Annotated in this window: 54 protein-coding genes (2 of these 54 running past the window's edge); 31 read left to right on the top strand and 23 right to left on the bottom strand. The window is 61.3% G+C overall.

What is annotated here, in order from left to right; translation table 11 throughout:
- Positions 1-668, bottom strand: partial view of a hypothetical protein gene (locus tag BLT50_RS15180; RefSeq protein WP_139170538.1) — the 5' portion only. 178 nt of this gene lie to the left of the window's left edge; only the first 668 of its 846 coding nucleotides appear in the window; its start codon is at positions 666-668; the stop codon falls past the left edge of the window.
- 338 nt (positions 669-1,006) lie between these two features.
- On the opposite strand from BLT50_RS15180, the gene BLT50_RS15175 reads away from it, so the two are divergent.
- Positions 1,007-1,867: a glycosyltransferase family 32 protein gene (locus BLT50_RS15175; protein WP_090029552.1), complete on the top strand. Its 861-nt coding sequence runs from the start codon at positions 1,007-1,009 to the stop codon at positions 1,865-1,867.
- On the opposite strand, the gene BLT50_RS15170 is transcribed toward BLT50_RS15175, so the two are convergent.
- From BLT50_RS15170 to BLT50_RS15160, 3 genes are read right to left on the bottom strand one after another with little or no spacing between them, the layout of a single operon-like run.
- Positions 1,855-2,715, bottom strand: a complete 861-nt coding sequence (locus tag BLT50_RS15170; RefSeq protein WP_090029551.1) for a CpsD/CapB family tyrosine-protein kinase — start codon at positions 2,713-2,715, stop codon at positions 1,855-1,857. The genes BLT50_RS15175 and BLT50_RS15170 overlap by 13 nt on opposite strands.
- A gap of 10 nt (positions 2,716-2,725) precedes the next feature.
- Positions 2,726-4,288 carry a GumC family protein gene (locus BLT50_RS15165; RefSeq protein ID WP_090029550.1) on the bottom strand — a complete coding sequence of 521 codons (1,563 nt, stop codon included), beginning with the start codon at positions 4,286-4,288 and terminating at the stop codon, positions 2,726-2,728.
- A 12-nt stretch (positions 4,289-4,300) separates the two neighbouring features.
- On the bottom strand, positions 4,301-5,416 hold the full coding sequence (locus BLT50_RS15160) for an ExeA family protein (RefSeq protein ID WP_245723406.1): 1,116 nt from the start codon (positions 5,414-5,416) through the stop codon (positions 4,301-4,303).
- A 528-nt stretch (positions 5,417-5,944) separates the two neighbouring features.
- Here BLT50_RS15160 and BLT50_RS15155 point away from each other — a divergent pair.
- Both BLT50_RS15155 and BLT50_RS15150 read left to right on the top strand, forming a co-directional pair.
- A complete protein-coding gene (locus BLT50_RS15155; RefSeq protein WP_090029549.1) occupies positions 5,945-6,637 on the top strand; it encodes a sugar transferase in 693 nt (230 codons plus the stop codon).
- 138 nt (positions 6,638-6,775) lie between these two features.
- Positions 6,776-9,223 carry a tetratricopeptide repeat protein gene (locus tag BLT50_RS15150; RefSeq protein ID WP_090029548.1) on the top strand — a complete coding sequence of 816 codons (2,448 nt, stop codon included), beginning with the start codon at positions 6,776-6,778 and terminating at the stop codon, positions 9,221-9,223.
- 245 nt (positions 9,224-9,468) lie between these two features.
- Here the strand turns inward: BLT50_RS15150 and BLT50_RS15145 are convergent, their stop codons facing one another.
- Together BLT50_RS15145 and BLT50_RS15140 are read right to left on the bottom strand one after the other, a co-directional pair.
- Positions 9,469-10,116 carry a VPLPA-CTERM sorting domain-containing protein gene (locus BLT50_RS15145; RefSeq protein ID WP_175491494.1) on the bottom strand — a complete coding sequence of 216 codons (648 nt, stop codon included), beginning with the start codon at positions 10,114-10,116 and terminating at the stop codon, positions 9,469-9,471.
- 279 nt (positions 10,117-10,395) lie between these two features.
- Positions 10,396-10,620, bottom strand: coding sequence for a hypothetical protein (locus tag BLT50_RS15140; RefSeq protein WP_090029546.1), 225 nt, complete (start codon positions 10,618-10,620; stop codon positions 10,396-10,398).
- 293 nt (positions 10,621-10,913) lie between these two features.
- On the opposite strand from BLT50_RS15140, the gene BLT50_RS15135 reads away from it, so the two are divergent.
- From BLT50_RS15135 to BLT50_RS15125, 3 genes are all read left to right on the top strand, one after another.
- Positions 10,914-11,522 (top strand): polysaccharide biosynthesis/export family protein, encoded by a 609-nt coding sequence (locus BLT50_RS15135; RefSeq protein WP_090029545.1) that lies wholly within the window; start codon positions 10,914-10,916, stop codon positions 11,520-11,522.
- A 21-nt stretch (positions 11,523-11,543) separates the two neighbouring features.
- On the top strand, positions 11,544-12,938 hold the full coding sequence (locus tag BLT50_RS15130) for a porin family protein (protein ID WP_090029544.1): 1,395 nt from the start codon (positions 11,544-11,546) through the stop codon (positions 12,936-12,938).
- Between the two features lie 72 nt (positions 12,939-13,010).
- The gene (locus BLT50_RS15125; protein ID WP_090029543.1) at positions 13,011-13,670 is read left to right on the top strand and encodes a rhomboid family intramembrane serine protease; all 660 of its coding nucleotides are present in this window, start codon (positions 13,011-13,013) and stop codon (positions 13,668-13,670) included.
- 6 nt (positions 13,671-13,676) lie between these two features.
- Here BLT50_RS15125 and BLT50_RS15120 read toward each other — a convergent pair whose 3' ends face one another.
- From BLT50_RS15120 to BLT50_RS15110, 3 genes are all read right to left on the bottom strand, one after another.
- Positions 13,677-15,065: an efflux transporter outer membrane subunit gene (locus tag BLT50_RS15120; RefSeq protein WP_090029542.1), complete on the bottom strand. Its 1,389-nt coding sequence runs from the start codon at positions 15,063-15,065 to the stop codon at positions 13,677-13,679.
- 174 nt (positions 15,066-15,239) lie between these two features.
- On the bottom strand, positions 15,240-16,553 hold the full coding sequence (locus tag BLT50_RS15115; RefSeq protein ID WP_281241655.1) for an HlyD family type I secretion periplasmic adaptor subunit: 1,314 nt from the start codon (positions 16,551-16,553) through the stop codon (positions 15,240-15,242).
- On the bottom strand, positions 16,550-18,292 hold the full coding sequence (locus BLT50_RS15110; RefSeq protein ID WP_090029540.1) for a type I secretion system permease/ATPase: 1,743 nt from the start codon (positions 18,290-18,292) through the stop codon (positions 16,550-16,552). Before BLT50_RS15110 ends, BLT50_RS15115 begins: the two co-directional genes overlap by 4 nt.
- A gap of 162 nt (positions 18,293-18,454) precedes the next feature.
- Between BLT50_RS15110 and BLT50_RS15105 the strand changes: the two genes are divergently transcribed.
- The 5 genes from BLT50_RS15105 (at position 18,455) to rfbA (ending at position 22,644) form a co-directional block, all read left to right on the top strand.
- Complete coding sequence (locus BLT50_RS15105) at positions 18,455-19,228, top strand: metallophosphoesterase family protein (protein WP_245723405.1); 774 nt, start codon at positions 18,455-18,457, stop codon at positions 19,226-19,228.
- Positions 19,229-19,314: 86 nt separating this feature from the next.
- The gene (rfbC, locus tag BLT50_RS15100) at positions 19,315-19,884 is read left to right on the top strand and encodes a dTDP-4-dehydrorhamnose 3,5-epimerase (protein ID WP_090029539.1); all 570 of its coding nucleotides are present in this window, start codon (positions 19,315-19,317) and stop codon (positions 19,882-19,884) included.
- Positions 19,881-20,930, top strand: a complete 1,050-nt coding sequence (rfbB, locus tag BLT50_RS15095; protein ID WP_090029538.1) for a dTDP-glucose 4,6-dehydratase — start codon at positions 19,881-19,883, stop codon at positions 20,928-20,930. The genes rfbC and rfbB overlap by 4 nt, the downstream gene beginning before the upstream one ends.
- A complete protein-coding gene (gene rfbD / locus BLT50_RS15090; protein ID WP_090029537.1) occupies positions 20,927-21,775 on the top strand; it encodes a dTDP-4-dehydrorhamnose reductase in 849 nt (282 codons plus the stop codon). The genes rfbB and rfbD overlap by 4 nt, the downstream gene beginning before the upstream one ends.
- Entirely contained in the window at positions 21,772-22,644 is an 873-nt protein-coding gene (gene rfbA, locus BLT50_RS15085; protein ID WP_090029536.1) for a glucose-1-phosphate thymidylyltransferase RfbA, read from the top strand. The genes rfbD and rfbA overlap by 4 nt, the downstream gene beginning before the upstream one ends.
- A gap of 188 nt (positions 22,645-22,832) precedes the next feature.
- Here the strand turns inward: rfbA and BLT50_RS15080 are convergent, their stop codons facing one another.
- From BLT50_RS15080 to BLT50_RS15070, 3 genes are all read right to left on the bottom strand, one after another.
- A complete protein-coding gene (locus tag BLT50_RS15080) occupies positions 22,833-23,807 on the bottom strand; it encodes a KpsF/GutQ family sugar-phosphate isomerase (RefSeq protein ID WP_090029535.1) in 975 nt (324 codons plus the stop codon).
- A 96-nt stretch (positions 23,808-23,903) separates the two neighbouring features.
- The gene (locus BLT50_RS15075; RefSeq protein ID WP_090029534.1) at positions 23,904-25,316 is read right to left on the bottom strand and encodes a mannose-1-phosphate guanylyltransferase/mannose-6-phosphate isomerase; all 1,413 of its coding nucleotides are present in this window, start codon (positions 25,314-25,316) and stop codon (positions 23,904-23,906) included.
- A gap of 585 nt (positions 25,317-25,901) precedes the next feature.
- Positions 25,902-26,240: a hypothetical protein gene (locus tag BLT50_RS15070; RefSeq protein ID WP_139170537.1), complete on the bottom strand. Its 339-nt coding sequence runs from the start codon at positions 26,238-26,240 to the stop codon at positions 25,902-25,904.
- Positions 26,241-26,694: 454 nt separating this feature from the next.
- Between BLT50_RS15070 and BLT50_RS15065 the strand changes: the two genes are divergently transcribed.
- From BLT50_RS15065 to BLT50_RS15035, 7 genes are all read left to right on the top strand, one after another.
- Positions 26,695-27,597: a LysR family transcriptional regulator gene (locus BLT50_RS15065; RefSeq protein WP_090029532.1), complete on the top strand. Its 903-nt coding sequence runs from the start codon at positions 26,695-26,697 to the stop codon at positions 27,595-27,597.
- Between the two features lie 89 nt (positions 27,598-27,686).
- A complete protein-coding gene (locus BLT50_RS15060; RefSeq protein WP_090029531.1) occupies positions 27,687-28,514 on the top strand; it encodes a putative hydro-lyase in 828 nt (275 codons plus the stop codon).
- Between the two features lie 23 nt (positions 28,515-28,537).
- Positions 28,538-29,575, top strand: coding sequence for a TRAP transporter substrate-binding protein (locus BLT50_RS15055; RefSeq protein WP_090029530.1), 1,038 nt, complete (start codon positions 28,538-28,540; stop codon positions 29,573-29,575).
- A gap of 27 nt (positions 29,576-29,602) precedes the next feature.
- Positions 29,603-30,151, top strand: a complete 549-nt coding sequence (locus BLT50_RS15050) for a TRAP transporter small permease subunit (RefSeq protein WP_090029529.1) — start codon at positions 29,603-29,605, stop codon at positions 30,149-30,151.
- Entirely contained in the window at positions 30,148-31,431 is a 1,284-nt protein-coding gene (locus BLT50_RS15045) for a TRAP transporter large permease (RefSeq protein WP_090029528.1), read from the top strand. Before BLT50_RS15050 ends, BLT50_RS15045 begins: the two co-directional genes overlap by 4 nt.
- A 10-nt stretch (positions 31,432-31,441) precedes the next feature.
- Positions 31,442-32,185 (top strand): 5-oxoprolinase subunit B family protein, encoded by a 744-nt coding sequence (locus tag BLT50_RS15040; RefSeq protein ID WP_090029527.1) that lies wholly within the window; start codon positions 31,442-31,444, stop codon positions 32,183-32,185.
- Positions 32,182-33,189, top strand: coding sequence for a 5-oxoprolinase subunit C family protein (locus tag BLT50_RS15035; protein ID WP_090029526.1), 1,008 nt, complete (start codon positions 32,182-32,184; stop codon positions 33,187-33,189). Before BLT50_RS15040 ends, BLT50_RS15035 begins: the two co-directional genes overlap by 4 nt.
- 292 nt (positions 33,190-33,481) lie before the next feature.
- Here BLT50_RS15035 and BLT50_RS15030 read toward each other — a convergent pair whose 3' ends face one another.
- The 5 genes from BLT50_RS15030 to BLT50_RS15010 all read right to left on the bottom strand — a co-directional run bounded on the left by BLT50_RS15030 (position 33,482) and on the right by BLT50_RS15010 (position 37,387).
- Positions 33,482-34,603, bottom strand: coding sequence for a beta-ketoacyl-ACP synthase III (locus tag BLT50_RS15030; protein WP_090029525.1), 1,122 nt, complete (start codon positions 34,601-34,603; stop codon positions 33,482-33,484).
- A gap of 63 nt (positions 34,604-34,666) precedes the next feature.
- A complete protein-coding gene (locus BLT50_RS15025; RefSeq protein ID WP_090029524.1) occupies positions 34,667-35,626 on the bottom strand; it encodes a 2-hydroxyacid dehydrogenase in 960 nt (319 codons plus the stop codon).
- Positions 35,626-35,967: a tRNA-binding protein gene (locus BLT50_RS15020; protein WP_090029523.1), complete on the bottom strand. Its 342-nt coding sequence runs from the start codon at positions 35,965-35,967 to the stop codon at positions 35,626-35,628. Before BLT50_RS15020 ends, BLT50_RS15025 begins: the two co-directional genes overlap by 1 nt.
- Complete coding sequence (gene proC / locus BLT50_RS15015; RefSeq protein WP_090029522.1) at positions 35,960-36,775, bottom strand: pyrroline-5-carboxylate reductase; 816 nt, start codon at positions 36,773-36,775, stop codon at positions 35,960-35,962. Before proC ends, BLT50_RS15020 begins: the two co-directional genes overlap by 8 nt.
- A 111-nt stretch (positions 36,776-36,886) precedes the next feature.
- Positions 36,887-37,387, bottom strand: a complete 501-nt coding sequence (locus tag BLT50_RS15010; RefSeq protein ID WP_090029521.1) for a type III secretion system chaperone family protein — start codon at positions 37,385-37,387, stop codon at positions 36,887-36,889.
- A 263-nt stretch (positions 37,388-37,650) separates the two neighbouring features.
- On the opposite strand from BLT50_RS15010, the gene BLT50_RS15005 reads away from it, so the two are divergent.
- From BLT50_RS15005 to BLT50_RS14985, 5 genes are all read left to right on the top strand, one after another.
- Complete coding sequence (locus BLT50_RS15005) at positions 37,651-38,736, top strand: NAD(P)/FAD-dependent oxidoreductase (protein ID WP_090029520.1); 1,086 nt, start codon at positions 37,651-37,653, stop codon at positions 38,734-38,736.
- Positions 38,737-38,819: 83 nt separating this feature from the next.
- On the top strand, positions 38,820-39,476 hold the full coding sequence (locus tag BLT50_RS15000; protein WP_090029519.1) for a DUF938 domain-containing protein: 657 nt from the start codon (positions 38,820-38,822) through the stop codon (positions 39,474-39,476).
- 102 nt (positions 39,477-39,578) lie between these two features.
- On the top strand, positions 39,579-39,926 hold the full coding sequence (locus BLT50_RS14995) for a carboxymuconolactone decarboxylase family protein (RefSeq protein WP_090029518.1): 348 nt from the start codon (positions 39,579-39,581) through the stop codon (positions 39,924-39,926).
- A 323-nt stretch (positions 39,927-40,249) separates the two neighbouring features.
- Complete coding sequence (locus BLT50_RS14990) at positions 40,250-40,507, top strand: YjhX family toxin (protein WP_090029517.1); 258 nt, start codon at positions 40,250-40,252, stop codon at positions 40,505-40,507.
- Positions 40,508-40,519: 12 nt separating this feature from the next.
- Positions 40,520-41,059 (top strand): GNAT family N-acetyltransferase, encoded by a 540-nt coding sequence (locus BLT50_RS14985; protein ID WP_090029516.1) that lies wholly within the window; start codon positions 40,520-40,522, stop codon positions 41,057-41,059.
- A 201-nt stretch (positions 41,060-41,260) separates the two neighbouring features.
- On the opposite strand, the gene BLT50_RS14980 is transcribed toward BLT50_RS14985, so the two are convergent.
- The 4 genes from BLT50_RS14980 to BLT50_RS14965 form a co-directional block, all read right to left on the bottom strand.
- On the bottom strand, positions 41,261-43,765 hold the full coding sequence (locus tag BLT50_RS14980; protein WP_090029515.1) for a GcvT family protein: 2,505 nt from the start codon (positions 43,763-43,765) through the stop codon (positions 41,261-41,263).
- Positions 43,766-43,930: 165 nt separating this feature from the next.
- Positions 43,931-45,301 carry a glutamate--cysteine ligase gene (locus BLT50_RS14975; protein WP_090029514.1) on the bottom strand — a complete coding sequence of 457 codons (1,371 nt, stop codon included), beginning with the start codon at positions 45,299-45,301 and terminating at the stop codon, positions 43,931-43,933.
- Positions 45,302-45,363: 62 nt separating this feature from the next.
- The gene (locus BLT50_RS14970) at positions 45,364-45,876 is read right to left on the bottom strand and encodes a hypothetical protein (protein WP_090029513.1); all 513 of its coding nucleotides are present in this window, start codon (positions 45,874-45,876) and stop codon (positions 45,364-45,366) included.
- Positions 45,873-46,628, bottom strand: a complete 756-nt coding sequence (locus BLT50_RS14965; RefSeq protein ID WP_090029512.1) for a 16S rRNA (uracil(1498)-N(3))-methyltransferase — start codon at positions 46,626-46,628, stop codon at positions 45,873-45,875. The genes BLT50_RS14970 and BLT50_RS14965 overlap by 4 nt, the downstream gene beginning before the upstream one ends.
- Positions 46,629-46,639: 11 nt before the next feature.
- Between BLT50_RS14965 and ubiA the strand changes: the two genes are divergently transcribed.
- Genes ubiA through BLT50_RS14950 form a run of 3 tightly spaced genes read left to right on the top strand, consistent with a single transcriptional unit; the run spans position 46,640 to position 49,906 of the window.
- On the top strand, positions 46,640-47,620 hold the full coding sequence (ubiA, locus tag BLT50_RS14960) for a 4-hydroxybenzoate octaprenyltransferase (RefSeq protein WP_090029511.1): 981 nt from the start codon (positions 46,640-46,642) through the stop codon (positions 47,618-47,620).
- A 59-nt stretch (positions 47,621-47,679) separates the two neighbouring features.
- Positions 47,680-49,590 carry an OmpA family protein gene (locus BLT50_RS14955; RefSeq protein WP_090029510.1) on the top strand — a complete coding sequence of 637 codons (1,911 nt, stop codon included), beginning with the start codon at positions 47,680-47,682 and terminating at the stop codon, positions 49,588-49,590.
- Positions 49,583-49,906 (top strand): hypothetical protein, encoded by a 324-nt coding sequence (locus tag BLT50_RS14950; protein WP_090029509.1) that lies wholly within the window; start codon positions 49,583-49,585, stop codon positions 49,904-49,906. The genes BLT50_RS14955 and BLT50_RS14950 overlap by 8 nt, the downstream gene beginning before the upstream one ends.
- On the opposite strand, the gene BLT50_RS14945 is transcribed toward BLT50_RS14950, so the two are convergent.
- Together BLT50_RS14945 and BLT50_RS14940 are read right to left on the bottom strand one after the other, a co-directional pair.
- Positions 49,907-50,566 carry a ChrR family anti-sigma-E factor gene (locus BLT50_RS14945; RefSeq protein ID WP_090029508.1) on the bottom strand — a complete coding sequence of 220 codons (660 nt, stop codon included), beginning with the start codon at positions 50,564-50,566 and terminating at the stop codon, positions 49,907-49,909.
- An 8-nt stretch (positions 50,567-50,574) separates the two neighbouring features.
- The gene (locus BLT50_RS14940) at positions 50,575-51,153 is read right to left on the bottom strand and encodes a sigma-70 family RNA polymerase sigma factor (RefSeq protein WP_217629241.1); all 579 of its coding nucleotides are present in this window, start codon (positions 51,151-51,153) and stop codon (positions 50,575-50,577) included.
- 195 nt (positions 51,154-51,348) lie between these two features.
- Between BLT50_RS14940 and BLT50_RS14935 the strand changes: the two genes are divergently transcribed.
- The 5 genes in view from BLT50_RS14935 to BLT50_RS14915 are tightly spaced (at most 3 nt apart) and all read left to right on the top strand, a layout consistent with a single transcriptional unit that may run on beyond the window.
- Positions 51,349-52,647, top strand: coding sequence for an NAD(P)/FAD-dependent oxidoreductase (locus BLT50_RS14935; protein WP_090029507.1), 1,299 nt, complete (start codon positions 51,349-51,351; stop codon positions 52,645-52,647).
- A complete protein-coding gene (locus tag BLT50_RS14930) occupies positions 52,644-53,399 on the top strand; it encodes a DUF1365 domain-containing protein (protein ID WP_090029506.1) in 756 nt (251 codons plus the stop codon). Before BLT50_RS14935 ends, BLT50_RS14930 begins: the two co-directional genes overlap by 4 nt.
- Entirely contained in the window at positions 53,396-54,607 is a 1,212-nt protein-coding gene (locus BLT50_RS14925; RefSeq protein ID WP_090029505.1) for an MFS transporter, read from the top strand. The genes BLT50_RS14930 and BLT50_RS14925 overlap by 4 nt, the downstream gene beginning before the upstream one ends.
- Positions 54,608-54,610: 3 nt before the next feature.
- A complete protein-coding gene (locus BLT50_RS14920) occupies positions 54,611-55,189 on the top strand; it encodes a DUF3833 domain-containing protein (protein ID WP_090029504.1) in 579 nt (192 codons plus the stop codon).
- On the top strand, positions 55,186-55,758 hold the 5' portion of the coding sequence (locus BLT50_RS14915) for an SDR family NAD(P)-dependent oxidoreductase (RefSeq protein WP_090029503.1). 162 nt of this gene lie beyond the right edge of the window; only the first 573 of its 735 coding nucleotides appear in the window; the start codon lies at positions 55,186-55,188; its stop codon lies off the right edge, out of view. The genes BLT50_RS14920 and BLT50_RS14915 overlap by 4 nt, the downstream gene beginning before the upstream one ends.

Raw genomic sequence — 55,758 nt, 5'->3', positions numbered from 1 at the left:
GCATCCATTCCCTTATCCCCAATATTAATCCCAAGTTTTCTAGCTACGTCTCTTCTTTCATTGTGGTCAAAAAGCATTTTATTGTAATAAACAGGCACTACAGGAGTGCCATCAAGTGTCATACGCTCACGCTTCGAAATAGTCACGTGAGACAAGTACATCTTAACTTGCGCCTTAATATCAGAGTTGCATTCAAAATTCTCTGGCCATTTCTGCATTCTGCTTGCGAAAAGGTTCAAGGGATCACGCAAAATCAAAGCAAAGCGAACCTGGGCCCCATGCGCCTTCTCTCGGCAGCTTAAGAACTTGAGTAACGGCCCGGACATCAACCTCTCTTCGCTCACGTCTTCGTAACTGAGTACGATTCGCGGTGATTTATTCATTAGTCGGATACGCGACTCCGAAAAATACGCTGAGTACGGATGCTTTTCGGGATTAATATTGTTGAAAAAAACTGACGACCCATATACTTGCTCGAGGATCCAATTGATGATGAAGTGATTTCCTGATCTCCTCATACCGAACACAACCAGAATCTCGTAGTTTGAAAAGTTCGATATCGCCTTTTCTGTAAAATTCAAAGCCAAACGCTTTTCGTAGCTATGCAAAGTCTTTAAAGCATTATAGAGCGGAGGGACTTGCTTAATACTTTCCTTCAATCTGATCATTTCTACCCCCATCCTTTAACTGAAAGCGCAAATCACCACGAAACAGTGAAGACTTAGACCTCAGATCATACTACACTAATTGACACTATTGCTGTTTGGAGCGAAGGTCTACATTAACTATTGAGCTTCGCCGACTTTAAGATTTTTTTGCTCTTGTAGCGATTCCGAAGTTTCGCTAGGTTTTTTCGGGAGTTACATGCCCGCCTATTAGTTTTTTCTTTGAGCCACCGTGACAGTGTGATCTCTTAGTCCTCTCACCTTTCGGATGGCATGTCTTTAAAATACGTACGCACTTTCGTGATTCATTTTACTTGGATTCCACAGGGTGAACTCAGCTCATGCAAATCGACAAATTCGTACCATCCAGACACCTGGCATCTAATAGAAGAATACCGGAAATTATTCACCAAACGTTTTCAAGCACCAGACTTGAAAATAAAATGCGTAACGCAGTGAAATCGTGGTTGGACCTTAACCCAAGTTACAGTTACCATTTTTATGATGACGCCGACCAGACAGAATTTGTCAGAACGCACTTCGGAAAACGAGTGCATGCTGCATACAATAGATTGAGCGAAGGGGCGTTTCGCGCCGATCTTTGGAGGTATTGCGTCCTTTATCAGCTCGGAGGCGTTTATGCTGACATTGATACGGTTTGCTTGACTCCACTCAATGATTTTGTCGACGACGATATTGCATTTTTCGTTCCCTCGGAGAAGGGAACGGGCGGGCCACCACATACAGTTTTCAATGCGTTAGTTGGCAGTATTCAAGGGCACCCATTCCTGGCGCGCGCGATTGAATACGCAACAGAGTTGATACATCGTTCGCATCCTTATGACGGGTTTATGATGGTTGGACCCGGAGCGTTGGGAGCAGGGATCAATTCGGCTCTTGGTCGTTCTTTGAAATCGCCGCACCAAGTAGGCAAGCAGTCTTTTGGAGACTCGACCTATGAGATCTTGGAGAAGACGCCCGCCCAGAACGGTTTGCCGCCGCTGATCGTGGATGGTACGCGCGTCCTCGTTCAAAGTCGCTACGAAGGATACTTCGAAGATTTGAAATCGGGAGGACACGCTCATTGGCTGAGCTCGCGTCCAAGCATCGGGTTAAAGCAGCGTATCAGGAACCGCTTGGCAAAAGAGAACGTGTACAAAAAGCTTAAGAAGAACGGCCTGTCACCCCTTCAATACCCGTAAGCCTTGCCATACTCCTCATGCCGGTTGAGATAGCGGCACTTGTTCAGGACAACTCCCAGCACGTTGGTGCGCGCGGCAAGATCCTGTTCGCTCTTGTCGATTTCCTCGATCGTGGATTTCTCCGCTTCGGCCATCAGCAGCACGCAATCGACCTGATCGAGGAATGCCATCGTGTCGTCGCCTGCAAACAGGGGGGCGGTATCGAAGATCAGGATATTCGGCTGGAACGCCGCTTCTACCTGATCGATGGCATGAGCGGCACGATTGCTTTGCAAAAGCTCGGCAGGATTGCGCGCGGGCGCGCTGTTTGCAGCGATGATCAGGTTCTTCCCATAGCGCAGCATCTGATCCTGCGCATCGGATTCACCCGACAGAACCTTGGAAAACTGGATCGGATCCTTTACGCCGAGCGTTTTCAAAACACTCGGCCGGCGCATATCCAAATCGATCAGCATGATGCGCAGGTCACTCTGCCGCGCAAGGCTGAATGCCAGGTTGAGGCTGGTCATCGTCTTGCCTGCCCCTTGTGAAGGCGAAGTGACGCCCAAACGGGTCCACTTGTTCTTGCGCATGCTGTGCAAGACCTTGGTGCGCATCACGTCATATGGTGCCGCCTCTTCACCCGACTGAAAGGCGACAATCCGGTTACGTTTGAGCCAGCGGTCGGACGGGTTGAAACCCTTAACCGCCTTCCAAAGCTGCTCGGTGTCGCCAACCGAGTGGCTCTGTTCCAGAATGAGCGGGTCCGGCTTTCTTTCATGTGTCTGCACCTGTTCAGGCGGTTCAGACGACTTTGGCTGACTGCGTTCCTCGCGAGCCTTCTTGAGTGCGGCCTGTATACGTTCCATTATTCTTTTCCTAATTCAACGCGCTACGCAGTTGTTCAATAAGTGCACCAAGGCCGGTACGATCGAGGGCCCTTTCAATCAAGAGATCCATCGGCAGGTAATACTGGTCGACAAGAAACAGCGCTATCGGGATCCCGAGTGTCACCACCCCTATTGCTCCGAAAATGATTGACCGGCGGATCACACGCTCTCGATGCGTGCGGATGTATGGGACCGAAACAAACGGGGTAATGCCCAGCTTGTTGCTCAGATCGACGGGACGGCGCACCGAGCGGTTGAGCAATTCGAGAAGGAAAATGAATGCCCCTCCCAACGCAATCCCCCCCGCGACACCAGCCGCAGCGATCTTTTTACGCGGTGGAGAGGTCGGCACACGCGGTGGGGTGGCCTGCTCGACCACGGTGATGCGCTGGCCGCGCGACTGCGCTTCAATCTGGTCGCCCGTGCGAGCCGCCGCAAGGTCACGGGTCGCTTGCTGGTATTGCACGCGCAGGTTTTCGTAATCGCGTTCCAACGTACTGAGAACGATGGCATTTTCCGGCGTCTTGTCGATTGATGCCTCGAGCGACTGCAACTCGCTTTCAAGCTGGGTTTTCTCGTTGACGATGTATTGCATCTGAGCATCCAGATCGGCGAGCTGGATTTCATAGGCACTCATGGCTTCGCTGACGCCGGTCCGTTTCGCGCGCTGTTCCTGCACGATCCGCTCAGCGACTTCGACCTGCCCCTGAAGGGCCTTCACGCGGGGGTTCTGCTCGGAATAGAGAACCAACGCCGAGGCCAGTTCATTGCGCAGACTCTGCAACCGCTGTTCTTCGGGTGTAAGCTTTTCATCGTCGAAAGTCACTTCGCCGGTGCGCTCATAAAGATCGGTCAACCGCGTGCGACGATCACGCAATCCGGCGAGTTCGCGCTCCATCTGGAGAACGCGCTCCTGCAAGGACGCTTGCCGTCCGCGACGGAAATCCAGACTGTCGGGCAAGGCGCCCTGATTTGCCTGTTTGAAGGCAAGGATTTTTGCTCCTTGCTCGGCAAGATCCTGATCGAGCCTTGCGACTTCCTGCTTGAAGAATTCCAGCGTCTGACTGGTCACGGCAGTTCTCAGGCTTCGGTTCTCTTCCAGGATGCGGGTGACAATCTCGTTTGTGACGCGGGCAGCAAGTTGCCCGGACTGCGCAGAAAACGTGACATAGACGAACGATGCCGCATCGCGCCGGCGCGGTAGATCGACGCCGATACGCGACCGCATGTCTGCGACGATCTCATCCGGGCTCATCCGTTCGCGACCTTCGTAGACATCGAACTCACGCGCCATATCTAGCAGGTTCGCGCGCGTCTGTATGCGCTGCGCAATGATCTGCAGCACTTCGCTCGTGCCGGCACGCACCGTGGATTCTGCCAAGTCATCAGGGATCTGAGGCGATTCAACCAGCAACGTTGCGCGCGCCGTGTAACCGGGCGGCAAGGTGTAAGCGATCGTCGCGCCGACTGCGGCAACTGCCAACGCGATCACGATGAAGTAGTGAAGCCGCCGCAGGAACAGCAACAATAGAAATTTGATATCCGGAAGCATCAAGCTGTCTCTTTATATTTCCGACCCGAGGTCCGGCCGCGCACCGGCGGCAAAAAAGGTTCCGTCCGCCAAGACTTCTTCGACGGTGGTCAAGGTTACTGTCTTCTGGTTCTTGGTAAAGGCATATACGAGCGAAAGATCACAAAGTTGATTGACCAGCCTCGGAACGCCGCCGGTCTGCTCATGGATTACGTGGCACGCGGCTTCGGTGAACAGGTTTCTGGCGGCCCCTGCAACGCGCAGCCGATGGCCGATATAGGCCGTCACAGTCTCCTGATCCATGGAACTGAGATGAAAACTCGCCGCGATCCGCTGCGCAAATTGCCGCAACTCGGGGCGGTGGATCGTATCGCGAAGCTCGGGCTGGCCTACAAGGACCAGCTGCAATAGCTCATCCTTGTTCGAGTTGATATTCGTGAACATGCGCAACTCTTCGAGTGTCTCGATGCTCAGATTCTGGGCTTCGTCAAAGATGAGGATAACCCGGTTTCCGGCTGCATACTCCGAGATCAGGTATTTCTGGAAAGAGTCGAACAGATCGACATAGGTCGCATCCCGGTCGGCCGGCTGGTCCAGCGCCATCAGAACCCAGCGCAGCAACTCCCCACGAGAGCCATGTGCGTTGGAAATAAGCCCGACCTTCACCCCATCTCCCAGACCGGAAAGAAACTTGTGCAGAAGCGTGGTCTTGCCCGCCCCCACCTCACCGGTGATGAGCGTGATGGGCGACCCGGTAAGGGTGCCGTATTCCAGCATGGTGTAGGCACGCCGATGCGCCGCGGACCAGAATAGAAAGTCCGGGTCGGGTACCAGAGTGAACGGTCGCGCGGTCAGTCCGAAATGCTCTGTATATATATTGAGTGGGCCGCCCATTTTTTCCCTGTATCCCGAATCGTTGGCGCCATCCACCGAATTGCTGGCCGCGGCTTTTTTCTGCGCCTTCTCGATCGAGGCAGTGCGACTTGATGCATCACGCGAAGATTTCGGCACATCACCATCGGAGCGCCTTGTTTGGAATAACGGCGCACTGCCAGCCCCCGTAGTGCTGGCGTCCGAGCCTTCGGCGGTCCGTGCCTTGGCCCTGATGTGAATGACTTCAGCCCGCCGCTCGTCCGTCCGGGCATCCATATCTGAACCATTATCCCACAATACAATCACCTCATTAGTGTCTAGCACATATTCGTTCGAACGCCACCGATCAGAGTTTGTTCGAACGCCACCGATCAGAGAACGAAAACTCCCGCGTGAGGCAATAACCTGGCGCTTTGTTAACATGTGGTCAGGACTAAGGAGTTTTGGTGTCGCCCGCCGTTTCCTCGGCGCAAGCCGGCACACGATTCGCCAGAAGCCGCCCGAAATCCGCCACAAAGCGGCGCGGCCCCGGTTGAGAAGTGTAGACAATCAGGAGATTTTTTTTCATTTGCCCTAATGTTTAAACAATGCACAATCAATAGTTGCAAACATCAGTGTCCGACCGCGCAATTGTGGCTTTTTTGGAGTTTCTTCTTTGCGCAGTGGTGACCAAGTGTTACCTTTTGGTTAACGAAAAATCCGGCATTTGGTCGGGATAAACAAGGCATTCGTTCGAGCGGTAAATTTTAATCTATGCGTCTCTGACCGGCTCGGTCGTTGATGCAGTCTAGGGTATGTATTGATATGACTATCCAACAGAAAAATTTTTCAACTGACGTTCAGTTTGTTAAACCCGTCGCCCTTGCCACGCAGCACAGCGTTTCCCGTTCGGGCTTTTATCGCAGCTTTGTCAAACGCCTGATCGATGTGGCCGCCGTTCTGGCGTTCGCGCCGATCGTGCTGCCTTTCGTCGTCTTCCTCGGCATTTTGGTCGCGCTAGACGGCCGCAATCCTTTCTATTCGCAGAAACGCGTAGGTCGCGACGGCAAGATTTTCACCATGTGGAAACTGCGCACAATGGTGCCCGACGCGGATACCAAGTTGCAGGCGCATCTCGACACAAATCCCGACGCCCGGGCTGAATGGGACGATATGCAAAAGCTGTCATGCGACCCGCGCATTACGCGCCTGGGCCGGGTTCTGCGCAAAACGTCCCTCGATGAGCTGCCGCAACTTTGGAACGTGTTCGTCGGTGACATGAGCCTGGTCGGCCCGCGCCCCATGCTGCCCGAGCAACAGCGCCTCTACCCCGGAGCGGCTTATTACGAAATGCGCCCCGGCATAACTGGCTACTGGCAGATTTCTGACCGCAACCAGACGACCTTTGCTGCGCGCGCCAGCTACGACAATCAGTATTACCGCGATGTCAGCCTGACTACCGATCTGTCGGTTCTGACATCCACGGTCGCCGTGGTCCTGCGCGGAACCGGCTGCTGATCAAGGGCTCAGCATCTAAAGGTAACAAGGCCGTTTGTGACGCTTTCACAAACGGCCTCGTTTATTTACACTAATGACGATCATCGCCCCGGTCTTGTAACCGGAGAATTAGTAAACTGAATTCGTCCAAGGGAAATCATGCGCCTCAAGTCAGCCGTCATTCCGGCAATTCTTCTTTCCGCTTCGCTTACTCTGACCGGCTGCCAAAGCTCGGAGGAACGCGCCCAGGAACATTTTGAAAGGGGTATGGAGCTCCTTGCCGAGGGCGATGCAAAGCGTGCCTTCGTCGAGTTCCGCAACGTGTTCAAGCTGAACCCGACACACAAAGAAGCCCGAATCGCCTATGCACGCGCACAGATGGAGCGCGGCAACTTCAGCGAAGCATACGGCCAATTCCTTCGTGTTGCGGAGCAATATCCAGAAGAGACCGAGCCAAGAATTGTGCTGGCCGAAATGGCGATCAACGCACGCAACTGGGACGAGGCGCAGCGCCATGGCAAAGCCGCGATGGAACAGGCGCCCGACGATCCAAGGGTCAAGGTGATCCGGATCGCTCTGGATTACTTCGAAGCTGTGCGTGAGAACGAGCCAGCCGCAATCGGCAATCTCGCAGACGAAGCACGCCAGGCTCTGCAAGAGATGCCCGACAACAAGATCGCTCGGCGCATCGTGATCGACCAGCTGTTGCTGAACGATCGCTTCGAAGAAGCGCTTCCGGTCATCGATGCCGGGCTTGAGCTTTTCCCGGAAGATCCCGAATTGCATGAGCTGAAGCTCACGTCCCAAATTCGTTCAAGGAAGATGGACGACGTCGGCGCGACCCTCCGTGAAATGGTTTCGACCTTCCCCGACAATGAACGCGCGCGTCGCCTTTTGATTGCCTGGTATATCGAACAGGGTGACATGGACGGCGCCGAGAAGTTCCTTCGCGAACTGGCGGCACGGCCGGATGCAGAGGCCGGTGCAAACCTCGCCATCGTGCAATTCCTGCGCAACGCAAAGGGTGACGACGCGGCCCGGGCAGAATTGGAACGGCTTGCCGCATCAGAAGAAGAGCCGACGGTCTATGTGTCCCTTCTCGCTTCAATGGATTTCGAAAAAGGCGACAGGGACAAAGCGATCTCGACGTTGGAGCAATTGGTCGACGGGATTGAACCGGCCACCGAGCAAGGCAACAACGCAAAACTTCTTCTGGCGCAAATGCTGCTTGCCACCAACAATCCGGTGGGCGCAAGGGCGCGGGTCGAGGAAATCCTGGCAGACGATGCCAGCCATGTCGGGGCGCTCAAGATGCGCGCCGCCTGGCGTATCGACGACGACGAACCGGGCGAAGCGATCATTGATTTGCGCACCGCTCTTTCGCAAGCTCCGCGAGATGCCGACGTCATGACGCTGATGGCGCGCGCGCACGAACGCGCCGGCGACCGCGCACTGGCGGGCGAACGCTATGCCCTCGCGGTCGAATTCTCGAACAAGGCCCCAGTCGAGTCCCTGCGCTATGCAAGCTTTCTCATGGGAGAAGGCCGCGTAGAAGCGGCCGAAGCCGTCGTTACCGAAGCACTGAATGAAGCACCGGAAAACATCCCCCTGCTAGAGATGCTCGGCGCGCTCAACATCCGGGCGAAGGACTGGAACGAAACGCAGCGCACCATCTGGAAACTGCGGGCAATTGAAAGCGATCAGGCCACCGAAGTTGCCAACCGGGTCGAAGCCGAGATGCTTCTGCAACAGGATCGGGTCGACGACACCGTAAACTTCCTCGAACAGATATCGCGCGAATCCGGCGACCTGAGGACACTTTCGGCGCTGGTTCAAACGCAGGTCCGCAACGGCAATATCGATGAAGCGGTCAACGTCGTTCAAGAGAAACTGGATGAAGCCCCGCGCGATCCCGCATTGCGCTTTCTGCGGGCAGGTCTGCATGTGCTTTCCGGCGAACGCGACCAGGCAGAAGAAAAGTACAAGGAAATTCTGGCCGAGTATCCAGCTAACGATGCCGTGATCCGCGCGCTTTACAGTCTGTTGCTGGCCGAAGGACGTCAGGCCGACGCCCGCGCGCTGGTCGACGAGCAAATTGCCAGGAACCCGAACGCTTTGAATGTTCGCCTGATCAAGGCCGAAATTCTAGAACGTGACCGCGACTTCGAAGGCGCTATTGCGATCTACGAACAGCTCTACCAGGAAAACAGCAGCAACATGGTCGTTGCCAACAACCTGGCGAGCCTGATTTCGACGCACCGGGACGATGCCGAAAGCCTAGAACGCGCCTATGCAGTCGCCCGGCGCCTGCGAGGGATCGAGGTTCCCCCGCTTCAGGATACGTATGGTTGGATCGAATTCCGCCGCGGCAACTTCGAAGAAGCACTGGCGCATCTCGAGCCGGCAGCGGCCGGATTGCCGAACGATCCTCTGGTGCAGTACCACCTTGGCCGCACCTACCTTGAGCTCAAGGATTTCGTGAAAGCCCGTGAGCAACTTGAGAAGGCAATCAAACTGTCAGGCGACACGCCCCTGCCCCAGATCGAAACCGCCAAGGAATTGCTGGAAACGATTCCGGCGGATGGCACGGGCAGCACGGCAGACTGACCGTTCCTTCGCGCTGAAGAACGTAAACCCGGGAACCCATTGGTTCCCGGGTTTTTCTTTGATCTTTGACGCCATTGGGCGCTCCCTACCCGACGAATTGAGCGTCGCTCCAAAGCAACGCAAGGCGCTACTGGCGGTAGGCGACACGAGATCCAATCTCTTTTGGCTCGCCCCGGTGGACCGGCCAGAAAAAAGGGGCCCACGAACGGACCCCTCAATGCCTCGGTTACGAGACTTGCTTGCTATCAAGCAGCTTTCTTGCGACGACGCGCAACTGCCATGCCGCCGAGAGCGGTCAGAAGCAGCACGCCGCCTGCGGGCAGCGGCACGACCGAAATGCGGACGACCATGTCGTCAAAGTCGCTGTCGCCACGGCCATCACCGAAGAAGGCGAGCGCGTTCTCGCTGTCTTCCAGATAGAAAGCGATGCTCAGGTCGGGGTCGGTTTGGCCGACACCGTTGGTGATGGTCTCAACACCGCCGCCCTTGATGGTCGCGAACGCAAAATCGATGAAAGTCGGAAGGTCATCCGCGTAAATGCGGTCACCTTTCGAGCTTGTCTTGTTGTTCAGCACACCACCTGCCAGGTTCAGCGCAGTGTTAGTTGCACCTGCTTCGGTACCCAGGAACGTGATCTTGACAGTGCTCTTGCTAGAAATGGTCAGACCATTCCCCGCGATAACCGATGCAAAACCGTCGCCGAACCGAGCAACAGTATCGCCTGCGCCAATCGTCGGCACCGGTGCGTACGCACCCAGACCACTGTAATCAGGGTTGTGGTTGCCAGGGAGCGCGCCGTAGTCGCCCCCAGAAATCGACAGCGTTGCGGCTGCCGCGGCGGATGCCATCATTATCGAGCTGACGGCGGCTCCAATTGCCATTTTGAAATTCATTGTTAACTCCTGCGTTTCAAACGCCGCCATCCCACCCTAGGAAACTAGCGACACCTTCATAGAAGTTAACGCAAAGTCGCTTCAAAAAAAAGCCTTCCCTTCGCCACAATTGCCACAATACCGCCTTCTAGCCCGAAATTCGCGCACGAAAATCGATGCCGTGCGCACAGCGCCAGGACATATCAGTCGGATTGTTCTCAGATCGCAGTCAATCACTGCTATTGGGGAGCGATTGAACACTGTGAAATAGGCAAGTGAGGATGATTCGGGCCGATGAGATCAGCTGCCGTGGACGCTCTGCATCGGCTTTCCGCTAGACACCCCGTCTGGCATGGCAGGGTTCATAGCGTCGCAAATGATTGCCCGCGCGAAAGCAGCACACAGCACAACGAACCCCGTCGCTGCGTAAATAGAAACCGCCATCCACAACGACCCGTAAATCAGGGCCGAACCGAGCCCGGTCAGCATACCTGCCAGACCTGCGACAACCACGAATGCCAGCATTTGCCACTCCTGTTTTGCCTGAGGTGACGCCCGTAAAACGAGAATCCTCCAAGTTCCGTGAACACAGTTGACCACGCGACTACGGCCAAAATGAAACGAGATTTTGTTACTATCGCCTTAAGCTGGACACGGTTCTGACACTTTCAGACAGCCCCCTGGAAACCTGTTGCCAACTTGGCACGTATGCTTGCCACCAGCGTCCAATCGAAAGAATTTGCCAGAAATCCCTTCCAGTACGGGCCGCTAGAGAGTAATTTTCATGCAAATTTTGCACAAACCCACGAGAGTCCGGCATGAAACCCTTTTTCGCATTCTTGGTCGCTCTGCTGATCACGCCCCTGATGGGCGACATCGCACAAGCCCAAAGCTACAGAATCAAACCTGGTGATGTCGTCCGGGTCGAAGTTCTCGAAGATTCCAGCATCAACCGGAACGCCCTTGTTCTTCCAGACGGCCAGATTTCATTGCCGCTGGCCGGAACTGTGCGCGCAGGCGGTCGCACTGTCGACCAGGTCCGCGCCGACATTGCCAGCAAGCTGGCACCCAACTTTGCGAACGCACCGACCGTGTTTGTCGCACTGAGCAATCTGGCCCCGGGAACCGCAGGTACGGGCGTTGCTGCCCCCGCAACCGACACGATCTATGTCTTGGGCGAAGTCGCAAAACCCGGCGTTGTCGAGTTGGAGCGCGGAACCACCGTTCTGCAAGCCCTGGCAGCGGTCGGCGGGTTCTCGAAATTCGCAGCGACCAAGCGCATCCAACTGCGCCGCGTCGAAAAGAACCGCGAGCGCATCTACAACATCAACTACGATGACATCCTGATGGGCAAAACCAGCATCGGCACCACGATGCTGACTGCTGGCGATGTCATCATCGTGCCTCAACGCAAGCTCTTCGAATAACCCTGATTGGTGGGGGCTAACGTGAAAACGAAGAAAACCGGACTGGCGCTTGCTTCGGGGCTTCTGGGGTGTGCTGTTCTTCCTGCTCTCGCGCAGCAAAGCGAAAGCGGGATGCGGGCAGTTTTCGGCATCAGCCAGGAATTGGAGGCCGGGGACAACCTTGCCCTTGAGTTTCCCGAAGAAGGGTCGACCGTCCTGTCTACGACGACACTGTCGTTCGACTTCCTGACAGAGACACGAACCCAGCAATTGTCCTTCGGTATCGACGGCAAGATACGGGCTGGGCGCATCCCGAGCGGTAGTGACCTGCAGACCGGCTTCGTCGAACCCGGTGCCCGCCTCGCATACAGCCGCGAAGCCGCGAATGCGAAAATCTCGGCCAGCGCGAATTACCGCGAAACCGACATTTCCTTCCTCTTGCCGCTGTCCGAATTCATCGACGAGAACGGTATCATCGTACTGCCCGAGGATTTCGAGGATCTGCGCGGGTCAGGAACCCGCCAAACCTATGGCGCCAATATCGGGTTTGAAACGGGGCTGAAAGCGCCTCTCGGCTTCAACTTCAATGCCGGTGTCAGCGGTATTTCCTATTCCGGCCCCGGCACGACAGGTCTGACGGATATACGCCGCTCCAACCTGAGCATAGGCGCGCGGCTCAGGTTCTCGGATGTGACGACAGGCGAGATCACCCTCGCACAAAAAACCTACGAAGCCGATGATGCACTGAATACCGAACGCGACACGGAATCGTGGGAATTCGCGCTGACCCGGGACGTGTCCGAAGCGGCGACACTGACCGCGGCCATTGGATATACCGATATCGAAGAGCGCGAGAACGGATCGGTTGTCCTGCGCGAGGACGGTTTGAACGGGCGCCTGTCCTATTCGCTGGATTTGCCCAACGGGTCGATCGGTGCGTCCTATGCCGCGACCCGTGATCAGAACGGTCTGCGCGATACGGTGCGCGTAAACCGCGCCCTAGACCTGCCCACCGGCAGCCTTGCATTCAATATCGGTACGACGCGAAAAGATGGTGGAAACGCCAACCTGATCGGCGGGATCAACTGGCAGAATACCCTTCCGACCGGTTCGATCCGGCTGGGCCTGCAGCGCAACGTCACCGTGAACGCCGACGACGAAGAACGCATCGCAACGACACTCGATCTTGGCTACATCTACGAAATCAACGCGCTGTCCAGCATTCGCTTCAATGCCGCCTACGGCATGACCGAGCAAAGCAGCGGGGCCGACACGCGGCGCACGGATATCACGCTCGGGTATGCCTATGCGCTTACCGAAGACTGGAACCTCAACACCGGCGTGGCGTATCGTGTGCGGGACGAAGATGTTCTTGGGAAATCGGACTCCGCTTCGATCTATGTTACGATCGGCCGCAGCTTCACAGTATTTGATTAAAGTGCCTCACGCGTCGCGGGGGGCGTACCGACGCTTCGTTCATCCGTTTCGCCCGAAAAGTGCGGGGGCCGAATGTTTCGCCTGAAGAACCTCGGCCGCGTGCCTGTCGCATTGCTGCTTCTGGCAATACCCTGCATCGGGATCGAGCTCATCCTGCAAGGTGCCGATCACGGGTTTTGGGGCACGCAGCGGTGGCGTGCCCTGATCTATCAATTCGGCGCGTTCTGGCCCGGCCTGCTTGTCGGATGGCGGCCGAATTTCAGCGCGCAACCTGTAACCATGTTCGCCACCTACGCCTTTCTGCACGGCGGCTTGCTGCACCTTGCGGTGAACATGATCACGCTGTTCTCACTCGGCGGTGCGACAATCGCACAGGTGGGGCAAAGGCGCTTTCTGGCGATCTACGTCCTGTCCACCCTTCTGGGCGGCGCGTTCTTCGCGCTGCTTTCACACAGTGGGTTCCGGCCGATGGTTGGTGCCTCAGGCGCGCTTTTCGGCCTTGCCGGTGCGTTGGTGACATGGAACATCATTCACACGCTGAAAAGCGATCCGGGGATCTGGATCGCAGCGGCTTCGATCCTGTGGCCGATCGGCATTCTCGTGCTGTTGAACGTGCTGATGTATGTCGGAACTGGCGGCACCGTCGCTTGGGAAACCCACCTTGGCGGGTTCTTGGGCGGTGCAGGGCTGGCGCTATTCCTCCGATCACCGCCGGCACGATCAGGCGCTTAGGCTGCTTCAGCCTTCGTCTTGCATTGGTTGCGGCTCGGGTTCGACGCGCTCGGCGTGTTCGGCTGTCGGGGTATCATGACCGACGCCCAAGGCAACGCGCAGCGCGACATAGGCCGCAGCAAGATCGCGCAGGTTCCGCGCCAATCCCTGGCGCGCCGTCGAAAGCGAACGCTCGCGGTCGATGATGTCCAGAACGGTCGCGTTGCCCCCCTCGCCGACAAGACGCCGCGACAGGTTGAGCGCCCGTTCGTTATAAGAGACAAGTTCCCGCGATGCGGCCGATGCCTCGTTCGCGGCAGCAAGGGCGGCCAGCGCGTTTTCGACCTCTTCGACGGCGCCAAGCACACTCAGGCGCCAGCGGATAAAGGCCTGCTGCGCCCTTGCCGCTGCGGCGTCTTCGGCAGCGGCAAGCGAGGGCTGCGAAAACACGGGCACGGTCACACCCGCGATAAGGCTTTCGGCATTCGCGCCGTTACCGTTCAGCGGGGCCGTCAGCAGACCGCTAAGGCTCAGGCTGGGATAGCGCGCGGCCTCGGCCACGCCCATGTCCGACACGGCCGCCGCGTATTGCCGCTCCGCCACACGGATATCCGGCCGCGCCCGAAGCAGGTCAGCCGGCACGCCAAGACTGCCGACACCCATCGGGACTGGTTGCGCGCCATTGCCGCCAAGATCGATGCCCAGATGACCGACCGGAACGCCAAGAAGCGTGGAAATCCGGTTGCGCTGCGCCACGATGTCCGAACGGATCTGCGGCACCTCGGCGCGCGTTTCGGCCACCAGCGCCTGTGCGCGCAGAACGTCGAGTCGCGTCGCGGCGCCAGCATCGAGCTGCGTACGGATGTCACGAAGCGTCCGCTGGCGCGAGTTCAGATCCTGTTGACGTAGCGCGAGGCTGCTCTGAAGAAAACGCAGATTGATATAGCTTTCGCTCAGGTCAGACAGAAGCAGGCGCTTGGCCTCGGCCTCGCCCAGTTCGGCGGCCTGAAGGCGTTGCTGCGCGGCGCGGCTGGCCCACTGCTTGCGGGCGGGAACGCCGAAATTCGCATCCAACTCGGCGCTGCCGATATCCGCACTGTCGGAATTGTCGCGCGCCTGCAGGGTCAGATCGCCAAGTGGTGTGACGCTGTCGCGGCGGAATACGGCCTCGGCCTCACGGATACGCTCGCGCGCCTCGGCCACGGTCAGGTTGTCGGAAAGCCCCTTGGCGACAAGCTGGTTCAGAACCGGATCGTTGAACGCCTTCCACCAATAAAGCTCGGATGGGCTGGCCTTGGTCACTGGTGCAACCAACGAATACCTGTCCGGCAGGTTCATTGTCGGGGTTTCGTAATCCGGCCCGATACTACACCCGGCCACGGCGCAAGCGACGCTGAAAATAAGGACGGTCCGCATTTGAAATGCTCGTTTTTCTGCCTCTCGGGTCGTTATTCTTGCATGCGTTTGCGCATGTCTTTTTGACCCTTTGGAAGGATCAATAGCAGAATTCCCCCCAATTTGCCACTTTGAGCAACCATTTGAGGTGCAGAGCAAAAACTGTTGCGGATTTGCGTCAGGTTCGCTTTCTGCCTATTCGCGGAAAGCGCGGTCGAAAAAGGCGGCCATCGGTTCGACAAGATAGCCAAGCGGCGTACGGTTGCCCGTCTGGATGAAGGACTCAACCGGCATGCCCGGCAACAGGGTCAGCGACCCGAGCTTGTCGATCTCGGCCGACGCCAATTGAATTTCGACCGAGTAATAGCTTTGGCCGGTCGCGTCATCCATCAACACATCCGCTGAAATCCGATCGACCTGCCCGCGAATATCCGGCGTTTCTCGCTGGTCGAAGGCGGGAAACTTCAACGCGGCCTCTTGCCCGACGAAAACTTCGTCGACGTTGATCGCATCGACACGCGCCGAAACGACAAGCGGCTGATCCTGCGGGACGATATACATGACCGGCTGGGCGGGCTGGACCACCGATTGGCGGGCAAAGACCTGCATTCCATATACGATACCCGACATCGGCGCGCGAATTTCGAGCCGCGATATGCGGTCCTGCAGCGAAGTGCGCCGCTCCCGCAGTTCGATCTCGCGAAACTCGAGGTCGCGCAGCCGCGATACGGCGTTCTCGCGCCGTTGCGTGGTCAGTTGGAGCAAGGCGATGCCGTTGCTGGCCTTTTGGCCGCGCAGTTCGGCGATTTCCGCTTCGATACGGCCGATCTGGCCGCGCTGCCCGGCAATGTCGCGCATGATCTCACTGACGCGGGCCGCACGGGTCAAACGCTGATTCAAAAGGGTTTGCTCGGCCTCCAGATCACGGGTCATGAGCTCGGCCTGTTCCTGCAGGGCGGCAAGTTGCGCGTTCAGGCCTTCGATCCGGTTGTCGATTTGCTGGTTCTGCTCGGCCAGCAGGTTGCGTTCCTGCTCCAGGGCTTCGTTGCGGGACAAGAACAGGGTTTCCTCACCGGACAGAAGGCTTGCCACATCCGCATCATCCGCAGCCGCCGTGACTAGTTCGGGCGCGAAAACAATCGTGTCCACCCCGTCGCGCTCTGCCTCGAGGCGGGACTTGCGGGCCGACAATTCGCGCAGTTGGCCTTCTACGATGGTCAACTCGCTGACCAGTTGCGACCCGTCCAGCCGGATCAGAACCTCACCTTCCTGAACCTGGTCACTTTCACCCACCAGAATTTCGCCGACAACGCCGCCTTCGGGGTGCTGGATCACCTGCCGGTTGGATTCGACCTTGACTTGTCCCGGCGCCACAACCGCGCCCGAGATTTCCGCGCTGACGGACCAAAAGCCCAATCCGCCAACCAAAATGACAAGCGCAAGGATGCCAGCGCTTAGCGGGCGCCAGCCGCTCCATTTCGGATCCTGATCAAATGCGTTTCCGTTCACTTCGACACCTTTTGCGGCCGGACGACCTGCGGACGTTTCGCTGGCTTGGGCGTGCCGGCGAGAACCGTGCTCAACACCTCGTCGCGCGGCCCGAATGCGACAAGCGCGCCCTGGTCCATCACCATGAGAAGATCGCATTCCGCGATCGCGGCGGGCCTGTGCGTCATCACGATCACGCCCCTGCCCTGCGCCTTGAACTCTTTCACCGTTTCATTCAACGCCTGCGATCCATCGGCATCCAGCATCGAGTTCGGCTCATCCAGGATCAAGAGCGAGGGGTCGCCATGGATCGCACGGGCAAGTGCAATGCGTTGCTTCTGGCCGCCGGAAAGCTGGTTTTCGTTCCCTTCCAGAAAGGTGTCGTAGCCATTTTCCAACTGCATGATCATTTCATGGGCGTTCGCCTTTTTCGCGGCAGAAACAACGGCTTGAGAATCCGGTTCCAACGACATCCGGCGGATGTTCTCGGCGACTGTGCCCCCGAACAGGCTGACCGTCTGGGGCAAGTAGCCGATATGCAGCCCAAGCGTCGGACCGTATTGATCGAGCGTTGCGCCGCCAAGCCGTGCCTCTCCTGCGGCGATGGGCCAATATCCGGCCAACGCGCGCGCCAGTGTGGATTTCCCCGACCCGCTCTTGCCGATCACACCGAGCGCCTGGCCCGGCTCCAGCGTGAAAGACACGTTGCGCACCGTGGGTTTCTTGGTGCCCGGCGGCACGATGGTCAGGCCCTTGACCACCAACCGTGCCTCGGGTTTCGGAAGGTCGGTGCGGTCCGGTTCGTGCGGCACGACGGCCAGGAACCGTTCGAGCGTCCGCCAGCCGGCCCGCGCGCGCTGCACCACCGGCCAGTTGCCCATCGCCTGTTCGATCGGTGCCAGAGCGCGCCCCAAAAGGATCGATCCGGCGATCATCGAACCCGCCGTCATTTCGCCTTGCAGAACCAGATAAGCCCCAAGCCCAAGGATCGCCGACTGGAGGAATAGGCGAAATGCCTTGGTCGCTGATGTGAACAGCCCGGTCCAGTCGTTCGCTGTGATATTCTGCTGCAGCGACAGATTGCGAAGCCGCTTGTAGCGCTGCTGCAAGCTGTCACGCATGCCCTGGCTGAGGGCGACTTCGCTCGCTTCGTGCGATTGTTCGGCAAACGCATGGGCGCGTTGCGTGGCGATCTGCGCCGTCCTGACGCGGTTTGTCGTGAATATCTGGTTCATCAGCGCCAGTGCGATGATGATTGCACCGCCCGCAACCGAGATCCAGCCAAGCATCGGATGGAATATGAAAATCGCGGCGATGAAAATCGGCGTCCACGGCATGTCCATGATCGCAAGAAGAACCGGCGAAACAAAGATGTTCTGCAAGGCGTCGAGATCGCGCAGAACGGCGGTGCAAGCCGCCCGCTCATGCGGGTTCATCGACCGCCGCAGCGTAGCCGAGAACAGCCGCCCGTCAAGGACCGTCTGAAACCGCGCGCCCACACGGGCCATCACGCGACCCCGGGCATAATCCAGCACGCCCATAAGGACGTAAAGCATTGTCACCAAAAGAGAAAGCGCCACAAGTGTCTCAACCGACCGGGATGTCAGCACCCGGTCATAGACTTGCAGCATGTACAAGGGGCCGGTCAGCATCAGCAAGTTGACGAAGACCGAGAACACGAAAGCCCATATCAGCAAACCCAAACCTTTGCGCCGGGCTGCGCGTAATTCCTGAATCCCCGGGGCCGGCTGTTCTGTCATGCTGCTCTTTGCCCTTGTCGTAGCCGATATGAATCCGTCGAGTCTTGGCGCGTAAACGGAAACAATCTCTGAACGCATTCTTCAATTGTCATTTGGTTAATGCATCGGGCGATCCTATTCCAGTCCTAAGACCATAAAGGCCTGCTTGCTTTGCACCCGGATGTGCCGCAGGACAGGGATATGAGCGGATTTCAGCAAATCATGCGACTTTTCGGCGGTAAAAGCCCGGCGTTTACGGCGCCGCTGGCACCCGACATGCCCTTCGTGGCCGTGGGTGATATTCACGGGCGCGCCGATCTGCTGGATCAACTGCTGGAAAAACTGCCGACATTGGCACCGGATATGCCTTGCGTCTTTGTAGGTGACTATGTCGATCGCGGCCCCGAAAGCGCAGCGGTGTTGCGGCGCCTGCGTGCACTTGAGATGGATGGCGGAGGCAATGTGATCTGCCTGCTCGGCAATCACGAAGCGATGCTTCTGGACGCCATCGACTCCCCCACTGAAAGCGCGAAATTCTGGCTCGGAAATGGTGGGAACAAGACCCTGCAAAGCCTTGGCATTCCTGACGATATTACCCCCAAGGATTTGCCTGCCGCCCTAAAGGATGCGCTCGGCGCAGATGTGCTGAGCTGGCTGCGCAACAGGCCACTTCTCTGGCAGAACGGCAACGTCATCGTCTGCCATGCAGGCGGCGATCCCGAGCGCCCCCTGGAAGCGCGGCGCGGGCATGCACTTCTCTGGGGGCATCCCCGGCTTCACACCTCCCCGCGCCAGGATGGCCTTTGGGTGGTTCATGGACATTTCATCCAGGCCACACCACATGTTCAGATGGGTCGGGTCGCAATCGATACCGGGGCCTACAAGACAGACCGTCTGACGGCGGCCAGGATCACGCGGGAAGGCGTGGATTTTTTCACAACCAGTTCAACGAAATAGACGCCCGCCAGCCCCTTGAAGAAGGCTGTTCAACACGAACCGCACTTGTTAATAGGGGCCACAACTTTCCTTTCGGTATTTTCTGCATGCTAGCTGTGACAAAAACCAAACTACCTGGAGTTTTGATACTGGAGCCGGTACGCCACGGCGACGCGCGCGGCTTTTTCAGCGAAAGCTGGAACCGCAAGCGCATGGAAGATGCAGGGATTTTCCTCGATTTCGTGCAGGACAACCATTCCCTGTCAGAAAAGGCCGGAACGGTGCGCGGCCTCCATTTCCAGTCCCCGCCGCATGCCCAGGCCAAACTTGTGCGTTGCGGTCGTGGGCGCTTGTTCGACGTGGTCGTGGACATCCGCCGCGGCAGCCCGACCTTCGGGCAATGGACCGGGGTCGAACTGACATTCGAGAACGGAAAACAGATGCTCGTCCCCGAAGGTTTCGCGCACGGGTTCGTCACGCGCGAGCCGGGAACCGAGATCATCTACAAGTGCACCGACTTCTATGCCCCGGAATGTGACCGCGCCCTTGCGTTCGATGACCCCGAGATCGGCATCGACTGGGGCATCACGCGCGATAACGCCCTGCTTTCGGACAAGGATGCCGCGGCCCCGCGGCTGGCCGATCTCGATACCCCTTTCGAATGGAAAGACGCATGACGAAACTTCTGGTTACAGGCGGCGCCGGATTCATCGGGTCCGCGGTCGTGCGCCAGGCGGTTACCGCCGGGCATGAGGTCGTGAACCTTGACGCGTTGACCTATGCGGCCTGTCTCGACAATGTGCGGGATGTGGCCAATAGCCCTCTTTACGCCTTCGAACACGCCGATATCCGTGACCGCGCCGCACTTGACCGGATACTCGCAGCGCATCAACCCGACGCGATCATGCACCTGGCGGCGGAATCCCACGTAGACAGGTCCATCGACGGACCGGGAACATTCATCGAAACCAATATCTACGGCACTTATACCCTGCTCGAAGCAGCCCGGACCTATTGGGCCGCCCGTGGAAAACCAGCCGATTTCCGGTTCCACCACATTTCCACGGATGAGGTTTTCGGCTCGCTGCCCAACGATCCGGCGGTGAAGTTCACCGAGGACACGCCCTATGACCCGCGCAGCCCCTATTCAGCCTCCAAGGCCGCGTCCGACCATCTGGTGCGCGCCTGGCACGAAACCTATGGCCTGCCGGTCGTACTTACCAACTGTTCGAATAATTATGGCCCATATCATTTTCCCGAAAAGCTGATCCCGGTGGTGATCCTGAACGCGCTGGCTGGTAAACCGATCCCGATCTACGGCGATGGATCGAACGTACGCGACTGGCTCTATGTCGAGGATCACGCCACGGCCCTTTTGCTGGTGCTGCAAAAGGGCGAAATCGGCCGCTCTTACAACATCGGCGGCGAAAACGAACGCAGCAATCTCGAGCTGGTGGAAACGATCTGCGCGGTTCTGGACGCCAAGCGTCCGAAAGCGCAAGGCAGCTATGCCGATCAGATCACCTTTGTCACCGATCGTCCCGGCCATGATGCGCGCTATGCGATCGACCCGTCGCGCATTCGCGAAGAACTGGGCTGGCGCCCATCGGTGACGGTCGAGGGAGGGCTGGAATTGACTGTACAGTGGTATCTCGACAACGAGGACTGGTGGCGCGCCCTTCAGAACCGTGACGGTGTCGGCGAAAGGCTGGGTAAGGGATGACGATCCTCGTCTTCGGCCAGACCGGGCAGGTCGCGCAGGAATTGCAGGAACAAGCCGATGTGCTGGCGCTCGGGCGGGATCAGGCGGATCTGTCAGATCCGGGCTTGTGCGCCGAAGCGATCCGCCGGGCCAAGCCGGATGTGGTGATCAACGCGGCGGCCTACACGGCCGTCGATCGCGCAGAGCAGGAAGAAGCGCTGGCCACGGTCGTGAACGGCGAAAGCCCCGGTGCCATGGCACGCGTCTGCGCCGATTTGGGTATCCCGTTCCTCCATGTATCCACCGACTACGTGTTTGACGGCAGCGGATCGGAGCCATGGCGCGAGAGCGATCCCGTGGCGCCGCAAAACGCCTATGGCCGCTCGAAGCTAGCCGGGGAAGAGGCCGTGCGCGCGGCAGGCGGCGCACATGTGATACTGCGCACATCCTGGGTTTTCTCGGCGCATGGCGCCAATTTCGTCAAGACGATGTTGAGGCTGTCGGAAACCCGCGATGCGCTGAACGTAGTCGATGACCAGATCGGGGGGCCCACACCTGCAGATGCGATAGCCGCCGCACTGCTGGAAATGGCCGCGCAGATGCAGGCTGGCAAGGCTGGGGGAACCTATCATTTCTCGGGGCATCCCGCGGTCAGCTGGGCAGGTTTCGCCCGTGAGATTTTTTCGCAAGCTCGGCGCGATGTAAGCGTGACCGGCATCCCGTCTTCCGAGTATCCGACACCCGCGGCGCGACCGCTCAACTCTCGTCTCGATTGTGCCAAGATACGGTCCGATTTCGGGATTACACCGCCAGACTGGACGGCCGGCCTGGCCCGGGTTTTACGGCAATTGGAGTGCAGTGAATGACACAAAGAAAAGGCATCATCCTGGCAGGCGGATCGGGCACGCGGCTCTATCCGATTACCATGGGCCTGTCGAAACAACTGCTGCCGATCTACGACAAGCCGATGGTTTATTACCCGCTGTCGGTTCTGATGCTGGCGGGCATCCGCGAGATGGCGGTCATAACCACGCCCCAGGACCAGGCCCAGTTCCAGCGCCTGCTGGGCGATGGCAGCCAGTGGGGTCTGGAGCTGACATACATTGCACAACCCGAACCCGAAGGTCTGGCGCAAGCCTATATTCTGGCCAAGGATTTTCTGGCTGGCGCCCCCAGTGCAATGGTTCTAGGGGATAACATTTTCTTCGGGCACGGCTTGCCTGAAATCCTTGCGGCTGCGGATGCACAGACAACCGGCGGCACCGTTTTCGGATATCGCGTCGCCGACCCCGAACGCTATGGTGTGGTGGATTTCGCACCGGATGGCACAGTCCGCCAGATCGTCGAAAAGCCAAAGGTCGCCCCGTCGCGCTATGCCGTGACCGGGCTGTATTTCCTTGACGGCACCGCCCCCGAACGCGCCGCGAAAGTCGAAAAATCCGAACGCGGAGAGCTTGAGATCACCACCTTGCTGGAAATGTATCTCGCCGATGGCAAGCTTTCGGTGCAGCAGATGGGGCGTGGATACGCCTGGCTGGACACAGGAACCCACGGCAGCCTTCTGGATGCGGGCAATTTCGTGCGCACCCTGAGCGAACGGCAAGGCCAGCAGATCGGCAGCCCCGACGAAATTGCCTATCAACGCGGCTGGATCGACGCGGACGCGCTGCGCGCACGCGCAGAGATCTTCGGAAAGAACCAATATGGTGAATACCTGTTGCGGCTGCTGGGCTGAGGTCTACGCCGTACTGTGCTGTCGGAAACGTCTAAGCTCTCTGGATACATTCCGCGCTATTTCAAGATACGTTCCCGCGAGGTTCAGTACAGGAAAGTCGAGGCAAACGCGGCACCGGACAACTCGTTCAGTAACAACTCCAAAATGAGCGCGCCACTGGCACACAAGCGTCAAGCGCATAACGTTGGTTAAGCAACTCCTGCGCGCAAAAGATCGTGCAGGTGAACGAGTCCAACGGGACGACCGTCCTCTTGGACGACGAACAGCGTGGTAATCTTGCGCGCGTTCATCAGAGCCAAGGCCTGCGCCGCCAGCATCGTGGGCGGCACCGTGACCGGATCGAGCGTAGCGACCTCACCGGCCTTGCTGTCCATCAACCGCGCCATATTGCGCCGCAAGTCGCCGTCCGAGATCAACCCCGCCAGCACGCCGTTCCGCACGACACCAGTCGTACCGAAGCCTTTGGACGTCATTTCCAGCAGCGCTTCCTCCATCGGTGCATCAATGGAAACCAAAGGCACCTCATCGCCGCCATGCATCAACTGCGCAACCGTCGACAATTGCGCGCCCAGCTTGCCGCCGGGGTGGAAGGTGCGAAAATTCTCGGCCCGGAAATCGCGGGCCTCCATCAAAGCGACGGCCAGCGCATCGCCCAGCGCCAGCGTCAGCGTAGTCGATGTCGTCGGCGCCAGCCCCATCGGGCAGGCTTCGGGCGCGGGTGGCAACAGCAGACGGTAATCCGCCGCGTGCATCAGCGTGCTGTCCTCGCGAGACGAAATCGCGACCAGCGGGATCGAGAACCGCCGCGTATGCGCCACCACGTCGCCAAGTTCCTGGGTTTCGCCCGAGTTGGAAATGAGAATGCAGATATCGGCCTCGGTGATCATGCCAAGATCGCCATGGCTCGCCTCCGAGGCATGCACGAAATAGCTGGGCGTCCCTGTCGAGGCCAGCGTCGCCGCAATCTTGCGCCCGATATGGCCCGACTTGCCGATACCCGACACGATCACGCGGCCGGGGATGCGCGCGATATCGGCGACCACGCGGTCGAAATCCGGTGGGATCGCACCGGCGAACAGGCGCAGCGCGTCAGCCTCCTGCGTCAGGACTTGCGCTGCTACTTCAGATGCGGGCCGCATGGGCGTCTCGCTTGGGTCGGACATCGTGGCTCCTTGTCGGTTTCGGCACACGCGGTTTGGCTGCATCTACGCCATCCGGCGGGGCATTCGCAACCTCGGCGGCACCCCACGGCGCACAGATCACTTGCGGGCGTAAACGTCCTCGTAGCGGATGATGTCGTCCTCGCCCAGATATGCGCCGGTCTGCACCTCAATCAGCACCATTGGCACCTTGCCGGGATTTTCCATCCGGTGCACAGCGCCCAACGGGATATAGACGGATTCGTTCTCGCTCAGCAGTTTGACCTCGTCATCCACCGTCACACGCGCGGTGCCCTGCACGACGATCCAGTGCTCGGACCGATGCATGTGGCTTTGCAGGCTCAGCGCGGCACCGGGATGCACATGAATGCGCTTGACCTGGAACCGGTCGGCCAGAACCAGCGTTTCGAACCAGCCCCAGGGCCGGTGATCGACGGGCAGTTGCACCGCCTGCTTGGCACCCCGCGCCTTTAGGGTGTTGACCGCCATCTTGACGTTCTGCGCCTCCGAGATGTCGGCGACCATCACCGCATCGCGCATCGCCACGGCGACCACGTTCTTCAGCCCGATGCCGACCAGTTCGACCTCTTCGCTTTCCGAACGCAACAACGTGTTTTCGCAATGAAGGGCAGTGGTATTTTCCGACAGCGCATTGCCGGTGTCATCCTGCGCGCTTCCACGCCAGACGGCTTCCCAACTGCCAAGATCCGACCATTTGCCGTCGAAGCGCACAGCGCTGATATTTCCGACCTTCTCCATTACAGCATAGTCGATCGACTCTTCGCGCACTTTGGCCCAGCCTTCTGGGTCGATCCGGGTAAATCCAAGGTCCGCCACGGCGTCATCCAGCGTGGGGATCACGGCATCCAGGATATCGGGCGCATGCTCGCGGAACGCATCGACCAGCGTCTGCGCCCGCGCCAGGAACACGCCCGCATTCCAAAGATAGCGCTTGTCGGCGAACAATTCGTCCGCGCGCGCCTGCTCGGGCTTTTCGATGAACCGTTCCAGCCGGTGCACACCGGGATGGGTTTCCGGTCCACTTTCCAGCCAGCCATAGCCGGTTTCCGCCCGTTCCGGCAAGATGCCGAAGGTCACGATTTGCCCCTCCTGCGCGGCCACGGCGCCACGAAGAACCGACGCGCGGAACAATTCGGGGTCGGCCACGGCATGATCCGACGGCACCAGAACCAGCATCGCTTCAGGGTCCGAGCGCAGCAGGTGCAGCGCGGCCGCCACCGCCGCCGGGGCGGTATTGCGCCCCTCGGGTTCGATCAGGATTCCCACGGGCTCGATATCGCACTCATCCAACTGCTCCGTCACAATGAAGCGAAAATCGTTATTCGTCACCACCAGTGGATCAGTGAATTCTGTCCCACGAAACCGCCGCGCCGATGCCTGGAACAGGCTTTCATCCCCGATGATGTCGGCGAATTGTTTTGGATAACTTTTTCGCGAAAGTGGCCAGAGGCGGGTGCCTGAACCACCGCAAAGAAGGACAGGAGTAATCATATGGGATGTCTTTCGATCTGAGAAATTCTTAACTAAAGCTCACTTGGACGGCTGCACGCGCGCGTTTGGCACATCGTACACTTTTGTGATCAAAATAATACTTGGATCCAGGTTTTGTCATGGCATTACCATGCCCAAAAAAAGCCGCGCCCATTCAGCATCAGACATAGAGACACCTGCAAAAGTTCCGAAAGCTATTCTCATCTGGTTCTCTGATGAAACGCGTATCATGCTCCAAAGCTTGAGAAAATGAACGTCACTTCACCGATTTAAGGCCCTTGTCCAAGTCCGAACTCTAAGATTGAAACAAGAAAGGCCAAGCCTGGCCCGTTAAAGCTTCAACTTTAAGTAACGTCGAGACAATCGCTTCGGGCTTTGGTCACCTGTTTGCCATTCTTGTTCTTCCGTTGCCTAAACATAGCGGTGGACCAGTTAAGTTGGGGAGACAGAGCCTGCTATGAAATTTTCAATTTAAAATTTCACGAACAACCCAAGCTAAAAATACAACCTAAACTCAAAAATAAGTTGCGAATACTACCTGTGAGCGTCAATTTGCAACCAGTTGCAACAGGAGAGCCTCAGCATTCAGCCCAAGAAACGAATTGCGATCACGGCGCCATCCTGGGCTACTCGCTCCAAGGCCTCTAGTTGGAAGGTTTGCACCATTGCCATAGTTTCTTTGGGTTCCCCGATATTTCTGTTGCGCTGGGGCTCGCCGACATGGTCGCTCTTGGCACGGGAGCGCAATGAACCGTGGCAGAGATATTTGAGTCCGCGCAATTGGCTGCACGTCTGGCCAAGCTTCCCTCCTTTGTTGCGGAGTAGGAATTGGGTGAGCGACCGCCCGACGTGTTTGAGACGCTCGTAATCCTCAACGCCCTCGGCGCGGATCCCAAAGCTTTTCTCGGCGAACTCGTGAAGCATCTGCCCGAGCAGCTTTAACAAGCGACATGGCTGAGATCATGAAAACGCACACGAGTGGCCCTCCTAAAAAGGCTCTGCGTGTGCTTCATTGGTGCTTATAAAGATGCGTGCGAGCACTCGAACTGGTTTACGCTCTGAAAGCAAGCAGCAGCCCTAGCTTCTCCAAAATGTGACCCGACCGACGGACTACCAGCAGGGCGTAACACCGAAAAAATTGCAACCCGTTGCAAAATATGACGTAGGAATTGCAACCCGTTGCAAAAAATATCGAAAAAAATTGCAACCGGTTGCAAAAAACGGCCCAAATTTCTACTTTGAGTTGTTCGCTTAAACAAAAACCCACCATAGCAATAAAAAGAATAACTAAGTGAGATTGTGTACCGATCACTACTGAGTGCAACGGGTTGCAATTTTTTATAGTGCCGGAATTCCGATGAGGAATTAGAAAAACAACATGAGCCGCATAAACCTCGAACAACTCAGGACATTCCTGTCCGTCGTCCGACAGGGCGGCGTGCGCCGCGCCTCCACCGCGTTGAACCTGACCCAGCCCGCGGTGACGGCGCGCATCCGAAACCTCGAGGAAACACTGGGCTGTGCGCTGTTCGACCGCGCCGGCGGCGGCATGCGCCTGACCAAGCGCGGCGAACGTCTGCTGCGCTATGCCGAAGAGTTCGAACACCTCTCCGAACTCGTCGCGCGCGACGTGATCGACCCCGCCGGGCTCGAAGGGCACCTGCGCCTGGGCGTGTCCGAAACCATCGCGCAATGCTGGCTGCCCGAACTGATCACCCAACTGCACGCGGCCTATCCGCGGCTGCAGATCGAATTCAATGTCGATATCTCGATGAACCTGCGCGCCGGGCTTCTCGACCAGGAAATCGACCTTGCGATCCTGCTGGGGCCGATCTCGGAATACTCGGTCGAAAACATCGACCTGCCGGGGTTTGCGCTGGCCTGGTACGTGGCCGCCGACGCCCCCGACGCGCCCGGCATCGACCATTTCCAGGACCGCCCGGTGCTGACCTATGCCCGCAACACCCGGCCCTACCGCGAGATTCGCGAACAATTGCTGGCGCGCCGCGGTCCGGGCGTGTCGATCTTTCCGTCGTCCTCGCTATCCGCCTGCTTCCGCCTGGTCGAGGCGAACCTCGGCGTCGCCGCCCTGCCCCGCGCCCTGGGCGCCCCGTTCGTGGCCGAGGGGCGCATCCGCGAATTCGACCCCGGCTGGCACCCAAGCCCCTTGCGTTTCACGGCGTCCTACCTTGGCGAGCCCCGCAGCCTTCTGGTGGAAACCGCCGCCCGGACGGCCCAGAAAGTGGCCGAAGATTTCCAGAAGGCTCAGGACAACCCATAAAATTTACTCATCACTTCCTAGAAAATTATTCGATTTGATTATGACGCCATCCTCGGTGACGCTGTCGGGGCCATCAGGGGGATGCCAAGGTGACGACAGACTACGAAACGCTGCGCCATGCCGACCTGCCGCAGGTCCGGGCCGCGATCCGCGCAGGACGCTACCACTCACACACCGCCGGGCTTGGCGCGGGATACTTGCAAGCCAACCTGGCCATTCTGCCCAGCGCCTACGCGCTGGATTTCATGCGCTTCTGCCAGCGCAACCCGAAACCCTGCCCGCTCACGGGCGTTTCGGATACCGGCAACCCGATGATGTTCACGCTGGGGCGCGATATCGACATCCGCACCGACGTGCCCGCCTACAACATCTACCGCGATGGCAAGCTGGCCGGCAGCGCGACGGACATCACCGATGTCTGGACGGACGACATGGTCGCCTTTGCCCTTGGGTGTTCCTTCACCTTCGAAGACGCGCTGATGCGGGCGGGCATCCCGATGTGGCATATCGACAATGACACGACCGTGCCGATGTTCCGCTCGTCCATCGAAACCGTGCCGGCGGGGCCGTTTCGTGGCAAGATGGTCGTCTCGATGCGCGCAATCCCGCGCGACCGGCTGGACGAGGTGCGCGACATCTCGCGCCGCTACCCGCTGGCCCATGGCGGGCCGGTCCACTGGGGCGATCCGGCGGAAATCGGCATCGCCGATCCCACCCGGCCCGATTGGGGCGATCCGGCACCCATCCCGGACGGCCACGTGCCTGTCTTCTGGGCCTGCGGGGTCACCCCCCAGGTCGCGCTCGAAGCGGCAAGCCCGCCGATCTGCATCACCCACAAGCCGGGTCACATGCTGATCACCGACATTGCCGAGGACGCGGAAACCCCCGTCCTGCCGCCTGAAAACAACGAAACCTGAAAACCAGCAAGGAGAGAATGAAAATGAAACGCATGATAACCGCACTGGCCGCGACCACCGCGCTGGCCGCACCCGCACTGGCCGAAGACCTGTCAGTCGTGGGCTCGTGGTCGGGCCTGCCGCTGCACAAGGAATACGAGGCCCCGTTCTGGTCGGAAAAACTGCCCGCCGCCTCGGGGGGCAAGCTGAACGTGGCGCTTACCACGCACAACCAGATGAACCTCGGCGTGGGCGACGTGTACCGCCTGCTCGGCGACGGCGTGTATGACGTCGCGATGACCGTGGCCGACTACGCGGTCGCCGATGCACCCGAACTCGAAGGGCTCGACGTGCCGCTGGTTGCGCTGACCGCCGACGAGGCGCGCGCCATGGTCGATGCCGCCCGCCCGATGGTCGAAGACATCTACAATGCGCGCTTCAACAGCCATGTGCTGGCCATCGCGCCCTACCCGCCGCAGGTCGTGTTCTGCAACGCCGAGGTGGCCGGGCTCGACGATCTCAAGGGGCTCAAGGTCCGCGCATCCGGCCGCATGACCGCCAAGTTCCTCGAGGCACTGGGCGCCGAAGGCGTGAACGTGGCCTTCTCCGAAGTTCCGGGCGCGCTGCAGAAAGGCGTGGTCGACTGCGCCGTGACAGGTGCCGGCTCGGGCTATTCCGCCGGCTGGTGGGAGGTTTCCACCCACCTGATGCCGATCCCGCTGGGCGGCTGGGACAGCGTCGTGACCGCGATCAACCTCGACAAGTGGAACAGCCTCGATGCCGACACGCAGTCGCTGATCGAAACCCAGATCAAGGCCGAGTTCGAAGATCCCGCATGGGCCACCGCGCAGAACGCGCTGGTCAACGACATCGCCTGCCTGACCGGCAACGGCGACTGCCCGGCCGGTGACGCGCGCGACATGACCCTGGTCGAAGTCAGCGATGCCGATTTCGAAAAGGCCCGCGAGGTTCTGGTCAACGAAGTGCTGCCCGACTGGGCAGACCGCGCAGGCGCAGACTGGGCCGCACGCTGGAACGACAGCGTCGGCAAGGTCGTCGGCGTCACGATCTCGACCAACTGATCCACAAGGCAAACGAGGCCCCAACACATGGCACAGACCATCCTGACAACCCTGCGCAGGCTCAACCGCTGGGTGGCGATCGCCATCGGCATCGGGCTGATGCTCTGTGCGGGCTTCGTCCTGCTGGATATCGGTCTGCGTCAGGTCGGGGCCTCTTTCGGCGGCACCGATGAAATCAGCGGCTACGTCATGGCCATCGCCACAAGCTGGGGCATGGGCTATGCGCTGATGGAACTCGGTCATGTCCGCATCGACATTTTGCGCACCCGCGTTTCGCAACGCGGGCGCGCGCTGTTCGATCTGTTTTCGATGCTGGTGCTGTCCGGCACCATCACGCTCATCGCGATCCGCGCCTGGCCCGTGGTGGAACGCTCGCTCGCCAATTCCAGCCGCGCCAACACACCGCTTGAAACCCCGCTTGCACTGGTGCAGGTGCCGTGGTTCGCCGGATGGGTCTGGTTCGCGCTGATCGCCTGGGCCACCTTCGCCGCCGCGCTGATGCTTGTCGCCCGCGGCGAATTCGACAAGTCCGAGGCCGCCATCGGCAGCTTCTCCGAGGCGGAGACCCTGCAATGATCGGCTATCTCACCATCGGCCTGCTCGGCCTTCTGTCGCTGTCGATCCCCGTGGGCATCGTTCTGTTTCTGCTCGGCTTCGGCATCGACACCTTCTTTTCGCCCTTCCCGCTGATCAAGGGCCTGGGCAACCTGGTGTGGTCCACCTCGAACAACGCCACGCTGATCGCCATCCCCTTCTTCGTGCTGCTGGGCGAGATCCTCGTGCGGTCGGGCCTGGCCACGCGCACCTATGCCGCGCTCGACCGCTGGGTCAGTTGGCTGCCGGGCGGGCTGATCCACGCCAACGTGGCCACCGCCACCATGTTCTCGGCCACCTCGGGCAGCTCCGTCGCCACCGCCGCGACCGTGGCCACAGTCGCCATGCCCCAGGCCGAAAAGCTGGGCTACGACCCCAAACTCTTTTCCGGCGCCATCGCCGCAGGTGGCACGCTGGGCATCATGATCCCGCCCTCGATCAACCTGATCGTCTATGGCTTCCTGACCCAGACCTCGATCCCGCGGCTGTTCCTGGCCGGGCTGATCCCCGGCATCGCGCTGGCACTGGGCTTTGTCGTCATCACCATGATCCTGTGCATGATCCGGCCCTCGCTGGGCGGCGAACGCCGCGTGTTTTCGCCGGCGCAGATGCTGCGCGCGCTGGTCGACCTGATCCCGATCGTTCTGCTGTTCACCGTCATCATCGGCACCATCTACAAGGGCTGGGCCACCCCGACCGAGGCCGCCGCCGTCGGCGTCGCGGGCGCGCTGGTCATCGCCGCGGCCTTCGGCGGCATCGGCACCAGGATGATCGCAGAAAGCCTGCTGGGCACGGTCAAGATCACCGCAATGATCATGCTTGTGGTGATCGGCGCCTCGTTCCTCAACTTCACGCTCGCATCGGCGGGCCTGGGCCGCGAATTGCAGAATTTCCTGTCGGGTCTCGGCCTGTCGCCGATGGGACTGATCCTTGTGGTGGTCTGCATCTACATCGTGCTGGGCTTTTTCATCGAAACGCTCTCGCTGATGGTTGTCACGATCCCGATCATCGTGCCGCTGGTCGTGGCGCAGGGGTTCGATCCGATCTGGTTCGGCATCCTGATGATCGTCCTGATCGAAATGGCGCTCATCACACCGCCCGTGGGGCTGAACCTCTATGTCGTGCAGGGCGCGCGCAAATCCGGCTCCATGACCGAGGTCATGCTGGGCACGATCCCCTACGTGGTGGCCATGCTGCTGATGGTCGCCGCGCTGATCGCCTTTCCGCAGATCGCCCTGTTCCTGCCGGACGCGCTGCAGTAACCCTGTTGAAATGACCGAAGACAACACAACAAAATGGCCCCTCATCCGGCCCGCCGGTCTCGATGGCCTGCTGGTCAGCTTCGGCGACCGGCTGTCGGAACCCGCGAACCGCGCCGCACTTGCCTATCGCGCCCAAGTCGAACGCGCCGGCTGGTCCGGGGTCGAGGAATGCTCGACCTCGCTGGTGTCCGCCTATTTGCGCTTCGACCCGCTGGCGGTCGATCCCGACGCCATCCGCGCCCAGGCGCAATCGCTTCTGGACAGCCGTGACTGGTATGACGCGGCCCTGCCCCATGGCCGCCGGCTGTGGCGCATTCCCACCGTCTACGGCACCGAACTTGCCCCGCAACTGGACGAGGCCGCGCAGGCGGCCGGGCTCAGCCCCGCGCAGGCGATCGACCACCTGTCGCAAACCCGCGTTCGCGTTCAGACCATCGGCTTTGCGCCCGGCCAGCCCTACCTGGGCGAACTGCCCCCCGAATGGGACATCCCCCGCCAGACCGCGCTGACCGACAGTGTGCCCATCGGCGCGCTGACCGTCGCGATCCGGCAGCTTGTGCTGTTTTCGGTCTCGACACCCACAGGCTGGCGTCACGTCGGCCAGACCGCGATGCGCCTGTTCCGCCCCGACAGCGATGCCCCGTTCGTCCTGCGCCCCGGCGACGAGGTGCTGTTTCCGCAGGTCACGCCAGCCGAGTTGGAAAACATGCGCGCCGATCCCGATGGCGGCGCCCGCGCCGAGGCCCTGGCATGACCCGCGCGCTGATCGTTCATCAGGCCGGCCCCGGCCTGTCCCTGCAGGATAGCGGGCGGCCCGGCTATCTTGTCTATGGCCTGTCGCGCGGCGGCGCTGCCGACACGCTGGCACTGGCCGAGGGCGCGGCCCTGCTGGGCCAGTCCCCCGACCTTGCGGCATTGGAAATGACCGGCATGGGCGGCACGTTCGAGGCCGGCGAGGACATGCGCATCGCGCTGACGGGCGCACCGATGCAGGCCGCCATCGACGGCGCGCCCGCGGCATGGAACGCCAGCCACCTGCTTCACGCCGGTGAGAAACTGACAATCGGCGCCGCGCGCAGTGGCGTCTATGGCTATCTGCATGTGGGGGGCGGCTTCGATGGTCCGATCACGCTCGGATCGCGCAGCGCGCATCTGGCCTCGGGCCTTGGCGGTCGCGTGCAAGGCGGCGCTTCGCTGCCCGTGGGGCCCGACAAGGGCGGTGATACCGGTATGACACTGCCAGGCGACGACCGGTTTTCCGGCGGCACGGTCCGCGTCGTGCCCAGCCTTCAGACGCATCTTTTCCCCGACAGCGAAATCGCCCGGTTCGAGGCCACCACCTTCACCCGCGACAATCGCGGCAACCGCATGGGCGTGCGCGTCGTGCCCGAAGGCGACGGCTTTGCCCCCGAAGGCGGGCTTTCCGTGCTGTCCGAAATCATCGTGCCCGGCGACATCCAGATCACAGGCGACGGCACGCCATTCGTGCTGCTGGCGGAATGCCAGACCACGGGCGGCTATCCCCGTATCGGCGCAGTGCTGCCCTGCGACCTGCCCCGCGTCGCGCAAGCCGCATCGGGCAGCACGCTGCGTTTTCGCTTCGTATCCCCCGAAGACGGGTTGCAGGCGCTCCGCCGCGCTGCCGACCACCGCAAGGGGCTGGCGCGGGCCGCCTACCCGCTGGTGCGCGACCCGTACAGGATTCGCGACCTGCTCAGCTATCAGCTTATCAGCGGGGTGACAGCCGGCGACGATTAGGACGTGCGCGGCGCGGCTGTGCCGGGATTTCTACCGTCTGGTCATAGCCGCGACACAGGGAATCGCAAGGCCGCGGCTGATCCGGGCAGGGTGTGCGATACCAACCGCGCGATTTCGCCACCAAACCGCGCGGTTTGCACGTCAGAGGTATCATGCCACCCCAATTGCTGCGCGCGCGATATGGGTTTTCCGTCAGGAACTGCGCGATTCCCCGCCGAAACCGCGCGATTTCCGGTAACATTCCGTTAAAAAGCGCGCGGTTCCGGCCCAGGACCGCGCGGTTTTGCCTGGCTCAGGCCCGCTCGACCACGACCGAGCCCACCGAATACCCCGCCCCGAATGAACAAATCACACCCAGGTCGCCCGGCTTCATGTCGTCGGAATGCTTGGCAAAGGCGATGATCGACCCCGCCGACGAGGTGTTGGCATATTCCTGCAGGATGTTGGGCTGTTCGTCGGGTTCGGGTTCACGCCCCAGAACCTTGCGGCCCACGAAATCGTTCATGCCCTTGTTGGCCTGGTGCAGCCACATCCGGCGCAGTTGGCTGGGGGAAATCCCTTCGTCTTCAAGGTGTTGCAGGATATGCGCCGACACCATCGGCACCACTTCCTTGAACACCTTGCGGCCGTTCTGCATGAACTGCATGTCGCGCCGGTCCTTCATCCCGTCGGGGCGGTTGCGGCGCAGGAAGCCGTTGTTGTTGCGGATATTGTTGGAAAATTCCGTCGCGCAGCGCGTCGACCGCACGATCCAGTGCGGCCCCTTGGCATCCTCTTCGCGCTCCAGCACCGTCGCAGTCGCCACATCCCCGAAAATGAAATGACAATCCCGATCCCGCCACTCCAGATGCCCGCTGGTGATTTCTGGATTGACGACAATCGCCTTGCGCACCGAGCCCGAGCGGATCATGTCGGCGGCGGCCTGGATGCCGAAGGTGGCAGACGAGCAGGCCACGTTCATATCGAAGGCGAACCCACCTGCGCCCAGCTCTTTCTGGATCTCGATGGCAACCGCCGGATAGGCGCGCTCCATGTTCGACGCGGCACAGATCACAAGGTCGATATCCGCCCCGGTCAGCCCGGCCTGATCCAGTGCGGTCTCGCAGGCGGCAAGCGCGATTTCGGTCATGATCCCCGGCTCGTCGTCGCTGCGCTGGCGGAAACGCGGATACATCCGCTTGGGATCAAGAACCCCTTCCTTGTCAAGGACATAGCGCTGTTCGATCCCGGACGCCTTTATGATGAACTCGGTCGAGGAATGCTCTTTCGCCTCGACCTCGCCGGCGGCGATCGCCTCGGCGTTTTCGGCGTTGAACAGGTCGACATAGCGGTTGAAGCTTTCGACAAGCTCGTCATTGGTTATGACCTGATCGGGCGTGAAAACGCCGGTTCCGGTGATCGCAGGCTGATACATGGGGTCCCCTCCCTCGTGTCTTGCCACATCATCGAAAGCTGACCGAAAGGTCAAGCCGCCGGATCAGAGCTTGTTCGGCGGCTCCCGCCCTTCGAAAAAGGCCACGAGGTTGTCCAGCACCATCATGCCCATATCGGTGCGCACCTCTTCGGCGGCGGTGCCCAGATGCGGCAGCAGCACGACGTTTTCCATCGCACGCAAGGCATCCGGCACCTGCGGCTCGAACTCGTAGACATCGAGCCCGGCCCCGGCGATCTCGCCCGCCTGCAGCGCGGCGATCAGCGCGGCCTCGTCCACCACGTCGCCACGGCTGATATTGACCACATGCGCCGTCTGCTTCATCGCGGCGAACACATCCGCGCCGATCAGGTGACGGGTTTCCGCCCCGCCCGGCGTGGCGGCCACGACGATATCGCAGCGCGACGCCATGTCGACCAGGTCGGCCACCTGCTCGGCCGGGAAATCGACCGTCTTTTCCGAACGGTTGAAAAACAGAACCTCCATCCCGAACCCGAAATGGCAGCGCCGCGCGATGGCCTGCCCGATCCGGCCCATGCCGACGATGCCGACCGTCTTTCCGCTGACATGCAGACCCAGCATCTGGGTCGGGTGCCACCCTTCCCATGCGCCCGAGCGGACAAGACGTTCGCCTTCGCCGGCGCGGCGTGCGCTCATCAGTATCAGCGTCATCGCGATATCGGCGGTGGCGTCGGTCACCGCGCCGGGGGTGTTCGTGACCGTCACGCTGTGCGCGCGGGCGGCATCGACGTCGATATGGTTGTAGCCGACGCCGAAATTGGCAAGGATCTTGCAGCGCGGGCGGCCGAATTCGTTGAATATATCGGCCGAAAAGTGATCCCCCAGCGAGGGCATCATCCCGTCATAGATCGCCAGACCCGAGCGCATTTCCGATGGCGTCATCGGTTGCGTCTTTTCGCGCACGGTCAGATCGAATAATTCCTCTGCGCGCGCGATCACCGCCTCGGGCAGGTTGCGCGCCAAAAGCACTTTTTTCTTTGCCATCAATGCATCCTGCCGCCGGGCGGCACCTCTTTGTCGGGTGAGATCAGAACAACGCCACCATCAGGGTCGGTGACACCCAGAACCAGCACTTCGGACATGAACGGCCCGATCTGGCGGGGCGGGAAATTCACGACGGCCATCACCTGCTTTCCGATCAGCTCGTCGGGGGCGTAATGCGCCGTGACCTGCGCGCTGGTCTTGCGCTCGCCCAGTTCGGGGCCGAAATCGATCCACATCTTGATCGCGGGCTTGCGCGCCTCGGGAAAGGGTTCGGCCCGCAGCACGCGGCCCACGCGGATATCGACGCGCAGAAAATCGTCGAAGGTGATGGGATCAGCCATTGCGCAACTCCTTGCTCCGGTCGGTCGCGGCGGCCACGGTTTTCGCCATGAGCGGCGGCAGGCCGGTGCTTTCGTTCATCAACACCTCGAGCCCCGCCTGCGTGGTCCCGTTGGGGCTGGTGACGTTGACGCGCAGTTGCGCGGGCGTTTCGTCGGCTGCTTCGGCCAGCGCGCCCGCGCCCGCAACCGTGGCCTTGGCCAGTTGCATCGCCAATTCCGGGGCCAGGCCCTGCGCCTGGCCCGCGCGGGCCATGCATTCGATCATGTGGAACACGTAGGCCGGACCGGACCCGGAAAGGCCGGTGACCGCATCCATCTGGCCCTCGTCTTCCAGGCGGACAACCTGTCCGACGGCACGCAGCAGCGCCTCGGCCATGTCCAGATGCGCCGCCCCGGCATGGGCATTGCCGATGATCGCGGTGATCCCCTTGGCCACGGCGGCGGGTGTGTTGGGCATGGCCCGCACGATGGGCGTGCCCGCGCCGAGCACCTGTTCGAAATGCGCGATCGGCGTACCCGCCGCGACCGACACGAACAGCGTGCCGCCACCGCCCATCGCCGCCAGCGTCGGCAGTGCCTCGCCCATCATCTGCGGCTTGACCGCGACCAGCACCAGCGCTGGCGCCGCCGGCAGATTGGCGTTCAGGTGAACCCCCGTTTTTTGCAGCCAGTCCGAGGGCTTGGGGTCGATCACCCAGACCGAGGACGCGGGCAACCCGCCCTTGAGCCACCCTTCGAGCATGGCCGATCCCATCTTGCCACAGCCCAGAAGGACCAGGCCGCGTTGTTCCAGATCGTCCATGTTCATTGGCATCTCCCCTTCGCGCGTGTCGTTGCGGGGAGTGTTACGCCGACCACCCGCGAGGGGCAATGCCGGAAAGGGCGGGCAAGCGGCGGCCTGCCCGCATTGTGCGGCGCGTCAGGCGCGCCCGTAGGCCTGGCTGATCGCGATCTGCAGCGCGTCCTGCGGCGCGCGATTGCCCCAGACGACAAGCTGGAAGGCGGGATAGTAGCGCTCGGCGCTCAGCACCGCGGCGCCGATCATCGTGTCGATCTGTTCGGCACTGGCCGACTGGCCGCCCGCCAGCACGAGGCCATAGCGATAGACCATCAGCTTGTGTTCGTCCCAATAGCTGAAGCCGCCGGCCCAGCACTGGTCATTGGCCGCGTTCAGACATTCGTAAAGCGCGGGAAGCCTTTCCTCGGGCGGCTCCATTTCGAACGTGCAGACCATGCGCAGCGTTTCGTCATAGGCCGACCAGGCCAGCGTGATCGAATAGGTCCGCCACTGCCCTTCGACCGCCATGGCGATCTGGTCATCGTGCACGCGGTCGAAATCCCAGTCGTTGAATTCGGCCAGATGCTCGACGATGTCGATTGGGTGCAAATCCTCTTGAAGAAACTGCTCGGACAGGGCCATGACGCCACCTCCTGTTTGTGCGTAGCGCCGGGGCGTGGCAGCGCCCCAAGCGCTAGCTGCCTGCTCAAGAAACCGGGGCTTTTCGCCCTGTCTCTACCAAATATGGTGTGCGCCAAATGTTTTTCTGTAAAGCAAAAAGTTGGGGATAACCTCTATATCTTGTGGATGACATGAAAATTTCATCAAATCGCGAAACTGCCAGCCCCCCTCTTTCGGCGGCGCGCCAGCCGTGGCAGGCTGAGCCGGAACACGGGGGGTGAACGATGCAGGATTTCCTTATCATCGGTGGCGGCATCGCGGGCATCAGCGCTGCGGCGCGCCTGTCCGGGCTGGGCAGCGTGACCCTGCTGGAGGCCGAGGAGAGCCTGGCCTATCATGCCTCGGGCCGGTCGGCCGCGATGTTCCTGGAAAGCTATGGCAACACGGTTGTGCGCGCGCTCAACAGTGCCAGCGCCGATTACCTGCGCCATGCGCATGGCGGCGTTCTATCCCCGCGCCCGATGATGCTGCTGGGCGCGGCGGACGAGGCCGAAGGCTTTGCCGCGCAGGCCGCCGACATGGGGCTGGAGCGGATCACGCTGGACGAGGCGGCGGCTCGTTGGCCCTTGCTGGATCGCAGCCACACCGCCCATGCCGCCCTGCGCGAGGATACCTGCGATCTGGACACGGACCTGTTCATCCAGAACTTTCTGCGCGAGGCGCGCGCCGCCGGGGCCAAGGTCGTCACTCGCGCGCGGGTCGAGGCGATCAGCCGCGCGCCGAGCGGCTGGCAGGTGCGCGCCGGCGGGCAGGACCATGAGGGGCGCGTTCTGGTGAATGCCGCCGGGGCCTGGGCCGACCAAGTGGCCGGGCTGGCCGGGGTCGCACCGATCGGCATTCAGCCCTACCGCCGGTCCATGGCACGTATCGCGCTGCCCGAAGGCATGGACCCGTCGGGCTGGGCTTTTGTCGACGGGGTGGGCGACCGCTGGTATGCCAAACCCGATGCCGGCGCGCTGATCGTGTCGCCGGGCGACGAAGACCCGATGGAGCCGCATGACGCCTGGGCCGACGACATGGTTCTGGCCGAGGGCCTGGCGCGCTACCAGGATTTCAGCACCGCACCGGTGGAGCGGATGATCGCGAACTGGGCGGGCCTGCGCAGTTTCGCCCCCGACCGCGCGCTGGTGATCGGGCGCGACGCAGGCGCGCCGGATTTCCTGTGGATGGCGGGCCAAGGCGGCTATGGCTTTCAGACCGCCGCCGCGGCAAGCGAATTGCTGGCGCAGACCGCAGGCGGCGCGACAACCACGCTCGACCCCGAAATCGTGGCCGCCCTGTCGCCTGCGCGGTTCGCGAAAACGAACTAGCCGGACCTGACGAACTGGGGCTTTGCACGCGCCCGTTCGGCATGGCAAAACCGGACTGTCCAGACATCACGCCAAGAGATCCCATGCCAAGACGCCTGAACCTGCCCGACAGCGCCTCGATCGCGACCCCTGCCGAGGATGGACGCATGTTCGCCCCCTCTGCCGCGCGCAACGCCGAAGCGATTGCCGAGCTGGTGGCCGCGCACGCGCCGGAAACGGGCCGCGCGCTGGAACTGGCCGCCGGCACCGGGGAACACGCGGTCGTTCTGGCGGGACGCCTGCCGGGGCTGTCCTGGCAACCCACGGATATCGACGCCGACCGGCGCCGCTCGATCGACGCCCACGCCGCGCAGGCGGGGCTGGCCAACCTGCAGCCCGCGATCGAGCTGGACGCAACCGTGCCCGGATGGGCCGCGACCCATGGCGGGCAAGACCTGATCCTGCTTGTGAACCTGTTGCACCTGATCAGCGAAGCCGAAGCCCGTATCCTGATCGCCGAAGCGGCCCAGGCGCTGGCCCCCGGCGGCCGGCTGATCCTGTACGGGCCTTTCCTGCGCGACGGCGAAACCACGTCGGAGGGGGACGCGCAGTTCCACGCTGCGCTGACCGCGCAAGACCCTGAAATCGGGTACAAGGACGACTGGGACGTGATCGAATGGATTCACCAGAATTTCCTGGACCTCGTGCAGGTAATCGAAATGCCCGCGAACAACATGGGGTTTGTCGCGCGCAAACCCTGATGCGCCGGTTCGAAAAATCGTTGCCTATCTGATCGAGGTCAAAGATCGCAGGGAATGCCCGTGGTCTGGCTGTGCCGAACTTACATTCAAGGAGCGGCACATATGGCCTGGACAAATACGCTGGAGTCGACACGCAACCGCCTGCGGGTGCTGTACAGGACCATCCCCGAAGTGACCAAAGGCTTCGGCGCGATGTCGAAGGCGGTGAAGGAAGGCGGCGTTCTGGATTTCAAGACCAAGGAATTCGTGGCGCTGGGGATTGCCGTCGGCATCCGCTGCGAATCCTGCATTGCTCTGCATATCGAGGCACTGGTCAAGGCGGGCGCCACCCGCGACGAAATCGCCGATGTGCTGGCGATGACAATCCAGATGGGCGGCGGCCCGGCCACGATGTATGCGGGCAAGGCGCTGGAATGCTTTGACGAGTTGACAGCCGCGCAGGCTGGATAGCACCGTTTGTTCGGCTGGCTGCTGGATGGCAGCCCTGCGGACCAAAGCGGGCTGTCACCAAGCGATGCGACGGTCCGCTTTTGTGCAACACCTGCTCTTTTGTCATGCAAGCGTATCGCAACTGACTTGCCGTGACGTGCGACCGCACCTAGCTTTTGCGCAGTCGTGGGGCCAAGCCCCCACGCGATGGAGATTTTATGCGAGAGCCCCGGGCATAAGCCCGTTCCCGACAACTCTTTTCGGGAACGCCAGAAACAAAAGGACACTCACGCGCGAAGCTGAGTGACCCGTTTTCTGCAATCTCATGAAATCGAGACACCCCGTTGAACATCTCAAAGCACGAGCAGCGTGTTTTGCATGAACTCGCCCTCGGTGGATCCATCCACCACGAACGGGGCGATAACGGCAAGATACGCGCGATAACCTGTTTCACGCGCGATGGTCATGTTCTTGAGGACTGCACCATCGACGTATTTCTGCGCCTGAAGAAACGGCGCTTCATCCGCTCGCAAAACGGCAAGCCCTACCGGGTATCTCGGCAGGGAATAAAAGCCGTGCGTGCCCAGCTCAATCAACGATAAAAGGAAGACACCATGGAATTCACAACAACATACGCGCATCGAAACCGCGAAATCACCGATCTTTTCCGGTCGACCTTCACCGACTCCGAAGGCGCCGAGGAAGGCGAACTGATAGGTGCGCTTGTGGCAAGGATGCTTGCGACGGTAGACGCGGCGGACATCTTTGTTTTCTGCGCCATCGACGCGGGCACACTTGCCGGTGCGGCAGTTTTTACGCGCATGACCTATTCAGAGGATGAGCGTGTCGTATTCATTCTGTCGCCCATGGCCGTGGCGACAGCATATCAAGGCAAGGGGATCGGGCAGGAGTTGCTAGCATTCGGCCTGACCGAGCTGCGGGACAATGGTGTGGATGTCGCGCTGACCTATGGCGACATCAATTTCTATTCCAGGGTTGGGTTCCGACAGATACCGGAGGCGGTGGCGCCGCCGCCCCTGCCACTGACCTATCCCGAAGGTTGGCTGGGGCAGTCGCTGACAAACAGGCAGCTCGCCCCGCTTAGGGGCTTGTCTGGCTGCGTCGCCGCGCTCAACGATCCTGCCCTCTGGTGATCTGGAACCCTTGGACAGCGCTCAAGCCGGCGGCTTTCTGAATACCTGCTCTCGCGGTGGGCGTTCATGCGCTGTTCAGCATGCGGCCGACCTGGCCATGGCGGCGCGTTGGAACCTTGTCGGACCCGTGCCCGTTCGACAAGGCAGATGACCGGGCCCCGCAAAGGGCCCGGTCATGATGTAGCGCCCGGAAAGACCGGTTCAGCCGTCCTTGCGGATAACTTCGTTCTTGGGGTCGTAGGGGCTGTCGCAGGTGATCCTGGCGTCCCAAAGCTTGTCGAACATCCTGACCTGCAGCTTCTGGCCCTCGACGGCAAGCTCGGGTTTGACATAGCCCATGCCGATCGACTGACCGAAGGCCACGGAAAAGCCGCCCGAGGTCAGGCGCCCGACCTTTTCGCCGTTCACATACAGGGCTTCGCGGCCCCACGGGTCGGCGTCGGCGGGCCCGTCAATCAGGACGGTGACGCATTTGCTGCGCACACCCTTGGCGACCATCGCGTCCTTGCCGTGGAAATCCTTTTCCAGGTCGACAAAGCGCGGCAGATCGGCCTCGAGCGGGGTGGCGTCGCGGCCCAGTTCGTTGCCGAAGGCGCGGTAGGATTTTTCCTGCCGCAGCCAGTTCTGCGCACGCGCGCCCACCAGCTTCATCCCGTGCTTTTCACCGGCCTTTTCCAGCAGGTCGAACAGGTAGGTCTGCATCTCAATCGGATGGTGCAGTTCCCAGCCCAGCTCGCCCGTATAGGCTACGCGGATTGCGCGGACCGGGCACATGCCCAGTTCGATCTCGCGGCAGGACAACCACGGGAACCGCTTGTTCGACAGCGCCGTGGACGGGTCGGCATCCTTGATAACCTCGTTCAGGATGTCGCGCGATTTCGGCCCCGCGATGGCAAAGACGCCCCATTGCGTGGTCACGTCCTGAATTTCGATATAGCCGAATTCCCCTGCCTTGTCGGCCGCGGCCTTGCGCAGGTAATCGCCGTCATAGGCGCCCCAGGCACCCGCGGACACGAGGTAATATTCGTCCTCGGCCAGGCGCACGATGGTGTATTCCGTGCGCGTGGTGCCGGCATCGGTCAGCGCATAGGTCAGGTTGATGCGACCGACGCGCGGCAGCTTGTTGCAGGTGAACCAGTCAAGGAACTGCGTCGCGCCCGGCCCCTTCACGACATGCTTGGTAAAGGCGGTCGCGTCGATAAGGCCGGCGGCATTGCGCACGGCTTCGGCCTCGGCGCGGGCATAATCCCACCAGCCGCCGCGACGGAACGAGCGTGCGTTGTGATCAAAGCTGTCCGGCGCATCGAGCGGGCCGAAATAGTTCGGGCGCTCGAACCCGTTGACACAGCCGAACTGCGCGCCGCGCGCCTTTTGCCGGTCATAGGCCGGGCCGGTACGCAGCGGGCGGCAGGCCTCGCGCTCCTCATCGGGGTGGTGCAGGATATAGACGTGCTCGTAGCATTCCTCGTTCTTGCGCGCGGCATATTCGGTGGTCATCCACTCCTGGCCGTAGCGCTTGGGATCGAGGCTGGCCATGTCGATCTCGGCCTCGCCGTCAACCATCATCTGCGCAAGGTAATAGCCGGTGCCGCCCGCCGCGGTGATGCCAAAGCTGAAGCCCTCGGCCAGCCACATGTTGCGCAGGCCAGGCGCCGGGCCCACCAGCGGGTTGCCATCGGGCGTATAGCAGATCGGGCCGTTGAAATCGTCCTTGAGACCCACGGTTTCCGAGGATGGAAGTCGGTGGATCATCGACATGTATTCCTCTTCGATGCGCTCCAGGTCCAGCGGGAACAGATCGGCGCGGAAACTGTCGGGCACACCGTATTCGAAGCGTGCGGGCGCGTTGCGCTCATACGGACCCAGGATCCAGCCGCCGCGTTCTTCGCGGACATACCACTTGGCATCCGCATCGCGCAGAACGGGATGCTCTTCGCCGCCGTTCTTGCGGTATTCGACCAGCGCGGGGTCGGGTTCGGTCACGATGAACTGGTGTTCGACCGGGATCGCCGGCATCTTGATGCCCAGCATCTTTGCCGTGCGCTGCGCGTGGTTGCCGCTGGCGGTGACGACATGTTCGGCCGAAATGACGATCTGCTCGTCACCAGGAACGAGGTTGCCGCCCTTTTCCACCATCTTGGTGCAGGTGACGTCCCAATGATCGCCCTTCCACTCGAACCCGTCGGCCTGCCATTTGCGTTCGATCATCACGCCGCGCTGGCGCGCGCCCTTGGCCATCGCCATCGTCACGTCGGCCGGGTTGATGTAACCGTCGGTCGGGTGATAGATCGCGCCTTTCAGGTCTTCGGTATTGACCAGCGGCCACCGCTCCTTGATCTGGGCGGGCGTCATCCACTCATAGGGCACGCCGCAGGTTTCGGCGGTGGTGGCATAGACCATGTATTCGTCCATGCGCGCCTGCGTCTGCGCCATTCGCAGGTTGCCGACGATCGAGAAGCCCGCGTTCAGCCCCGTTTCCGCCTCGAGCGTCTTGTAGAACTCGACCGAGTACTGGTGGATATGCGTGGTTGCATAAGACATGTTGAACAGCGGCAGCAGGCCCGCCGCGTGCCATGTCGACCCCGAGGTCAGTTCGTCCCGCTCCAGCAGCATGACGTCCTGCCAGCCCGCGCGGGCAAGGTGATAGGCGATCGAGGTGCCGACGGCGCCACCACCGACAACCAGGGCTTTGACTTGGGTTTTCATTGCGCAGGCGACTCCCTTGGATCATGCGTTGCACGATCTTTAGCAGGCCGCGCAAATCGCGGATTGCCCATCCGACGCAATGCCGCACAAAACCGACCTGCGCGACATCTGTTGGCAGATTACGATCGGGAAAGCCGGTTGGCGGCCGCCAAGACCGGCCGCTGATCAGTAGCTGTATTCGTCGTAGATACGGCTCAGATCGCCGTTCCAGTCGCCGTGATAGCGTTCCAGCAACTCATCGGCCGGCGCCTGCCCGGTTTCGATGCTGTCTTCGAGCGCATGGAGGAAATGGCGTTCGTCCTGCACCATGCCGCCAAGCCCCGGACGCGCCCGCGCCTTGAGGCCCGCGCGGCTGATGTCCAGCACCTCGGAGGCAAGATCGATCATGCGGCGCCCGCCGACGATGGCCTGCAAGCCGCGCACCGACGCCTCGACGCGCCATGCCTCGCGGGTTTCGGCATCCCAGTGCTTTGCCAGATCCCAGGCGGCATCCAGGCTGTCCTGATGATACATCAGCCCGACCCAAAGCGCCGGAAGCGCACACAGCCGCCGCCACGGGCCACCATCCGCGCCGCGCATCTCCATGTATTTCTTTATCCGCGCTTCGGGGAAGATCGTGGTCAGGTGATCGGCCCAATCGCTGAGCGTGGGTGTCTCGCCCGGCAGGGCGGGCAGCTTGCCGTCAAGGAAATCGCGGAACGACTGCCCCAGCGCGTCGATATACTGCCCGTCGCGGTAGACGAAATACATCGGTACATCGAGCGCGTAATCGACATAGCGTTGGAAACCGAACCCGTCTTCGAAGACAAAGGGCAGCGTGCCCGTGCGCGCGGGATCAAGGTCGCGCCAGATGCGCGAGCGCCAGGATTTGTGACCGTTTGGCTTGCCCTCGAAAAATGGCGAATTGGCGAAAAGCGCCGTGGCGACCGGTTGCAGCGCCAGCGCGACGCGCAGCTTTTTCACCATGTCCGCCTCGGACGAGAAATCGAGATTCACCTGCACGGTGCAGGTGCGGTACATCATGGATTTGCCCATGGTGCCGACCTTGTCCATGTAGGACGTCATCAGGCGATAGCGCCCCTTGGGCATCATCGGCATCTGTTCATGCGTCCATTCGGGCGCCGCCCCAAGTCCGATGAAGCCGACACCGACCTTGTCGGCGATGTCCTTCACCTCGCGCAGGTGCTCGTTCACCTCGTCGCAGGTCTGGTGAATGGTTTCGAGCGCCGCGCCCGACAGTTCCAGCTGCCCGCCCGGTTCGAGGCTGATATTCGCACCGTCCTTGGTCAGCCCGATCAGGTTGCCCGCCTCTTCGACCGGGGTCCAGCCGTGCTTTTCGCGCAGCCCTTCCAGCACCGCCTTGACGCTGCGCGGGCCATCATACGGGATCGGCAGATGGGTGTCCTTGCAGTAGCCGAATTTCTCGTGCTCGGTGCCGATGCGCCAGTCTTGCTTTGGCTTGCAGCCGCTTTCCAGGTAGCTGGCCAGTTGGTCAAAGCTTTCGATCGGCCCGCCGCCGGACTGTGGGATGGACATGGGTTGGCTCTCCGATCCTTGCTTTCAAACGCGGCAATGGGTGCGATGAATTGATGCCGCTGTCAATGTAGACGGGGCCGGCTTTTTTGCCAGATAACGACAGGTGCCTGTGCGCCACCGCGCAACTCGGCCAGCATTTTGGGGGTATCGAGCCCCGGCAAACGCGCGAACGCGTCGAAAAGCGCATCCGCCCCTTCGGCGGTGACGGGAATTTCCAAGGGCATCTGACCGGGCGCGAAGAGCCGCCAGACCGCCGGGTTGCGCGTCGGGTCGAGTTCCAGCCGGTCGAGGTCTTCCAGTGCCACTGCGCCACCGTGGAACGGCCCGAGCCAGGCAATCGCGCCTTCGTCCACGGTCACTACACCGGGACCGCCGCGGCCTGAGTGAAACCGCGCCCGGCGGATGCCCGTCCAAATCAGCGCTGCGGCCACGGGCAGGACAAGCCAGCCGATCCAGTTCAGGATGCCATGCGCGCCCAGGGCCCACCAAAGACCGAGACTGCCCAGCGCCGCACCAATCAGCGCGTCGCGCCAGCGCAGCACGGTTTCCATCGCCTCGGGGCGGACAAAGCTCATCGCCAGTCACCCAGCGCCATCTGCCACAAAGCAAGCGCGGCGACGGCAGCCGTGTCGGCACGCAGGATGCGCGGGCCAAGGCTGACCGCGTTGGCATGGGGAAACTCGCGCAACCGTGCGCGTTCGGCATCGGAAAATCCGCCTTCGGGTCCGATCAGGATCGCCCAGCGGCCACTTTCCGGGGCGCTGCGCCCCTCATCGCAGAAGAGGCCCGACAGGGCCGATGATGCACCGGCAAGCCCTTCGTCGCAAAAGAGAATTTGCCGTTCGCCGTCCCAACCGTCCAGCACCCGGTCAAGCCGCTGAAGATCGCAGACCTCTGGCACGAAGGTGCCGCCGCATTGCTCGGCGGCTTCGACGGCATGGGCCTGAAGCCGGTCCTGGCGGATACGTTCGGCATTGGTGAAGTCGGTCTGCACCGGCAGGATGCGGGCAGCGCCCATCTCGGCGGCCTTCTCGACGATGAAATCGGTGCGCGCCTTCTTGATCGGCGCAAACATCAGCCAAAGGTCGGGCGGCATCTGCAGGGGCCGCGTCCGGGCCTCGCAGGTCAGCTCTCCCGCGCGCTTTCCGGCTTGCGTGACATGGGCCAGCCATTCACCGTCGCGGCCGTTGAACAGCAGCACCGCCGCGCCTTCGGACTGGCGCATGACGCCGAAAAGGTAATGCGCCTGATCACGATCCAACGGGACGCATTGCCCCTCGGCCAGAGGGTGATCTACATAGAGGCGTATTTTTGCAGTCGAACTCATGGGGCGACCATATGACCACACCCGACCGGACGCCAGAGGGCACAACCACCGAAGGACAGGTGGCCGACGCCTATCGCGGCAACTGGGTCGACCGGCGCGCGCCCGCATGGTCACGGCCTTACCTGCGCCTGTCGCGGGCCGACCGGCCGATCGGCACCTGGCTGCTCCTGATCCCGTGCTGGTGGGGGCTGGCGCTGGCGATGCTCCATGATGGCCAACCCCGCTGGGAAGACGCCTGGATCTTCCTGTCCTGCGGGATCGGCGCGTGGCTGATGCGCGGGGCCGGCTGCACCTGGAACGACATCACCGACCGCGATTTCGACGGCTCGGTGGCGCGCACGGCGTCGCGCCCCATCCCGTCCGGCCAGGTCAGCGTCAAACAGGCTGCGGGCTGGATGATCCTGCAGGCCCTTTTGGCCTTTGGCATCCTGCTGACCTATAACGGCGCGGCGATCGTCATGGGGATCGTGTCGCTGCTGCCGGTGGCGATCTACCCATTCGCCAAGCGGTTCACCTGGTGGCCCCAGATATTCCTGGGGCTTGCCTTCAACTGGGGCGCGATGCTGGCCTGGGTGGCGCATACCGGCTACCTGCACCCGGCGCCGATGGTTCTGTACATGGCCGGGATCGCGTGGACGTTGTTCTATGACACGATCTATGCCCACCAGGACAAGGAAGACGACGCGCTGATCGGCGTCAAATCGACCGCGCGGCTGTTCGGGTCGGACACCGCGATGTGGCTCCGCCGGTTCATGGCTGCGACGGTCGCGCTGATGGCGATGGCGATCCTGTCGGCGATGGCGGGGCGCGGCGGCGACCCGCTGGCCATCGGCCTTGCGATCTTCGGCCCCTGGGCGATGGGCTGGCACATGGTCTGGCAGATGCGCAAGCTGCAGATCGACGACCCCGACATCTGCCTGATGCTGTTCCGCGCCAATCGCGATACCGGGCTGATCCCCTTGCTGTTTTTCGCCGGTGCGATGCTCCTTTGATTGCACCTCTCCGCCCACGGCCCTAAGAAGCGGTATCAAAGTCTGGACCCGGCTGTTTCATGCGTCTTTCTTCGATTGCCTATATCGCTGCAACCTTTGCCGCCGGCGCGATCATCTGCGTGATCGTAGCGGTATTCGCCGTCAACGTGATCCAGGACAATTCCGAACGCGGCGTCCGGCAAGCACTGGACCGGGCTGAGCTGCACTGGGCCGAGGTCGAGGCCGACGGGTTGCGTGTCTACCTGACAGGCACCGCCCCGACCGAGGCCATACGATTCCAGGCGCTGTCGACCGCGGGCAAGATCGTGGATGCCGCGCGCATCATCGACCGTATGGACGTGACCGAATCCAAACGCATCAAGCCGCCCCGCTTTTCTATCGAGATTCTGCGGAATGACAGCGGCATTTCCCTGATCGGCCTTGTCCCCGCGTCCACCGACCGTGACGCACTGGCCGAAGACCTCGCCGACCTTTCCGAGGGCGCGCAGGTGACCGACCTGCTGGAAAGCGCGGATTATCCGGTGCCGGACGGTTGGGACGTGGCGGTCGACTATGCGGTGGACGCCCTGGAACAGCTGCGGCGCGCCAAGGTTTCGGTCAGCGCCAACCAGGTGGTCATCACGGCGATCTCGGACAGCGTGACGGCCAAGCGAAAGCTGGAAAGCGGCCTGTCGCGCGCGGCCCCGCTGGGGCTGCGGCTGGCGTTGGAGATCAGCGCACCGCGGCCGGTGATTACGCCCTTTACCCTGCGCTTCCTGATCGAAGATGGCACTGCCCGCTTCGACGCCTGCTCGGCGGACAGCGACACCGCTCGTGACCGTATCCTCGGCGCGGCGATGCGCGCGGGCCTGCAGGGCAAGGCGGACTGCACGGTCGGTCTTGGCGTGCCTTCGCCCAACTGGTCGGTTGCCGCCGAACAGGCAATCGGCGCGCTTGCCACCCTTGGTGGGGGATCGGTGACATTCGCCGATGCAGACATCACCCTGATCGCAGCCGAAGGCACGGACGAGGCGCTTTTCGACCGCACGGTCGGCGAACTGGAAAACAGCCTGCCGGATGTTTTCGCGCTCCACACCGTGTTGCCCCGGCCAAAAGACACGAAGCAGGCCGGCCCGCCCGAATTCGTGGCAACCCTGTCGCCCGAAGGGCTGCTGCAACTTCGTGGCCGTGTCAGCGACGAGTTGAGCCGCGTCGCCACCGAAAGCTTTGCCCGCGCCCGGTTCGGTTCCGACAAGATCTATGTCGGCGCGCGGCTGGACGAAACCCTGCCAAAGGACTGGCCTGTGCGCGTTCTTGCCGGGCTCGAAGCGCTTTCGAAGCTGTCGAACGGCGCCGTGATCGTCCAGCCCGACACGGTGAAGGTCACCGGGAACACCGGCAACAAGGAGGCGTCGGCCGAGATATCGCGGCTGCTTGTCGACAAGCTGGGAGAGGCGGAGCGCTTCGACATCGACGTGACCTACCAGGAAAAGCTGGACCCGATCGCGTCCATCCCGACGCCGGATGAATGCGAGGCGGAAATCGCCGCGATCCTGTCCGCGCGCAAGATCAACTTCGAGCCCGGCTCGGCCACACCGGATTCCGAAGCCGGCGGCATCATCGACGACATTGCAGAGATCCTGAAGCAATGCGGCGAGGTGCGGATGGAAATCGGCGGCCATACCGACAGCCAGGGCCGCGAGGTCATGAACCAGCAGCTCAGCCAGGCCCGGGCCCAGGCGGTTCTGAACGCCTTGCGCGACCGACGCGTCCTGACGTCGAACATCACCGCCAAGGGATATGGCGAGGAACAGCCCATCGCGGACAACGAAACCGAAGAGGGCCGCGAGGCCAACCGCCGGATCGAGTTCAAGCTGATCCGCCCGGAACCGATGGAAGAGGTGGAAACGACGCTTGAAAGTGTCGAGCAGCCCACCGTAGACATACCGGACGACGAGGCCGCGTCGGAAGAAGGATCAACTGATGAATAGAACCGAGATCATCATCGCCACGGCAGTCATCCTGTTCGTGGCGTTCTGCGTGGGCTGGTTCGCGCATTGGCTGATCCACCGCTTCACCCGTGTGTCGCGCGCCGATATGGGCGAGCTGGAGCGGATGGCACAGGAATTGCACGAGGCCGAGGAAACCCGCGATCAGGCAATCACCTACCTGCAACAGCGCGAGGCAGAGCTGACCAACCAGATCAGTCAGACCGAGGCCGAGTTGGCCGCCGCCATGGAAGGCCTGCGCGACGCGCGATACGAGGCAGAAGAACTGCGTGCCGAGTTGGAACGCGGTCGCGGCTGATCAGATTTTCAGGAACGGCTGCGCCAGACGCGGTACGATACCACGGAACCGCAGCGGCGCGTCCGTCGCGGCAAGGCAGATGCAATCCTCGCCGATATCCGCGATGGGCGTATGTTCGAGATCTTCATCCGCAACCTCGACATCGCCGCGCGCGAACCGATCGTCTTCGTCCATGAACGCACCCTGCAGCACCAGCGTCAGTTCGGTGCCACGGTGACCGTGATCGGGAACCGCACAGCCCGCGGGAATGTACAACAAACGCACGCTGGCATCATGGCTGGTCGGCAGGATCGCTTGCCGCACACCCATTCCGACCGGTTTCCATTTCACCGCTTCGACGTCGCCGCCGACATAATCCTGCAACGGACCGGGGAACACGCCGCGCGACTTGCGGGGCTTTTCCTTGGGCGCAACCTGCGGCGCACCTTCCAGGATGCGCGCCATCGTGGCGTCCAGCGCCCCTGCGTCCAGTTCGGCACTCCCACATTCTTCGAGCATCGCACCGCCCAACGTGTCGAAGCTGCCAAGCCGTGCCCGGCATTCGTCGCAAAGCGATACATGCGTCGCGACGACAAGGCTGAAGGCTTCGGGCAGGCTGCCGGCGGAATAGGCCATCAGCAGTTCGTCGGTCAGGTGGTGTTTGATCTGCGGTGTCTTCATTGCGGTCTTCACTTCATTTCGTGGCGCAGTCTTTCCAACGCCAATCTGATGCGGGATTTGATCGTGCCAAGGGGTAAACCGGTTTCCGCCGCGATTTCGCTATGCGACAGATCCCCGAAATAGGCGCGCTCGATCAACTCCCTCTGTTTCGGTGGCAGTTCGGCCAGGGCCTGGCCTAGTGCCTGTGTCTCTTGCTGCAGGGTCAGGACATCTTCCTGATCCGGCTCGGCCGCAGGGCCCCAGGGCAAATCCTCGGGCTCGGGCCTGTTCTGCTTGCGCAGCGCGTCGATCTTGCGGTTCCGGGCAATCGTGAAAATCCACGTTGCAACCGTCGCACGCGCCGGATCGAACATGTGCGCCTTATGCCAAAGCGTGGCCATCACCTCTTGGGCACATTCCTCGGCCAGCGCCGCGTCTGCGCCCGATTTCATCAGGAACGCTTTGACCCGTGGCGCGAAATGCCGAAACAGTTCGGCAAAAGCTGCCTGGTCCTTATCGTCCCGGATGCGGCTGACATGCGCGGCCCAGTCGTCCGACCGTATTGGTCCTTTTCTGCTCAACTCTTCGCTTCCCGCGGTGCCATTCATATCCCGATCAGCCCTAGCACGCGCAGCGCGTAACGGCGATACGACATTTGAGTCAGGCACCCCGGTTTGCTCAAACATGTCGGGGATACGCATGTTTTTATGTAGCGGATCACTTTGTGCACAAATTTTTTTCACATCCAATCTTGCCCGCCCCGCGTATCCCGAAAGACAAGAAAACATCGGAGAACCAAGAACATGCCATTTGAGGCGGGCCGCGTTGCCCCAAAAAGAATCGCCGTCATCGGAGCAGGTATTTCGGGCATGGGCGCCGCCCACATGTTGTCGGCGACCCACAACGTTACACTGATCGAGGCCGAGGGCCGTCTTGGCGGGCATGCACGCACCATCATTGCCGGCAGGAACGGCGATCAACCCGTCGATACGGGGTTTATCGTATTCAACTATGCCAACTATCCGCATCTTGCCGCACTGTTCGACGAACTGGACGTTCCGGTAACCGAATCCAACATGAGCTTCGGCGCTTCGCTGAACGGCGGCGCGCTTGAATACGGGCTGGCCAGCCTCGGTGCCCTGTTTGCGCAAAAGCGCAACATGTTGAACCCGAAATTCCTGCGGATGATCCGCGATGTCGTGCATTTCAATGCCAATGCGCTGACCGAGGCGCAGGACCGGTCGCTTTCGATCGGCGATTTCCTTGAAAAGATGGGCACGGGCGACTGGTTCCGCGACTATTACCTGCTGCCGCTGTCCGGCGCGATATGGTCCACCCCGGTGGAAAAGATCATGGATTTCCCCGCCCATGCGATGGTGCAGTTCTTTGAAAACCACGCTTTGCTGCATCACACGGGCCAGCATCAATGGTACACCGTTCAGGGCGGTTCGGCCTCGTATGTATCCCGCCTTGAAACGGCGATGCGCAACCGCGGTGTCGATATCCGCCTGGGCAGCCCCGTGGACGCGGTGCGGCGCGATGTGGCGGGTGTGGAAGTCAAGCTTGCCGGCGGCGAATGGGAACGCTTCGACGATGTGGTTTTTGCCACGCACTCGGACGATACGCTGCGCCTGCTGGCCGATCCGTCGGCCGAGGAACGGGCCGGCCTTGGCGCCATCGCCTATCAGCCGAACGACATCGTCCTTCACGCCGACGCGTCGATCATGCCAAAGCGCCGCCAGGTCTGGTCCAGCTGGAACTACACCGAAACCGCCGGCAAGCAGAGCGACCGCATCGACCTGACCTATTGGATGAACAAGCTTCAGCCGATCCCGCAGGACGATCCGCATTTCGTGACGCTGAACACCACGCGCCCGATCCGCGAAGAGCTGATCTATGACACGGTGACCTTGCGCCACCCGGTCTACGATCTGGCCGCCCTTCAGGCACAAAAGGACATGGCGGCACTGAACGGCACCCGCAACACCTGGTTCTGCGGCGCCTGGATGAAGCACGGCTTCCACGAAGACGGGCTGTCCAGCGCGGTCGACGTGGCCGAGGCGATCGCAAGCCGCACGGAAATCGCGGTGGCCGCCGAATGAGCCGGGTCGACCATATCTCGGGCCACACATGGCACGGGCGCAAGGGCGCGGTCGAAAACGCGTTCCGTTATGGCGTGGACTACGTTCTGCTCGATCCCGAAGCCACTCCGCGCCTGCCAGCGCTCATGTCGCGCAACCGCGCGAACCTGACATCTTTTCACGATCAAGACTACGGCGGCGCCCCCGGTGAAGGGCGCGGTGCCGCATGGGTACGCGAGGTGCTGCAGGCGCATGACCTGCCCGCCCCGGACCGGATCGAGCTGCTGACCCAGCCGCGCGTTCTGGGCCACGTGTTCAACCCGGTGTCTTTCTGGCTCTGCCGGGATGCGAACGCGCATCTGCGCGTCGTCATCGCCGAAGTGACCAACACGTTCGGCGACAGGCATTCCTATCTTGTGCACCGCGACGACCTTGAACCGATCGAACCCACCGACAGGCTGAGGGCGACAAAGATTTTTCATGTCTCGCCGTTCCAGCAGGTCGATGGCAATTACGAATTCCGCTTCGATATTCGCGACGACAGGATCGGCATCTGGATCGATTTCACCGGCGGCAATGGCGGTGTGATCGCCACGCTGTGCGGGACAAGGCAACCGCTGACGAACATGGGCCTGATCCGTGCGACGCTGCGTCGTCCGTTCGGTTCGCGCCGCGTTCTGGCGCTGATCCATTGGCAGGCGCTTAAACTGTGGTGGAAAGGCGCACGCTATCGCGCCCGCCCCGAACCGCCCGTCCACGAGGTTTCGCGGTGACGAACCGCGCCGCCCCCCTGCCCGCCTACGGGCTGTTTGCAGGCCTGCTGGCATCGGCGGGCCTGCCGCTCTATATCCACGCGCCCAAGGTCTATGTGGACCAGTATGGCGTGTCGCTGGCGGCATTGGGGTCGGTCTTGTTCGGGTTGCGCCTGCTGGACGTTGTGCAGGATCCACTTTTGGGGCGGCTGGCCGGGCGTCTGCGGCATCATCGCGGCACCGCGATCGTGGCCGCCATCGCCGTGATGGCCGCCTCCATGCTGGGGCTTTTCGCGGTTACACCGCCAATCGCGCCGCTTTTGTGGTTCGCGCTGATGCTGACGGGGATCTTTTCCGCCTTCAGTTTTCTGACCATCTGTTTTTACGCGCAAGGTGTGGACCGGGCCGGCCGCATGGGGGCTGGCGGGCATCTGCGTCTTGCACGCTGGCGCGAAACCGGGGCCTTGATCGGTGTTTGCGCTGCGGCGGTCGCACCCGTGGTGCTGGGCGGCTTTACCGCTTTTGCGCTGGCATTCGCGATACTGGCCGGTGCGGCCGCGCTGGCGATGCGCCACGAATGGCGCGCGGTCGCGCCGTCGGATGCGGGCTTCGCCCCGGTTCTGCGCGACAGCCAAGCGCGCAAATTGTTGCTGATCGCGCTGGTCAACGCGGCCCCGGTCGCCGTCAGCTCGACCCTGTTCCTGTTCTTTGTCGAAAGCCGCCTGCAGGCCCCTGGTGCCGAAGGGCCGCTGTTGCTGCTGTTTTTCCTGTCCGCCGCGCTGGCCGCGCCTTTCTGGTCGCGCGCAGCCGAGCGCCACGGCGCCAAGCGCGTTCTGATCGCGGGCATGATCCTGTCCATCGCGGCCTTCGCCTTTGCCGTCACCCTGGGGGCGGGCGATACCGTGGCCTTTGCCGTGATCTGCGTGGCCTCGGGGGCGGCGCTTGGCGCGGACATGACGCTTTTGCCCGCCATCTTTTCCGCCCGGATGGAGCGTATCGCGCCGGGCGCGGCCGGCGCCTTCGGGCTTTGGTCCTTCGTTTCGAAATTCACCCTTGCCTTCGCCGCGGTGACCCTGCTTCCCGCGCTTCAGGCCGCAGGCTTCGAACCTGGAACCGCGAACGACGCAGAGGCTCTTTTCGCGCTGAGCCTGGCCTATGGCGCGGTGCCCTGCCTGCTCAAGCTTTTGGCCATCGCACTTGTACTAACCATAGAACCCAAGGAGGTCTGAGACATGGACGCCCCTGTCTGGATACTCGCCGGCATCCTCGTTGCGCTGCTTCTGGTATGGATCCGACAACGTTTTGCCAGCTTTGTCGCCCAATCGCCGGAGGACTACGAAACCGGAGAACCCTTCGATCTGCGCACACATCTGAGCGGCCCGATGGTCTGCGACGGGGTGATCTATGGACCGACAGGCCGGGTCGCGTCACGGTTCTCGGCCGAGTTCGATATACATTGGGACGGCAATCGCGGCGTGATGGCCGAGCATTTCCGCTATGACAGCGGGACCGAACAACAGCGCGAATGGCGGCTGGAGCTGGGAAATGACGGCACGGTGCGCGCCGAAGCCGACGATGTTGTCGGCACCGGAATCGGACGGCAACACGGCTCGGCCCTGCATCTGAAATACCGCATCCGGCTGACCGAAGACGCGGGCGGCCATGTCCTCAGCGTGACCGACTGGATGTATCTTGCCCCCGACGGCGCCGTTGTGAACCGCAGCCAGTTCCGCAAATTCGGCATCAAGGTCGCCGAACTGGTCGCCGTGATGCGCCCGAAACCGCAAGAAGCCCGGGACCGCGCTGCATGATGGATTGGCGCGGAAAGACATACTGGCTGATAGGTGCCTCCGAGGGCCTTGGCGCAGCGCTGGCCCAAAAGCTGAGCGGCGCCGGCGCGCACCTGATCCTGTCGGCACGAAATGCCGACAGGCTGAAGGAACTGGCCGACAGTCTGCCGGGCGCGGCCGACATCCTGCCGATGGACGTGCAGGACGACGACAGCGTAACCAAGGCCTGCGAAGCCGTGGGCGAAATCGACGGGCTTGTCTGGTTGGCAGGCGTTTACTGGCCAATGCCGGCAACCGAATGGGATGTCGACAAGGGCGTCGCAATGGCGGATGTGAACTTCACCGGTGCCTTCCGCGTGCTGGGCCGCGCGGTGCCCGCCATGGTCGCCAGGCAATCCGGTCACGTCGTCATCATCGGCAGCCTGTCGGGGTTCCGCGGATTGCCCGGAGCGATCGGTTACGCACCGTCCAAGGCAGGTGTGATGGCTTTGGGGGAATCGCTTTATGCCGATCTCCACCGCACGCCCATAAAGGTGCAACTGGCCAATCCCGGCTTCATTCGCACCCGGCTGACCGACAAGAACGATTTC

Source organism: Lutimaribacter saemankumensis, assembly GCF_900100005.1.
GTDB lineage: Bacteria > Pseudomonadota > Alphaproteobacteria > Rhodobacterales > Rhodobacteraceae > Lutimaribacter > Lutimaribacter saemankumensis.
Note: the sequence above shows the minus strand (reverse complement) of the source record. Positions and strands in the feature narration are given on the sequence as shown.

What these genes read in the sequence shown, in the direction of transcription:
- BLT50_RS15175 (WP_090029552.1), top strand. Translation starts at nt 1,007, where the DNA reads ATGCAAATCGACAAATTCGTACCATCCAGACACCTGGCATCTAATAGA.
- BLT50_RS15170 (WP_090029551.1), bottom strand. Translation starts at nt 2,715, where the DNA reads ATGGAACGTATACAGGCCGCACTCAAGAAGGCTCGCGAGGAACGCAGT.
- BLT50_RS15165 (WP_090029550.1), bottom strand. Translation starts at nt 4,288, where the DNA reads ATGCTTCCGGATATCAAATTTCTATTGTTGCTGTTCCTGCGGCGGCTT.
- BLT50_RS15160 (WP_245723406.1), bottom strand. Translation starts at nt 5,416, where the DNA reads ATGGATGCCCGGACGGACGAGCGGCGGGCTGAAGTCATTCACATCAGG.
- BLT50_RS15155 (WP_090029549.1), top strand. Translation starts at nt 5,945, where the DNA reads ATGACTATCCAACAGAAAAATTTTTCAACTGACGTTCAGTTTGTTAAA.
- BLT50_RS15150 (WP_090029548.1), top strand. Translation starts at nt 6,776, where the DNA reads ATGCGCCTCAAGTCAGCCGTCATTCCGGCAATTCTTCTTTCCGCTTCG.
- BLT50_RS15145 (WP_175491494.1), bottom strand. Translation starts at nt 10,116, where the DNA reads ATGAATTTCAAAATGGCAATTGGAGCCGCCGTCAGCTCGATAATGATG.
- BLT50_RS15140 (WP_090029546.1), bottom strand. Translation starts at nt 10,620, where the DNA reads ATGCTGGCATTCGTGGTTGTCGCAGGTCTGGCAGGTATGCTGACCGGG.
- BLT50_RS15135 (WP_090029545.1), top strand. Translation starts at nt 10,914, where the DNA reads ATGAAACCCTTTTTCGCATTCTTGGTCGCTCTGCTGATCACGCCCCTG.
- BLT50_RS15125 (WP_090029543.1), top strand. Translation starts at nt 13,011, where the DNA reads ATGTTTCGCCTGAAGAACCTCGGCCGCGTGCCTGTCGCATTGCTGCTT.
- BLT50_RS15120 (WP_090029542.1), bottom strand. Translation starts at nt 15,065, where the DNA reads ATGCGGACCGTCCTTATTTTCAGCGTCGCTTGCGCCGTGGCCGGGTGT.
- BLT50_RS15110 (WP_090029540.1), bottom strand. Translation starts at nt 18,292, where the DNA reads ATGACAGAACAGCCGGCCCCGGGGATTCAGGAATTACGCGCAGCCCGG.
- rfbC (WP_090029539.1), top strand. Translation starts at nt 19,315, where the DNA reads ATGCTAGCTGTGACAAAAACCAAACTACCTGGAGTTTTGATACTGGAG.
- rfbB (WP_090029538.1), top strand. Translation starts at nt 19,881, where the DNA reads ATGACGAAACTTCTGGTTACAGGCGGCGCCGGATTCATCGGGTCCGCG.
- rfbD (WP_090029537.1), top strand. Translation starts at nt 20,927, where the DNA reads ATGACGATCCTCGTCTTCGGCCAGACCGGGCAGGTCGCGCAGGAATTG.
- rfbA (WP_090029536.1), top strand. Translation starts at nt 21,772, where the DNA reads ATGACACAAAGAAAAGGCATCATCCTGGCAGGCGGATCGGGCACGCGG.
- BLT50_RS15080 (WP_090029535.1), bottom strand. Translation starts at nt 23,807, where the DNA reads ATGTCCGACCCAAGCGAGACGCCCATGCGGCCCGCATCTGAAGTAGCA.
- BLT50_RS15075 (WP_090029534.1), bottom strand. Translation starts at nt 25,316, where the DNA reads ATGATTACTCCTGTCCTTCTTTGCGGTGGTTCAGGCACCCGCCTCTGG.
- BLT50_RS15070 (WP_139170537.1), bottom strand. Translation starts at nt 26,240, where the DNA reads ATGCTTCACGAGTTCGCCGAGAAAAGCTTTGGGATCCGCGCCGAGGGC.
- BLT50_RS15065 (WP_090029532.1), top strand. Translation starts at nt 26,695, where the DNA reads ATGAGCCGCATAAACCTCGAACAACTCAGGACATTCCTGTCCGTCGTC.
- BLT50_RS15055 (WP_090029530.1), top strand. Translation starts at nt 28,538, where the DNA reads ATGAAACGCATGATAACCGCACTGGCCGCGACCACCGCGCTGGCCGCA.
- BLT50_RS15050 (WP_090029529.1), top strand. Translation starts at nt 29,603, where the DNA reads ATGGCACAGACCATCCTGACAACCCTGCGCAGGCTCAACCGCTGGGTG.
- BLT50_RS15045 (WP_090029528.1), top strand. Translation starts at nt 30,148, where the DNA reads ATGATCGGCTATCTCACCATCGGCCTGCTCGGCCTTCTGTCGCTGTCG.
- BLT50_RS15040 (WP_090029527.1), top strand. Translation starts at nt 31,442, where the DNA reads ATGACCGAAGACAACACAACAAAATGGCCCCTCATCCGGCCCGCCGGT.
- BLT50_RS15035 (WP_090029526.1), top strand. Translation starts at nt 32,182, where the DNA reads ATGACCCGCGCGCTGATCGTTCATCAGGCCGGCCCCGGCCTGTCCCTG.
- BLT50_RS15030 (WP_090029525.1), bottom strand. Translation starts at nt 34,603, where the DNA reads ATGTATCAGCCTGCGATCACCGGAACCGGCGTTTTCACGCCCGATCAG.
- BLT50_RS15025 (WP_090029524.1), bottom strand. Translation starts at nt 35,626, where the DNA reads ATGGCAAAGAAAAAAGTGCTTTTGGCGCGCAACCTGCCCGAGGCGGTG.
- BLT50_RS15020 (WP_090029523.1), bottom strand. Translation starts at nt 35,967, where the DNA reads ATGGCTGATCCCATCACCTTCGACGATTTTCTGCGCGTCGATATCCGC.
- proC (WP_090029522.1), bottom strand. Translation starts at nt 36,775, where the DNA reads ATGAACATGGACGATCTGGAACAACGCGGCCTGGTCCTTCTGGGCTGT.
- BLT50_RS15010 (WP_090029521.1), bottom strand. Translation starts at nt 37,387, where the DNA reads ATGGCCCTGTCCGAGCAGTTTCTTCAAGAGGATTTGCACCCAATCGAC.
- BLT50_RS15005 (WP_090029520.1), top strand. Translation starts at nt 37,651, where the DNA reads ATGCAGGATTTCCTTATCATCGGTGGCGGCATCGCGGGCATCAGCGCT.
- BLT50_RS15000 (WP_090029519.1), top strand. Translation starts at nt 38,820, where the DNA reads ATGCCAAGACGCCTGAACCTGCCCGACAGCGCCTCGATCGCGACCCCT.
- BLT50_RS14995 (WP_090029518.1), top strand. Translation starts at nt 39,579, where the DNA reads ATGGCCTGGACAAATACGCTGGAGTCGACACGCAACCGCCTGCGGGTG.
- BLT50_RS14985 (WP_090029516.1), top strand. Translation starts at nt 40,520, where the DNA reads ATGGAATTCACAACAACATACGCGCATCGAAACCGCGAAATCACCGAT.
- BLT50_RS14980 (WP_090029515.1), bottom strand. Translation starts at nt 43,765, where the DNA reads ATGAAAACCCAAGTCAAAGCCCTGGTTGTCGGTGGTGGCGCCGTCGGC.
- BLT50_RS14975 (WP_090029514.1), bottom strand. Translation starts at nt 45,301, where the DNA reads ATGTCCATCCCACAGTCCGGCGGCGGGCCGATCGAAAGCTTTGACCAA.
- BLT50_RS14970 (WP_090029513.1), bottom strand. Translation starts at nt 45,876, where the DNA reads ATGAGCTTTGTCCGCCCCGAGGCGATGGAAACCGTGCTGCGCTGGCGC.
- BLT50_RS14965 (WP_090029512.1), bottom strand. Translation starts at nt 46,628, where the DNA reads ATGAGTTCGACTGCAAAAATACGCCTCTATGTAGATCACCCTCTGGCC.
- ubiA (WP_090029511.1), top strand. Translation starts at nt 46,640, where the DNA reads ATGACCACACCCGACCGGACGCCAGAGGGCACAACCACCGAAGGACAG.
- BLT50_RS14955 (WP_090029510.1), top strand. Translation starts at nt 47,680, where the DNA reads ATGCGTCTTTCTTCGATTGCCTATATCGCTGCAACCTTTGCCGCCGGC.
- BLT50_RS14950 (WP_090029509.1), top strand. Translation starts at nt 49,583, where the DNA reads ATGAATAGAACCGAGATCATCATCGCCACGGCAGTCATCCTGTTCGTG.
- BLT50_RS14945 (WP_090029508.1), bottom strand. Translation starts at nt 50,566, where the DNA reads ATGAAGACACCGCAGATCAAACACCACCTGACCGACGAACTGCTGATG.
- BLT50_RS14940 (WP_217629241.1), bottom strand. Translation starts at nt 51,153, where the DNA reads ATGAATGGCACCGCGGGAAGCGAAGAGTTGAGCAGAAAAGGACCAATA.
- BLT50_RS14935 (WP_090029507.1), top strand. Translation starts at nt 51,349, where the DNA reads ATGCCATTTGAGGCGGGCCGCGTTGCCCCAAAAAGAATCGCCGTCATC.
- BLT50_RS14930 (WP_090029506.1), top strand. Translation starts at nt 52,644, where the DNA reads ATGAGCCGGGTCGACCATATCTCGGGCCACACATGGCACGGGCGCAAG.
- BLT50_RS14920 (WP_090029504.1), top strand. Translation starts at nt 54,611, where the DNA reads ATGGACGCCCCTGTCTGGATACTCGCCGGCATCCTCGTTGCGCTGCTT.